Origin of the sequence: Pantoea sp. GM_Pan_3 (genome assembly GCF_026541045.1) — a bacterium.
Taxonomy (GTDB): domain Bacteria; phylum Pseudomonadota; class Gammaproteobacteria; order Enterobacterales; family Enterobacteriaceae; genus Pantoea; species Pantoea anthophila.
This window is the reverse complement of the sequence record NZ_JALNVA010000001.1, coordinates 403397-457047: the sequence shown is the minus strand read 5'-3', so window position 1 is coordinate 457047 and position 53651 is coordinate 403397. Positions and strand designations below refer to the sequence as shown.

Annotated in this window: 60 protein-coding genes, 1 tRNA gene and 8 pseudogenes (1 of these 69 cut by a window edge); 18 read left to right on the top strand and 51 right to left on the bottom strand. The window is 55.6% G+C overall.

Annotated features, from left to right (window positions below):
- Window positions 1-598 carry the 5' portion of a phosphohydrolase gene (locus OXR04_RS02020; protein ID WP_267369147.1) on the bottom strand. Its footprint begins 107 nt before the window's first position, so only the first 598 of its 705 coding nucleotides appear in the window; its start codon is at window positions 596-598; its stop codon lies beyond the left edge, outside the window.
- A 610-nt stretch (window positions 599-1208) separates the two neighbouring features.
- On the opposite strand from OXR04_RS02020, the gene OXR04_RS02015 reads away from it, so the two are divergent.
- The 3 genes from OXR04_RS02015 (at window position 1209) to OXR04_RS02005 (ending at window position 3014) form a co-directional block, all read left to right on the top strand.
- Window positions 1209-1886, top strand: coding sequence for a hypothetical protein (locus OXR04_RS02015; RefSeq protein WP_046102090.1), 678 nt, complete (start codon window positions 1209-1211; stop codon window positions 1884-1886).
- Window positions 1887-2058: 172 nt separating this feature from the next.
- Window positions 2059-2835 (top strand): DgsA anti-repressor MtfA, encoded by a 777-nt coding sequence (gene mtfA / locus OXR04_RS02010; RefSeq protein ID WP_267369144.1) that lies wholly within the window; start codon window positions 2059-2061, stop codon window positions 2833-2835.
- A gap of 103 nt (window positions 2836-2938) precedes the next feature.
- Window positions 2939-3014 (top strand) — tRNA-Asn (locus tag OXR04_RS02005).
- Window positions 3015-3219: 205 nt separating this feature from the next.
- On the opposite strand, the pseudogene OXR04_RS02000 reads toward OXR04_RS02005, so the two are convergent.
- Window positions 3220-3378, bottom strand: a pseudogene (locus OXR04_RS02000) (LysM peptidoglycan-binding domain-containing protein); the annotation flags it as partial.
- Between the two features lie 255 nt (window positions 3379-3633).
- Between OXR04_RS02000 and OXR04_RS01995 the strand changes: the two are divergent.
- The 3 genes and pseudogenes from OXR04_RS01995 (at window position 3634) to OXR04_RS01985 (ending at window position 4805) form a co-directional block, all read left to right on the top strand.
- Window positions 3634-3894: a GlsB/YeaQ/YmgE family stress response membrane protein gene (locus OXR04_RS01995; protein ID WP_267369142.1), complete on the top strand. Its 261-nt coding sequence runs from the start codon at window positions 3634-3636 to the stop codon at window positions 3892-3894.
- A 26-nt stretch (window positions 3895-3920) separates the two neighbouring features.
- A complete protein-coding gene (locus OXR04_RS01990) occupies window positions 3921-4301 on the top strand; it encodes a YidB family protein (RefSeq protein WP_267369141.1) in 381 nt (126 codons plus the stop codon).
- A 303-nt stretch (window positions 4302-4604) separates the two neighbouring features.
- A pseudogene (locus tag OXR04_RS01985) lies at window positions 4605-4805 on the top strand (SymE family type I addiction module toxin).
- A gap of 64 nt (window positions 4806-4869) precedes the next feature.
- Here the strand turns inward: OXR04_RS01985 and OXR04_RS01980 are convergent.
- The 4 genes and pseudogenes from OXR04_RS01980 to OXR04_RS01965 all read right to left on the bottom strand — a co-directional run.
- Complete coding sequence (locus tag OXR04_RS01980) at window positions 4870-5061, bottom strand: DUF4926 domain-containing protein (protein ID WP_267369140.1); 192 nt, start codon at window positions 5059-5061, stop codon at window positions 4870-4872.
- Between the two features lie 14 nt (window positions 5062-5075).
- Window positions 5076-5543, bottom strand: coding sequence for a DUF6883 domain-containing protein (locus tag OXR04_RS01975; RefSeq protein WP_267369138.1), 468 nt, complete (start codon window positions 5541-5543; stop codon window positions 5076-5078).
- 750 nt (window positions 5544-6293) lie between these two features.
- Entirely contained in the window at window positions 6294-6893 is a 600-nt protein-coding gene (locus OXR04_RS01970) for a hypothetical protein (protein ID WP_267369137.1), read from the bottom strand.
- Window positions 6832-7188: pseudogene (locus OXR04_RS01965) on the bottom strand (hemagglutinin repeat-containing protein); the annotation flags it as partial. The gene OXR04_RS01970 and the pseudogene OXR04_RS01965, both read right to left, overlap by 62 nt.
- A gap of 178 nt (window positions 7189-7366) precedes the next feature.
- On the opposite strand from OXR04_RS01965, the gene OXR04_RS01960 reads away from it, so the two are divergent.
- Window positions 7367-7516 (top strand): SymE family type I addiction module toxin, encoded by a 150-nt coding sequence (locus OXR04_RS01960; RefSeq protein WP_267369134.1) that lies wholly within the window; start codon window positions 7367-7369, stop codon window positions 7514-7516.
- Window positions 7517-7567: 51 nt separating this feature from the next.
- On the opposite strand, the gene OXR04_RS01955 is transcribed toward OXR04_RS01960, so the two are convergent.
- The 12 genes and pseudogenes from OXR04_RS01955 to OXR04_RS01900 form a co-directional block, all read right to left on the bottom strand.
- Window positions 7568-7924, bottom strand: coding sequence for a hypothetical protein (locus tag OXR04_RS01955; protein ID WP_267369132.1), 357 nt, complete (start codon window positions 7922-7924; stop codon window positions 7568-7570).
- 279 nt (window positions 7925-8203) lie between these two features.
- On the bottom strand, window positions 8204-8542 hold the full coding sequence (locus OXR04_RS01950) for a hypothetical protein (RefSeq protein ID WP_267369130.1): 339 nt from the start codon (window positions 8540-8542) through the stop codon (window positions 8204-8206).
- A gap of 147 nt (window positions 8543-8689) precedes the next feature.
- Window positions 8690-8984 (bottom strand): annotated as a pseudogene (locus tag OXR04_RS01945) (recombinase XerD); the annotation flags it as partial.
- Window positions 8985-9101: 117 nt separating this feature from the next.
- The gene (locus tag OXR04_RS01940; protein WP_150029806.1) at window positions 9102-9392 is read right to left on the bottom strand and encodes a hypothetical protein; all 291 of its coding nucleotides are present in this window, start codon (window positions 9390-9392) and stop codon (window positions 9102-9104) included.
- 246 nt (window positions 9393-9638) lie between these two features.
- Window positions 9639-9916, bottom strand: a pseudogene (locus OXR04_RS01935) (YrhB family protein).
- Window positions 9916-10251: a toxin glutamine deamidase domain-containing protein gene (locus OXR04_RS01930; RefSeq protein WP_267369540.1), complete on the bottom strand. Its 336-nt coding sequence runs from the start codon at window positions 10249-10251 to the stop codon at window positions 9916-9918. The pseudogene OXR04_RS01935 and the gene OXR04_RS01930 overlap by 1 nt, the downstream one beginning before the upstream one ends.
- A 46-nt stretch (window positions 10252-10297) precedes the next feature.
- Window positions 10298-10459 (bottom strand): hypothetical protein, encoded by a 162-nt coding sequence (locus tag OXR04_RS01925; protein WP_267369586.1) that lies wholly within the window; start codon window positions 10457-10459, stop codon window positions 10298-10300.
- 273 nt (window positions 10460-10732) lie between these two features.
- Window positions 10733-10825 (bottom strand): annotated as a pseudogene (locus tag OXR04_RS01920) (Imm8 family immunity protein); the annotation flags it as partial.
- Window positions 10826-11125: 300 nt separating this feature from the next.
- Window positions 11126-11458 carry an Imm45 family immunity protein gene (gene imm45 / locus OXR04_RS01915; protein WP_267369127.1) on the bottom strand — a complete coding sequence of 111 codons (333 nt, stop codon included), beginning with the start codon at window positions 11456-11458 and terminating at the stop codon, window positions 11126-11128.
- A gap of 1 nt (window position 11459) precedes the next feature.
- Window positions 11460-11699, bottom strand: a complete 240-nt coding sequence (locus tag OXR04_RS01910) for a hypothetical protein (protein ID WP_150029802.1) — start codon at window positions 11697-11699, stop codon at window positions 11460-11462.
- 8 nt (window positions 11700-11707) lie between these two features.
- On the bottom strand, window positions 11708-12088 hold the full coding sequence (locus OXR04_RS01905; RefSeq protein WP_150029801.1) for a hypothetical protein: 381 nt from the start codon (window positions 12086-12088) through the stop codon (window positions 11708-11710).
- A 342-nt stretch (window positions 12089-12430) separates the two neighbouring features.
- Window positions 12431-12736, bottom strand: a complete 306-nt coding sequence (locus OXR04_RS01900; RefSeq protein ID WP_267395019.1) for a hypothetical protein — start codon at window positions 12734-12736, stop codon at window positions 12431-12433.
- Window positions 12737-12819: 83 nt separating this feature from the next.
- Between OXR04_RS01900 and OXR04_RS01895 the strand changes: the two genes are divergently transcribed.
- Window positions 12820-13014, top strand: coding sequence for a SymE family type I addiction module toxin (locus OXR04_RS01895; RefSeq protein WP_267369121.1), 195 nt, complete (start codon window positions 12820-12822; stop codon window positions 13012-13014).
- A gap of 62 nt (window positions 13015-13076) precedes the next feature.
- On the opposite strand, the gene OXR04_RS01890 is transcribed toward OXR04_RS01895, so the two are convergent.
- The 4 genes and pseudogenes from OXR04_RS01890 to OXR04_RS01875 form a co-directional block, all read right to left on the bottom strand.
- Window positions 13077-13454: a hypothetical protein gene (locus OXR04_RS01890; protein ID WP_267369119.1), complete on the bottom strand. Its 378-nt coding sequence runs from the start codon at window positions 13452-13454 to the stop codon at window positions 13077-13079.
- 199 nt (window positions 13455-13653) lie between these two features.
- Window positions 13654-14289 carry a hypothetical protein gene (locus OXR04_RS01885; RefSeq protein WP_267369117.1) on the bottom strand — a complete coding sequence of 212 codons (636 nt, stop codon included), beginning with the start codon at window positions 14287-14289 and terminating at the stop codon, window positions 13654-13656.
- 213 nt (window positions 14290-14502) lie between these two features.
- Entirely contained in the window at window positions 14503-14964 is a 462-nt protein-coding gene (locus OXR04_RS01880; protein ID WP_267369114.1) for a hypothetical protein, read from the bottom strand.
- A 461-nt stretch (window positions 14965-15425) separates the two neighbouring features.
- Window positions 15426-15781, bottom strand: a pseudogene (locus OXR04_RS01875) (recombinase XerD); the annotation flags it as partial.
- A gap of 96 nt (window positions 15782-15877) precedes the next feature.
- Here OXR04_RS01875 and OXR04_RS01870 point away from each other — a divergent pair.
- On the top strand, window positions 15878-16054 hold the full coding sequence (locus OXR04_RS01870; RefSeq protein WP_072052735.1) for a SymE family type I addiction module toxin: 177 nt from the start codon (window positions 15878-15880) through the stop codon (window positions 16052-16054).
- Window positions 16055-16088: 34 nt separating this feature from the next.
- On the opposite strand, the gene OXR04_RS01865 is transcribed toward OXR04_RS01870, so the two are convergent.
- The 5 genes from OXR04_RS01865 to OXR04_RS01845 form a co-directional block, all read right to left on the bottom strand.
- Entirely contained in the window at window positions 16089-16361 is a 273-nt protein-coding gene (locus tag OXR04_RS01865; RefSeq protein WP_267369113.1) for a colicin immunity domain-containing protein, read from the bottom strand.
- Between the two features lie 40 nt (window positions 16362-16401).
- Complete coding sequence (locus tag OXR04_RS01860) at window positions 16402-17319, bottom strand: colicin D domain-containing protein (protein WP_267369111.1); 918 nt, start codon at window positions 17317-17319, stop codon at window positions 16402-16404.
- A 284-nt stretch (window positions 17320-17603) separates the two neighbouring features.
- Window positions 17604-17759 (bottom strand): hypothetical protein, encoded by a 156-nt coding sequence (locus tag OXR04_RS01855; RefSeq protein WP_009089509.1) that lies wholly within the window; start codon window positions 17757-17759, stop codon window positions 17604-17606.
- Between the two features lie 138 nt (window positions 17760-17897).
- Window positions 17898-19010: a beta-propeller fold lactonase family protein gene (locus tag OXR04_RS01850; RefSeq protein ID WP_267369107.1), complete on the bottom strand. Its 1113-nt coding sequence runs from the start codon at window positions 19008-19010 to the stop codon at window positions 17898-17900.
- 179 nt (window positions 19011-19189) lie between these two features.
- Window positions 19190-20599 carry an EmmdR/YeeO family multidrug/toxin efflux MATE transporter gene (locus tag OXR04_RS01845; RefSeq protein WP_154927715.1) on the bottom strand — a complete coding sequence of 470 codons (1410 nt, stop codon included), beginning with the start codon at window positions 20597-20599 and terminating at the stop codon, window positions 19190-19192.
- Between the two features lie 452 nt (window positions 20600-21051).
- Here OXR04_RS01845 and OXR04_RS01840 point away from each other — a divergent pair, with 452 nt between their 5' ends.
- Complete coding sequence (locus OXR04_RS01840; RefSeq protein ID WP_046102104.1) at window positions 21052-22506, top strand: AMP nucleosidase; 1455 nt, start codon at window positions 21052-21054, stop codon at window positions 22504-22506.
- An 890-nt stretch (window positions 22507-23396) separates the two neighbouring features.
- Here OXR04_RS01840 and OXR04_RS01835 read toward each other — a convergent pair.
- Window positions 23397-24695, bottom strand: a complete 1299-nt coding sequence (locus tag OXR04_RS01835; protein ID WP_219854812.1) for an NCS2 family permease — start codon at window positions 24693-24695, stop codon at window positions 23397-23399.
- A 431-nt stretch (window positions 24696-25126) separates the two neighbouring features.
- On the opposite strand from OXR04_RS01835, the gene OXR04_RS01830 reads away from it, so the two are divergent.
- Window positions 25127-25870: a response regulator transcription factor gene (locus OXR04_RS01830; RefSeq protein WP_058957663.1), complete on the top strand. Its 744-nt coding sequence runs from the start codon at window positions 25127-25129 to the stop codon at window positions 25868-25870.
- Window positions 25871-26048: 178 nt separating this feature from the next.
- Here the strand turns inward: OXR04_RS01830 and OXR04_RS01825 are convergent, their stop codons facing one another.
- The 4 genes from OXR04_RS01825 to OXR04_RS01810 form a co-directional block, all read right to left on the bottom strand.
- Window positions 26049-26732 carry a D-lyxose/D-mannose family sugar isomerase gene (locus OXR04_RS01825; protein WP_267371334.1) on the bottom strand — a complete coding sequence of 228 codons (684 nt, stop codon included), beginning with the start codon at window positions 26730-26732 and terminating at the stop codon, window positions 26049-26051.
- 230 nt (window positions 26733-26962) lie between these two features.
- On the bottom strand, window positions 26963-27901 hold the full coding sequence (locus OXR04_RS01820; protein ID WP_009089495.1) for an ABC transporter substrate-binding protein: 939 nt from the start codon (window positions 27899-27901) through the stop codon (window positions 26963-26965).
- Between the two features lie 88 nt (window positions 27902-27989).
- Window positions 27990-28970 (bottom strand): ribose ABC transporter permease, encoded by a 981-nt coding sequence (locus OXR04_RS01815; protein ID WP_009089493.1) that lies wholly within the window; start codon window positions 28968-28970, stop codon window positions 27990-27992.
- A gap of 10 nt (window positions 28971-28980) precedes the next feature.
- Entirely contained in the window at window positions 28981-30495 is a 1515-nt protein-coding gene (locus OXR04_RS01810; protein WP_267371338.1) for a sugar ABC transporter ATP-binding protein, read from the bottom strand.
- A 147-nt stretch (window positions 30496-30642) separates the two neighbouring features.
- Between OXR04_RS01810 and OXR04_RS01805 the strand changes: the two genes are divergently transcribed.
- Window positions 30643-33246 (top strand): ATP-binding protein, encoded by a 2604-nt coding sequence (locus OXR04_RS01805; RefSeq protein WP_267371340.1) that lies wholly within the window; start codon window positions 30643-30645, stop codon window positions 33244-33246.
- Here the strand turns inward: OXR04_RS01805 and phnE (OXR04_RS01800) are convergent.
- From phnE (OXR04_RS01800) to OXR04_RS01730, 15 genes are all read right to left on the bottom strand, one after another.
- On the bottom strand, window positions 33200-34084 hold the full coding sequence (gene phnE, locus OXR04_RS01800; RefSeq protein ID WP_265139040.1) for a phosphonate ABC transporter, permease protein PhnE: 885 nt from the start codon (window positions 34082-34084) through the stop codon (window positions 33200-33202). The genes OXR04_RS01805 and phnE (OXR04_RS01800) overlap by 47 nt on opposite strands.
- Window positions 34081-34941, bottom strand: a complete 861-nt coding sequence (phnE, locus tag OXR04_RS01795) for a phosphonate ABC transporter, permease protein PhnE (protein ID WP_046102120.1) — start codon at window positions 34939-34941, stop codon at window positions 34081-34083. The genes phnE (OXR04_RS01800) and phnE (OXR04_RS01795) overlap by 4 nt, the downstream gene beginning before the upstream one ends.
- A gap of 80 nt (window positions 34942-35021) precedes the next feature.
- Complete coding sequence (phnD, locus tag OXR04_RS01790) at window positions 35022-35948, bottom strand: phosphonate ABC transporter substrate-binding protein (protein WP_267371343.1); 927 nt, start codon at window positions 35946-35948, stop codon at window positions 35022-35024.
- A gap of 26 nt (window positions 35949-35974) precedes the next feature.
- Window positions 35975-36805 (bottom strand): phosphonate ABC transporter ATP-binding protein, encoded by an 831-nt coding sequence (phnC, locus tag OXR04_RS01785; RefSeq protein ID WP_009089482.1) that lies wholly within the window; start codon window positions 36803-36805, stop codon window positions 35975-35977.
- A gap of 79 nt (window positions 36806-36884) precedes the next feature.
- On the bottom strand, window positions 36885-37655 hold the full coding sequence (phnP, locus tag OXR04_RS01780) for a phosphonate metabolism protein PhnP (protein WP_267371347.1): 771 nt from the start codon (window positions 37653-37655) through the stop codon (window positions 36885-36887).
- Window positions 37652-38188, bottom strand: a complete 537-nt coding sequence (phnN, locus tag OXR04_RS01775; protein ID WP_267371350.1) for a ribose 1,5-bisphosphokinase — start codon at window positions 38186-38188, stop codon at window positions 37652-37654. The genes phnP and phnN overlap by 4 nt, the downstream gene beginning before the upstream one ends.
- Complete coding sequence (gene phnM, locus OXR04_RS01770; RefSeq protein WP_267371352.1) at window positions 38188-39324, bottom strand: alpha-D-ribose 1-methylphosphonate 5-triphosphate diphosphatase; 1137 nt, start codon at window positions 39322-39324, stop codon at window positions 38188-38190. The genes phnN and phnM overlap by 1 nt, the downstream gene beginning before the upstream one ends.
- On the bottom strand, window positions 39321-40034 hold the full coding sequence (gene phnL / locus OXR04_RS01765; RefSeq protein WP_111208191.1) for a phosphonate C-P lyase system protein PhnL: 714 nt from the start codon (window positions 40032-40034) through the stop codon (window positions 39321-39323). The genes phnM and phnL overlap by 4 nt, the downstream gene beginning before the upstream one ends.
- Window positions 40035-40796 carry a phosphonate C-P lyase system protein PhnK gene (gene phnK / locus OXR04_RS01760; protein ID WP_058957653.1) on the bottom strand — a complete coding sequence of 254 codons (762 nt, stop codon included), beginning with the start codon at window positions 40794-40796 and terminating at the stop codon, window positions 40035-40037.
- Entirely contained in the window at window positions 40786-41634 is an 849-nt protein-coding gene (locus OXR04_RS01755; protein WP_267371356.1) for an alpha-D-ribose 1-methylphosphonate 5-phosphate C-P-lyase PhnJ, read from the bottom strand. The genes phnK and OXR04_RS01755 overlap by 11 nt, the downstream gene beginning before the upstream one ends.
- Window positions 41627-42703 (bottom strand): carbon-phosphorus lyase complex subunit PhnI, encoded by a 1077-nt coding sequence (locus OXR04_RS01750; protein WP_267371358.1) that lies wholly within the window; start codon window positions 42701-42703, stop codon window positions 41627-41629. The genes OXR04_RS01755 and OXR04_RS01750 overlap by 8 nt, the downstream gene beginning before the upstream one ends.
- Entirely contained in the window at window positions 42703-43278 is a 576-nt protein-coding gene (gene phnH, locus OXR04_RS01745; protein WP_009089466.1) for a phosphonate C-P lyase system protein PhnH, read from the bottom strand. Before phnH ends, OXR04_RS01750 begins: the two co-directional genes overlap by 1 nt.
- Window positions 43278-43724, bottom strand: a complete 447-nt coding sequence (gene phnG / locus OXR04_RS01740; RefSeq protein WP_111208189.1) for a phosphonate C-P lyase system protein PhnG — start codon at window positions 43722-43724, stop codon at window positions 43278-43280. Before phnG ends, phnH begins: the two co-directional genes overlap by 1 nt.
- Entirely contained in the window at window positions 43724-44437 is a 714-nt protein-coding gene (gene phnF, locus OXR04_RS01735; RefSeq protein WP_009089462.1) for a phosphonate metabolism transcriptional regulator PhnF, read from the bottom strand. Before phnF ends, phnG begins: the two co-directional genes overlap by 1 nt.
- Window positions 44438-44571: 134 nt before the next feature.
- Window positions 44572-45276, bottom strand: coding sequence for an SDR family oxidoreductase (locus tag OXR04_RS01730; RefSeq protein WP_058957649.1), 705 nt, complete (start codon window positions 45274-45276; stop codon window positions 44572-44574).
- A gap of 102 nt (window positions 45277-45378) precedes the next feature.
- Between OXR04_RS01730 and OXR04_RS01725 the strand changes: the two genes are divergently transcribed.
- From OXR04_RS01725 to OXR04_RS01715, 3 genes are all read left to right on the top strand, one after another.
- Window positions 45379-46254 (top strand): LysR substrate-binding domain-containing protein, encoded by an 876-nt coding sequence (locus OXR04_RS01725; RefSeq protein ID WP_267371363.1) that lies wholly within the window; start codon window positions 45379-45381, stop codon window positions 46252-46254.
- A 170-nt stretch (window positions 46255-46424) separates the two neighbouring features.
- Complete coding sequence (locus OXR04_RS01720; RefSeq protein ID WP_267371365.1) at window positions 46425-47240, top strand: hypothetical protein; 816 nt, start codon at window positions 46425-46427, stop codon at window positions 47238-47240.
- A gap of 122 nt (window positions 47241-47362) precedes the next feature.
- Entirely contained in the window at window positions 47363-47671 is a 309-nt protein-coding gene (locus OXR04_RS01715) for a chorismate mutase (protein WP_140925529.1), read from the top strand.
- Between the two features lie 130 nt (window positions 47672-47801).
- On the opposite strand, the gene OXR04_RS01710 is transcribed toward OXR04_RS01715, so the two are convergent.
- The gene (locus OXR04_RS01710) at window positions 47802-48092 is read right to left on the bottom strand and encodes a Bor family protein (RefSeq protein WP_009089453.1); all 291 of its coding nucleotides are present in this window, start codon (window positions 48090-48092) and stop codon (window positions 47802-47804) included.
- A gap of 382 nt (window positions 48093-48474) precedes the next feature.
- Here OXR04_RS01710 and OXR04_RS01705 point away from each other — a divergent pair, with 382 nt between their 5' ends.
- Window positions 48475-49215: an SDR family oxidoreductase gene (locus OXR04_RS01705; RefSeq protein ID WP_267371371.1), complete on the top strand. Its 741-nt coding sequence runs from the start codon at window positions 48475-48477 to the stop codon at window positions 49213-49215.
- A gap of 247 nt (window positions 49216-49462) precedes the next feature.
- On the opposite strand, the gene OXR04_RS01700 is transcribed toward OXR04_RS01705, so the two are convergent.
- On the bottom strand, window positions 49463-49864 hold the full coding sequence (locus tag OXR04_RS01700) for a hypothetical protein (protein ID WP_058957643.1): 402 nt from the start codon (window positions 49862-49864) through the stop codon (window positions 49463-49465).
- Between the two features lie 486 nt (window positions 49865-50350).
- Here OXR04_RS01700 and OXR04_RS01695 point away from each other — a divergent pair, with 486 nt between their 5' ends.
- Window positions 50351-50881 carry a DUF2778 domain-containing protein gene (locus OXR04_RS01695; RefSeq protein ID WP_267371375.1) on the top strand — a complete coding sequence of 177 codons (531 nt, stop codon included), beginning with the start codon at window positions 50351-50353 and terminating at the stop codon, window positions 50879-50881.
- Window positions 50859-51131: a hypothetical protein gene (locus OXR04_RS01690; protein ID WP_111208184.1), complete on the top strand. Its 273-nt coding sequence runs from the start codon at window positions 50859-50861 to the stop codon at window positions 51129-51131. The genes OXR04_RS01695 and OXR04_RS01690 overlap by 23 nt, the downstream gene beginning before the upstream one ends.
- Before the next feature lie 430 nt (window positions 51132-51561).
- Here OXR04_RS01690 and OXR04_RS01685 read toward each other — a convergent pair whose 3' ends face one another.
- Window positions 51562-53163: a methyl-accepting chemotaxis protein gene (locus tag OXR04_RS01685; protein ID WP_267371378.1), complete on the bottom strand. Its 1602-nt coding sequence runs from the start codon at window positions 53161-53163 to the stop codon at window positions 51562-51564.
- Between the two features lie 124 nt (window positions 53164-53287).
- Window positions 53288-53450 (bottom strand): annotated as a pseudogene (locus OXR04_RS01680) (DNA (cytosine-5-)-methyltransferase); the annotation flags it as partial.
- Window positions 53451-53651 lie beyond the last annotated feature (201 nt).

Sequence of the window (53651 nt, the reverse complement as noted above, 5' to 3'; positions counted from 1 at the left end):
AATCTGCGTTATGTTCAGCCAGCATCCGCCCCACTTCCGTGTGCATCGTTTCCGGCAGACGCAGCAGCTTCTTCTGGAAATGATCCAGCGTCCACAGCGCATCATTCAGTTCGCGATCTTTCGCCAGCGGGTCCTGGCTGTCGAACAGCGGGCGATTCAGTGCTCCGGCCGTATAGAAAACCCGTGCCAGTCCAATTGCACCGAGCGATTCCAGCCGGTCAGCATCCTGAACGATTTTGGCTTCCAGGGTCTGAGGCGGGATACCGGCGCTGAAACTGTGAGTCTTGACGGCGTGCATCACCGCATCAATCTTGTCTGCCGGGAAGTCGAGGAAATCCTGCTGCAGAATGCGCTGGGTTTCCGTAGCGGCATAAGTGGAGGCCAGATGACGTTCCGGATGATTCTTCGGCAGATTGACCACATCGTGAAAATAGCAGGCGGTGAGCACTACCAGCGGATCAGCGGGAGTACCGTTCAGGATACGCTGTGCGCTCATCCAGACACGGCGCAGATGGGCGATATCGTGCGCGCCGTCGTCATGGACCCAGTTCGCCTGAAACCAGCTTTCATAACGGGATTGCCAGAGTGTAAGTGACATAGTCTATCTCCCTGTGGTGATCGACAGCAGTTCTCTGTCGTGATCGGTGCGCGAACGTCAGGCCATCATAGCGACTGGCTAATGACATTTTTTTTACAGAGCGGTTGATAAGAGCGGGGCTGCCAGCAATTTCCGGCAGAAAAATGAGATCTGGATCATCTGTATAGCATCTCTGTCAGACAATAACCGCAATTTCATCGGTTTTCAGCCTTTCCTTAATAAATTGTGGCTAAGAAGATTAGTTTAACGGGGGTAATGTTTAATCTGAACAGGATAGCCTTGCCAGAGGGTACGGAAGAGGCTTTTGTCACGTCATTATTTGTAAAAGTGTGGCCGCTGACAGGGGAAAAAATCTGAAAAGGTTCCCATTTTTACCGTTATAACGTACTGTATCCCGGCTATTCGTCGTCTGGCGAAGGTTGCATGATAAGCTCTGGTGCACTTTTTGCATTTTGCGGAATACTGACTACCTCTGTGACAATTTTAAAGTGACTGTCAGGCGACAAATTATTAAGCAAAATGATTTAAAGCTTTTATGATAGTTATGAGATGTGAAGCAAATGGACGTATACAGCAGTAACCGGGTTTTACTAATAACAAGAGGTATTCCATGAAAGAACGGCCGATTCTTTTTTCCGAACAGCGTGTCCGTGCCCTGTTGGTTGGCCAGCAAACGCAAACCCGGCGCATTATGAAAACTCAGGCTTTTGGTCCGGGTCAGGATCATCATGAAGGCGTACACGCTTTTGATGTCAGTGCGAATCATCTGCACGGCTATAAACTGATGTCGATGAGCGACATCAGCTATCACTGTCCTTATGGTAAACCGGGTGATCTGCTGTGGGTACGCGAAACCTGGCGCGGTCCGATGGTGCCGGAGAGCGATCTGGCCGAATATGAGCGTGACCCGACGCCGTTCCGCCTGCCGGAATATTGTCAGTACCGCGCCGACAGCAATGAGCTGGGTCAGCACGCGATGAGTACCCCGGAAGCGGAAGAGTTTGGCTGGCAGACCGCCATCCATATGCCGCGCTGGGCCAGCCGCATCAATCTGGAGATCACCGGCGTTCGCGCTGAGAAGATTCAGGATATCAGCGAAGATGACATTATGGCGGAGGGCGTACAGACCGATTCGCACTTCCTCAATAACTTCTTCACCATGAACGTGAACTCAGAGTCGCCGAAAGAGGCCTATCGCAAAGCCTGGCAAAAACAGTATGGCGCGACCAGCTGGGAAGTGAATCCCTGGGTCTGGGTGATTGAGTTTCAGCGGGTGGGTCGCAACTAGCCCTTCAGCCCTGCGCTTTGCGGGCTGTATCACAGACAACGGCCGCGCTAACGGGTTGAATAGACAGCCCTCAGGCCTGCAGCCGGAACAAAGGTGCCAGCATTCGATGCTGGCATTTTTATATCTGGCGCGTCAGGATAGCGAAAGAGTCCGGTTCTGTGCAGGAGTTGCGATGTTTAAATGGCCCTGGAAAACGCAAAACGATACCCTTCTGGCTGCGCTGCCCTGGCAGCAGGGGCTGGCCCAGCCTATCTTCAGCCTGCTCAGTGAAGACGAAAAGCAGGCGCTTACAGCGCTGGCGCAACGCTTCCTGCAACAGAAGAAGCTGGTGCCGCTGGAAGGAACAGCGCTGGATGAACTGCGCAGCGTGCGCATCGCCCTGCTCTTCTCTCTGCCGGTGCTGAAACTGGGGCTGGAATGGCTGGACGGTTTTCATGATGTGCTGATCTATCCAGAGCCGTTTAAAGTTGACGATCAGTGGCAGGATGAGGATGGGCTGGTTCACAGTGCGCCTGCCGTTCACGCCGGTCAGAGCTGGACGCAGGGGCCGGTGGTGCTTAACTGGCTCGATATTCAGGACTCTTTCGATCTCTCTGGTTTCAATCTGGTGATCCATGAAGTCGCCCACAAACTTGATGCGCGCGGCAGTGGCTACACCAGCGGCGTACCGGTGATCCCGCTGCGCGACGTGGCGCAATGGGAAAAGGATTTACATGCTGCGATGGCGGAGATAGAGAGTGAGGTCGAGCTGGTCGGAGAACAGGCGGCGACTATCGATCCCTACGCCGCCAGCGATCCGGCAGAGTGCTTCGCCGTACTCTCCGAATACTTTTTTACCGCCCCGGTTCTGCTGGCTGAGCGCTTTCCGGCCATGTATCAGCATCTGCGTCAGTTCTATCAGCAGGATCCCCTGAGCCGAATCGCCACTGACAGCGTACAAATTGCTTAAATCGCGATCGCTTTGTGTTAATCCTAGCCAGTTGAATGATAATGTATTTTTTGCTGTTGACACCTCGGGGCGACCCCGTTAATATTCGCCTCATTCCAACGATTCCTCTGTAGTTCAGTCGGTAGAACGGCGGACTGTTAATCCGTATGTCACTGGTTCGAGTCCAGTCAGAGGAGCCAGATTAGAAAAAGCAGCTATCCCCGGATAGCTGCTTTTTTGCTTTTCAGATGCCCCACTCTTTGTTCATCTCAACAGCCCTGTTTTCTCGCAAAGCTGACTAAACCAGAACACCGTAAATGCTCTCTGCCCTGTCAGAAATCCTTTATCACTGTAAGCGGCAAATAAAAACCAGCAGGCCACGCTCTGTGAACTGCTGGCTGCTGATTATTCCGGAATAATTAACACCTGACCTGGCGCGATGTTATCCGGATTGCTGAGAATATTTTTGTTGGCCTCAAAGATTTTCATATAATGAGAGGCATCGCTGTAGAATGCTTTTGCAATGGCGCTGAGCGTGTCACCGGATTTTACCGTGTAGGTTCGCTTGCCTGCTGCGGTGATATCAGGCTTATTTTCAACATTCTTATTATCGGTATTTAACAACTCCTCACCTATATTTTTAATACTATCCAGAATGCTCATAATTCTTCTCCCGTTGTTTCCGATACGTTTAATTTAATTAAGAAAAAACCATTGCCAGATAAAAGGCAGGCGGCGTACGATACACCCGCTCTTAATTGACGAATTAAACCACAGTTAAACGCTGATAGGATTAATAAAAAATAAAGGATGCAGGAAATGGGTCTATTGTCATGGGTAGTATTTGGGTTGCTGGCCGGCATCATCGCCAGATGTATTATGCCGGGTAAGGAACATATGGGTATTTTCATGACCATGATACTCGGTATTGTGGGTGCGTTGACTGGCGGGTTAGTCAGCACCTTTCTGGGCTTTGGCAAGGTCAGCGGTTTCAATATATACAGCATTGCTATTGCGACAGCGGGATTAGTGATCGTGTTGTTCATCATTCATAAAATCAGAGCCTGCAGGCAGTCTTGATATATTTTAAATCGGGGATTAACGGAATGGTTTTACTGGACCAGGTGCTGGCCATGTGCGGCCTGAATAATCAGACCAGTCAGGAAGTGAAAGGTGTGCTGGAGTGGGTTGAGCAGCAAGGCGGTTTACACGCGATTGTGAACCATCTTCAGAGTGGTGAGTACAGTGAGGTAGTGAACTCCTGGCTCGGCGATGAGGAGAATGTTGCCCTGAGCCGTGACATGGTGCAGAAGATGATTAAGTCAGAAGCGATTGAGCAACTGGCTGCGCGGATGGGTATCAACACCAGCGATGCACTGAACTTGCTGGTGAAATATCTGCCTCAGCTGGTGGACAAGGCTTCAGCGGAAGGTGTCGTTAATAAAAAACTCGATGTGACCGGCGTGATTAGCCAGTTGATGCATTGAGGATGAGATAAAAGGAAGATAAAAGCCTGTTGCGAAAGTATGAGGCTTTTATCTTTTAAATGAGTCAGGATGAATTAAGACAATTACTGAAAAACCCTGCTAAAGGTTAATGAAAGGCATTCATTTACTTTTATAAAAAAATTTTTATCTTATCCTTCACTCTCTGCCAGACGAAATCTATAAATTATTTTACTACCCACCTGAATGAATGATACTGCTTTTTCCTACCTTTTGGTCAGGCACATAATAATATTTAGTTTAGGAACTAATTAAGGCTGACACGCATCATAATCAGTGATATGCATGCCCAAAACCGCCGCCAGCAGATCACGGTCGCATGATTACGCAGCAGGATGCCGGGCTAATAAAGGCCAGACGAACCCGCGGCCACAACTGACCATTTAAGGTCGCTCACTGGAAGCGCTGGGCTTTACGACCGGGCAGAAGATCGAAGCGATCACCGGGCCGGGACAGTTGATCATCCGGCTGACGAATGAAGGATAACCTTCTGGTCCACAAAGTAAAATCCCGGCAATAAGGCCGGGATTTCATTTATTGGAGCGTAATATTAGTTCAATAGCTGAATGTCATCTGGATAAACAGTCAAAACATCTAACGTCTCACCATTTTCATCAACAAATTCTACTTCATAACCTATTGTAGGTTCTGTATGTACCATGACAACAGCACCCTTACATCCTGCGGCTATTGCGTCAGATAAGGCTTTTGTGGACTTAACAACGTCATATTCTTTAATCATAATTTTAGCACCAGTTATTTCTTGGCCGGAATAGCTGTCACAAGTCTAACGACACCATCATTATTCTTAATCCAACCGAATTTCACATCTATTGTTCTTCCGTTAGCACCAGTGATAGATATTACCTGGTCATATTTAACACCGAGCTGCGTTTCTGCTGTTTTCACCGCTTTGCTTGGTTCAAAGACAATTTGTTTCGCGACATCGCTTGAATTCCCTTGGTTAAAACCGAGGGCTTTATCACACCATTCAGCTTTGCTTCCGCCAACAGGATGATCTTTTGCTAACAGATAATTAGTTAATTTACTATCAACACTAGTTTGCGTCTCAGATGCGTTTTTCACTCCATTTTTGACTGCACTTTCTCCAGTGTTAGGCTTATTTTTCCCAACTCCTGCCGCAATACCCGCTGCACTTGTTCCAACCGCCTGAACCAGAGAGTTTATGGCTAGCTGCTTCGCCTCCTCCGAATCATCGGACATCAACGAACATCAACGGATTATGAATCGCTGTATTTCTGTCCACCTCAAGCTGGAGCGTCGTTACCTGAAGGATGGAAAGCTCGTTCTGTTCTGCCGGACTCAGACCGCCATCAGCTCGGGCTTTTTCCAGCAACTCACTGGTACGGTTAGCATAATCAGCCTGCAACCTGCCAACATCTAAAGTCGCTGCCAAGCTCTGCACTCGCTGACGCCATATCTTTCAACGCTTCACGCCGCTCTTGATACATCTTCACCGAGCAGGTTTCGGCGCTCATGCCGCCGCAGTTGGCCTTCTTATAGCGCTCGTTTTCGGCTTCAACCTGCTTACCGGCCTTCTGCTCAAGCGTTTTACCTTCAGACTGCGCCTGCGCGATATCGGCGAGAGAGTTATTCTCAACTTACTTTCATTTTAATCTCGATAAAAACATAATACCAACACCTAAAACCAAACCAATAACCGCACCTCTTTGTATCGAATCGAATATACTTTCTCGCCATTCATAAATAAAGACTCCATTTTTTATCATAAAAAAAGATGCCACACCTAACCTAACAAAAAATAGAGTTAATGTGGTTATAAGAAAGAAAAAAAAGATCAGCCTTATGACTAGGATAATGTTTTTCATTATTTATTCTCCAACTGTTTTTGAAGTTCAGAGCCAGCGACCTCTGAAGTTCCGGAACCAATTACAGCGCCAGCCAAACCAACTGCTTTTTCTGAAATTAAAGGTAGATATTTATTCCCTATCTTTACTGCTCTGCCTCCTGCAGCACCCCCCCCGTACCAAAAGCAGCCCCAGCAACAATTTGAAGTTCCTCTTTTACTTGCAACTCAGCCCCTGCATAAGCACCAGTTATACCTGCTACTTCAGTGAGCCAGAACCCTTTGCCCTGTGTTAATTCACTGACGCCCGTAGCAATAAGCGCATCGGTGGCACTAAATGGGTCGTCACTCTGAAGCTGATTGAGGATATTTGCGGAACCCCCAATAACACCTGCCCCAATGATACTTCCTGCTGTTGCACCAGATGGCAACAGAACTAGTTCCACAACAGCAGTAGCACCAGAACCCCACGCCGTTAATAAACCGGTTGCCGGATTCTGTCCGGCAGGTAAATCTCCTGAGACCAGTTTATCAGAGGCATACTTAATTTCTTCTGGTGTTGCCGGATTCAGGACTTTGCCAGTTTCATCTACAAGATTGGTGTTATTTACCAGTGATCCCTGGGCTTGCTTATTATCCCAGAAACCACTACCAAATCCGTCTATGCCTGACACCGCATTATTCTCAACCGCATTCTTCCCAGCAATCGCGCCGCTCGTCGCCGCAGCACTGCTGTTGCCCGCCATGCCGCCCGCCAGTCCTGCCGCCCGCGCCATAGCTGGTCTGTTTTGAATCGTAACGATCGCTGTCCTGCTGGCTGGTCAGGGTTAAATCGCGGCCTGCGTTTGCGATGACCTGTGCGCCATCCAGTGTGGTGTCCCGCCCGCTGGTGAGGCTGAGTCTGCCGCCACTGTCCAGTGTGGTCTCAGTCCATCGCGTGCCGTTGCCGTTCTCTTTGCCTTTAATACCATAAACGCTGCCAAACATGCTGATGTCCGCACTACCCTGTCCGGCACCAATACTGATGCCCACACCACCACCGCTGCTGCTGCTGTTTTAACGCTATTCTTCTTAGATTTCCCTTTGCCGGGCAGTAAGCCCGGACACCCGATCCTGCTGCTCATAACCTATTGCTGAGGAGTTTATTAGGACTGACACGTATCAGTAGTCATAGACATCCACAACCGCCGACAGCCAATCACAGGCGCATTATTACAAAGTGGGATACCAGCTGAATGAGGGCCAGCCGGACCTGCTGCCACAGATCACCTTTAACCGCCGCTGGCTGGAAGTGCTGGGTTTTACGACCGGACAGAGGATTGAAGTGATTACCGGGCCAGGACAGTTGATCATCCGGCTGGCGACTTAAGGGTAAATGGCTGATAAAATTAAAATCACGGTTTGATAGCCGGGATTTTAATCAGTAAGCGATTACAGGATAATCACCCTGGCTTGTAGTAATTACATAAGATTCAAAGCCGTTGTTTTCAGGAACGATATACATATTTTTCTCGTTGCCAAAGAATAATTTTAAAATTTCACCATTTAGCAAAGAGCACAACTCAACCCTCTGATTAAGATATGAAAACAGGAGATTACTTGTTGATATATCCTCTCCATGCCCTATATGAAAAGCGTTTTTTTCCTCACATCTAAAGGGACACTGGATCAGTATGCGTGTTCCTGATGAGAACAGCAAAACCAATGACCCTACTCCAACGGTAACCCCAGTTAATATCGCTTCCTCAAATTCATTGAGCTCATTCTCAGTAATCATTTAACCTTACCTTTTTAGCGGTATCTTTGGCACTCAAGTTTTAGACATTTCCTTTATCTGAGCTTCTCCATACGCGTTAAAAATCCCCGGAGCCATCGGATTTATCGGTATGATTTTTAATGAATGATCCCCACGCTCCTCTTTCCGCTCATCTTTATCATTTCCGGTTTTGCCCCTCAAAGCATTACTCCCAACAGCATTTTTTCCGGTAGTCCCCCGCAACAACATATGTAGTGTTGTCACTCACTACGCTGCCAGCGTTGCCAGCGCACTGATCGTTTACCACTGCTCTTCTCTCAGGTCGTCACGCTTAACGCCCGCATACAGCTGCTGCGCGATGTACTCGCCCATCACCGCGCCCGATGCTCTGGACAGCGCTGCGTAGCCCGCCACATACAAGATTTCCGCGCCCAGCACTGCGTGCGCCATCAGTTCCGCTTCGGTATTCACCTTACCGTTCGCGTCCGTTGTCAGAGCCTCTATTTTTTCCGCAAGATAAGGTGCCGACGCGCCGCTAATCAACTGCGCCACGTTTCCTCCCGACAGGTTCTGTACCTTCGCCGTCACCGCGCTGGTGCTCAGCTGAAGTGCTGCACCCGATCCGGAACTATCTATCACGGGTGGCCAGCTGGCCACGCTCGAATTTCTACCGACACGCCGATCCGGCTGTTGCTGCGGGATAGCACTCTGTCGGTAACAACCGTGACCGATAAAACAGAGTGGAAAGAACTCTGCGAGCGCCAGGATTCAGGCGCGGGCCGGGTGCAGGAGCTCCCCGTTCTGCTTGCGGTACTGGTACAGGTGACGCTGATAGTGCTCCAGTATCGGTAAGGTGATGTCACGTCCATAGTACAACCTGCGCCCCGCCGCCCACAGGACGAACCAATACTGATGATGGGTTTGCGTCTTTAGCGTGGTCTCCGACCAGTTCCGCTCCCGACGCCACGAACCGCAGCAGCAGCGCATACAGGCTTTTCGGGTCGCTGGCCGGGCCGATGGGCTTTCTGTACACCTCATCCACCGTCAGCAGCGCATCGGCGTGAGGTTTACGGTTGCCCATGGGTCACCCTCGATTTCCCGACCGCAGGCAGCGGCGCGGATGACGATTTTTCTTTTCCCCTGATTACCACGTCCGGCGTCACCCCGACCGGTTCGGTATCCGGGATCACATTGTTGACTATTTATAAAACAAGCTATTTGACTTTATTATTTTATATACTTCATTTGTTATTTCATCTATATATTGATCACCATACAACCCTCGATCAACCATCATTCTAAAATCACCCATGATATGATTATATAAATTTGGAAGGCCATTACGCTGATTGCCCTCAAGTATTCTTAAAGACTTAAGGATTCCCTTATAACGCAAGTCATTACCTTCGTTTTCAACGGCATATGCGATGACCTTATTTAACAGATCTATAAGCCTTGATATATCCTGCATGTCATTCTCTGTTAACATCTAATCACCTTTTATTTGTCACTTGATCAGGAAACGACTTTCTAAATTTATCATAGGTATAAACTTTACCAGTCTTACCGTCACGCAACGACTTTATTCATTCTGATGGATAATTTCCTGGCATAAAAATTTGATCAGCCCCACCATCATATTTCGGTTTTTCACTACCTGGCTTCTGTTGATCATCCGGCTGGCTGAGGTGTAATCGGCAGATAAAAATATTCCGGCTCGATGGCCGTAATTATTCTAACTTAGGTTGTTTTTCTTTTCTTCATAATCTTGTAAGTATTTTTCAATAGGATACGCAGTTCCAAGTTCATGTATTTCACCTGTATCCTTATCAACTAGAAAAGGCGAATTACCTGCGAGTTGAGCAGAAAATTCTCCCGTTTCAAGATACTCTCGAGATTGAAAACAAAAAAACCATCCTTCAGAAAACGGCCTTGAAGAGTAATGATTACCGGAACATCTGTATCCTTTAGATATTCTGTCGCTTTTTTTACAGCCTCTATAAAATTAACCATTAATACGTCCTCAGTAATTGGAATGGTTTAAACTGGCTGAGATCAGCAGGCTTACCCGTTTGCCTATCAAGGAATCGGACTGTTCCGTTTTGGTTTACAACATTAAACACATGTCCAGGTTGACCCGGCTCATATGAACCAAAAACAATTCCTCGGGAACCTGAGCCTGCACTTTTCATTTGCTGTGTAATGCTTTCGGACGAAGAAATATACTTAAATTTCGTACCGTATTGGATTTCCAAAACGGCCAACGGGATACCGTTTTTATGATTTACAGGCAACGCCGATGCAGGATTTCCAGCCAAAGTAGCACCAGTGGAAACAGAACAGTTCACACAGTTATGTGTTCTGCCTGGTTCCGGGTATCCTGGATTAACATTTTTAATAGAGCCAGCATTCCCCCCCACTTGCTCCTGTACCCTTCATCCCATAAACCGCACTACCTATCGCCGCCGTGGTATGAACGCCAGCCATCGCGATATAGTCGAAGGGCTGAGCATCGAACCCTTTGACCCGGACGCCGCCGCTAGCTGGATTAAGCATTATCCCGGCGGCCTTAAATTCGCCGGGTAACCAACACCTCAACCCGGCCTGCGCCGGGGATTTTTGTTTTAACCGAGGGGTGTCGGGGCATCGACCTGACCGGGTGGTTTTGGGGACACGGCCCACGGGCAGTGGCCACAAAACATTTCCTGTCCGGGGATTGATGCTTTTCAGGCAACCCCGCCGATCAGGCTCAAGGACAGCAGAATGACGGCGGCACGGAGAATCTGACTGTTAATAACGACGATCCCTGCACGAGGGCCGGGATCTTGCTCAAGGCTGGTAATCTTCATATTCCCAGGCAAAGACGCGGGAGAGCTTCTGCGCTATCTCCATCCAGTCTTCACCTTCACACTGGTTGATATAATACTCATATGGCCGCTACCAACACGCACCCGCTCTCCAGTTGCCGAATTTATTATGTATATTTCAAAATTAGCCTGTATACCCGTTGGGTTTGAATGTGCTGGATCATTTGGTGTTGTATCAGGGTAACGATATCCTCCTAAACCATAAGCACTAATCAACCCTTTTCGATCAGCAACATCGTCAACCCAGAGCCGGTTATCGTCATCGTCGAGCGTGGGCGGCTGGTAATTGAGGCGGAAATTAGGATCTAACCGGTAAAAATATCGATCCCGACGCAATGGCCGGGGTCGTTATTACTCATTGAGAATCAATGATCTCATATCGGTCTATTACATATACGTCTTTCACATCGCACTCTGGGTAAATCCATTTATCCCAGTTATCCATTACCCATTCAACACTGAGGCCTCTAACCTCTGATAAACAACATTCAGCAGGTAATTTAACTAATATCAGACCAGGCTTATGACCGGATGACACGATTAACCCATAAGGTCTGTCAGCATTAGATAAATCAACAACCATAAAATCGACCAGGGCTTCATATGGCCACACAGCAGGAAGGCGAAAAATGTTCCCATGTCTTAACGCTATGTTTTTTATTTCAATTAATTTTACTGGCTCTTGCATATTATTTTACCTTTAAATCATGGCGGCCGGATTTATCCATACTATAACTTATTGGCATCATCCCCATATCGATTTCTCCCCGAAGCTTGCCCGTCTGAGCATTCACCTGTTCAAATCGACCATACGGTGTATCTACCGTATATAAGTGACCATCATTACCAGGATAACCATCCCTGTTATTTATCCCGGTCAGTTTATTATTTTTTACCATTCCATTCGATGGCGCTACCTGCTCCACCATTTGCTTAACTAGAGCAGCCCGTTCTCCAGACGGAAGATTATATAAACTCTCTTCAAAATGATTAACCTGCTGCCCGTTAGGTAATTTTTAAATATTACCACCTTGTTTTTTGAGCCATTCGCACCAGCTTTGGATATCCCTCCGGCAACTCCCGCTGCCGAAGCAATCGCCGCGTGGCCCATCACATTGATGATTTCCGCCGAGACCTCCGCCGAACCACCCATTGTCTGCGCACGGTGCAACGACAGGTTTATCTGTGAATCCAATCCCGTCAAAGCGCTACGGGCTGCAATCCACTCTTTTTGCTCCGCCTCGCTTAACGAGCCAACCCCTTGTGTACGTGCTTTTTCTGCCAGTGCCGATTCCTGCTGGCTGTACTCTGCACGCATGGACTTCAGCTCCTGCTCAACTGTGTAACAGTCTGCCGCACTGAAACAGGTTTCTACCCGCTGCCGCTGTTCATCCGATTCCGGCCCAAACTCTCGACGAACCTCCGCAACACAAGCTTTGTCGCCATTACATACAGCCAGTTTCTCTTAACGCTACTGACTGCGTTTGGCAGACAAAAGATGATTCTCCACAGCATTTTTCCCGGCAACCATACCGCTCGTCGCTGCAGCACTGCTGTTACCCGCCAGTCCTGCCGCCAGCGTGCCCAGCAGGCTCAGCTGCTCACGGTCTTGCTGTCCCAGTGCCGCTATCTTCTCCGGCGTGTCCGCGCCCCAGTATTTCTATGCAATGTACTCGCCCATCACCGCGCCCGATGCTCTGGACAACGCTACGTAGCCCGTCGCATACGAGATTTCCACCCCCAGCACCCCGTGCGCCATCAGGTCCGCTTCGGTATTCACCTTACCCTTCGCGTCCGTTGTCAGAGCATCTATTTTTTCCGCAAGATAAGGTGCCGACGCGCCGCTAATCAACTGCGCCACGTTTCCTCCCGACAGGCTCTGTACCTTCGCCGTCACCGCGCTGGTGCTCAGCTGAAGTGCTGCATCCAATCCGGAACTGTCTATCACGGGTGGCCAGTTGGCCACGCTCGAATTTCTACCGACATGCCGATCCGGCTGTTGCTGCGGGATAGCACGCTGTCGGTAACAACCGTGACCGATAAAACAGAGTGGAAAGAACTCTGCGAGCGCCAGGATTCAGGCACGGGCCGGGTGCAGGATACCGGCCTGATGAGGGCCAGTCGAACCCACTGGCACACCTCACCTTCAACAGCCGCTGGCTGGAGACGCTGGATTTTACGACCGGGCAGAAGATCGAATTGATCACCAGTCTGGGGCAGTTGATCATCCAGCTGGGGACTTAAGAGTAACTGACTGAAAAATCAGCCCCAGCCAACCGTCTGAGGTTTATTTTTCAGATTATATTTCATCTGGATCTTATTCCAAAACGGAAGATTTCTGTTGGAAATAAAGGTTGTAGTATAATTTCATCATTAAAAATAAATAACCTTGGTGATAAAGCTATAACGTCATAAATATTTTTAGCTATCAGACTCAATTTTGTCCTGAAAACCGGAATGCTGGCATCATCAACAAGAACGTATACTTCTGTGTTTTTCATGGTAGTTACATTTAATAAATCATCAATGCTTTCATAATCTGCATGTTCAATTTCTTCCCACGAAATAACTCCTTTTACAAAAAAGTAGCTATTAAGAATTTCAACAGCTTTTTTCTCATCCTGTCCTTCAAAAATTTCGAAATCGGCACTAAGTGCCTTTTGACACTCTTCAAATAAAGTCATATTCTCTATCTTCTTAGCTGTTTCAATACCTTTTCAAGTGCTGTCTCGTCAGCCAAAAGGATATGATGCTGGCGACAAGCCCTGTCATGATGGTAGCCCGAATCCTGAACAGCACTCCGACAATCAGCTTTCCAGGTTTGGGAGAAACTCAGCAAGTAAATTGTAATTTAAAAGTCCTTCAGGTTAAAACACATAACATTTAATTTATTACAACTAGTTGTACACTACTATCATCCGGAGTGTCTCTTATTTGTAATGCGATATTAGCTGCGGCTTTCATCAACTTAAGTGACCTGCAAATATGAAGATTATCAAGCTCGTATAAACCTCCAGCAACGAATGGAATTTTCGGAGCCAAACGATATCCTGATGGTATGGGGCCATTTATTTTTTGCCATGAATGAGCCAGTGTGTACCCAGTAATGACTTGATAATCAGATAATACCATCTCGCACCATTCATTTATGGTATTAGTCAATTTCTTGAACTCTGCAGTTTCAGGCTCGAAGAAATAAACACCATCACTCTTCAAACAAAATTGACCACCAAAAATATCCTCAGCAAAATATAGTGCACCAATCGCCATATCTCCATAAGAAGAAATCCAGAGATTTTTGTTATTCCAGTCTACTAAACCGATTTCCTCATGGGTTGTTTGATAGGGAAAAACGTGTAAAGCTGACTCAAACCCATAGCATCCGTTTTTTCTATCTAGCAGAGTATTGAGTTCACAGGATAATGGGGAGCTAAAAAACTTCGAGCAATCTTTAACCCCTTCCAGTGGTGAAAGAGGGTTGCTACAAATTGACAGCAGTTTTTCAACGGAATCATTCATTCTTTATTTTCTCCATCCATTTTAATGATTAAAGATGTAGTCTCTCCTGCTGCAAGCGCATCCTGAATATGCTTAGCAGAATCTGATTTATTTATAATAACCATACCCCCCGACTGCCTGTATATTCTCTCTTTCATCCACGAATTCACTTTTCACCAAATTCATTCTGCAACTCATCATCATCTTTACCCAGTGCATTATGCCCAACAATTTTTAGTTGCTAATAAAAACAATGAGCCATGTTACATACGCTATTCTCGATAACCAAAGAAAAATCGAGCCGAAGGATAGGTCTGCTTTTGTCAAAAAAACCTTAATAAAATAAAATGGTTTCTCATCATCAGTTAATCTTTGGTGAAAAAACTTCCCATACATTGCAAAGAGAAGAAATGAAATCCCGCCGCAAAGATTGGATATTAAAAATAGATTATTAGCCTCTCTTCGATATTCAGCTATTGCTGCAGCAATATATCCAAGAACAAGAAAAACCAATGCGTAGTTTGATAAAGCATTCCGTTTAAAAAAAATATAATTAAAATAAAGCAAGGAATCTTTACCTACCTTAGCCCCACCAAGATACCTATAAACAAAAATAAAAAAACAACCGCCCCATAAAATCAAAAAAAACAACAACATAAAAGATGATACATTTAAAACTAAATCATTTGAAATCATAGTGATATCTTTCCTTAGTGGAGTCACCGTTCAGATCTACTTTTTCGGCAAGAGAACCAGTTGCAGAACCTGTAAAACCAATGCCTGGCCCAATAGAAAAGGAAATACAAACACTATCTTTTCCGCCAGAGATTCCTACAGAACCGGGACCAAAACCTGCGCTAGTTGAATAATCACGACTTAAGTCTCCCAACAATTCTGGAAAACAGGGACCGAAGTCAATACCGATTGAAGCTCCAGCCTTAATACCAAATTCATTAGTGTATTAACCGGCACGTAGTCTGGCGACGAACCACCTTTTCCCTGTGCTTTCCCCCACTTACAGCCGCTTTTTCCTGTCACGTTTCAGCTGCGATAACTTTTTGCTCCGACGCGCCCTTTTCTGCCGCGCACGCTACCGCCCCGGCATGGCGCTGCGCCTGCACCCGGTCAACTTTTTCACCCCCGCCACAGCTGTCATTACCCGTTGACCACAGCAGCTCCCTCAGCGCACGGTCACGGACGCCCTGAAGCGTCGTCAGGTTGCACAGGCTGAGTATCTCTTCTACCTGCTCCAAGCTCAGGATGGTGCGCGGCAGATGCTTCTTCAGCCGGGGCAGCTCCGGGTCTGCCGCCGGATATGCCAGTATCAGACTCTGTCACGTCATCCAGCGGAACCAAACCTGAAGTGGCTGGAGCGCCGTCCGCTGTGTCCAGCTCGAGAACGGCTTCAACCTCTCCTTGCGGTACAGGTACAGATACCGCTGCCAGCTCTCCAGTACCGGCATTGTCATCTCCGACGCATAGTGGATGCTCGCTCTGCCGCCCAGCAGATAAACACCGCTAACCATCACCAACTATCTGAGAGTTGATCATGGCTGCGCAAGATACTAAGCCAGAAGTGAGTATTTCCAAGGCGTTACGGCGGCTTTAGATGGGATATACCAGCATCCCTCACGTAGACCGAAAAGACATAACTACCTATTACAGTCGCTGCCCCAGCCTTAACCTGAAGGTGAACTGGCTGGAAGAGGCGGGGTTTATGACCGGTGTGCCAGTGACAGTCACAGTTGAACACGGGCAACTGATAATAAGGCCGCTGGCTGAGTGACAGTTAAAAGATGCCGGCGTAAATCCTGGACCTCTCATTCCTTTTCGTAGACTAATACAAGTTTATTAACTTCATTTAGTAACTCTACATCGTCAAATTCATATTCTTCACGGTCATCATCAGGGTTATACATGTCAGCTGCACAAAAAGTACTGGATAATAACTCACTTAACTTATCCTCATCATTTCCAAGTAAATTACCATCTCTTTCCTGTTTCCATTTACACATGTAATTATCTGCAAATTCGCTTGCTACTATTTTTCCTGATATAAAACTTTTAATGTAATCTTTAAGTTCAAGACTCATCTTAACGTTCCATTTTTAATGAAGTTTTCATATTGCTTTGTTACTGGATCCTTTTCCATCCACTGACAAAATTTCCCGCATTATCAATCACTACAACATTGTTTGTCTGGGGATTATAAAACACTTTCGATTCAGGAACCAACAAATAAGTACCATGTTCATATGTTGATGTATTATCTAAATGAGATTTAATAGCTGTCTGATATTGAGCAATAGTTTCACTATTTTTCTTGGTTGTAACCACTCCAAAATCACCTGCATGCTTAAACTTTTTATCCAGTTGTTTTGAACTAAAGGCAACATTATCAGAAATATTACTAAATGTACCTTTCCCAGTATTCTTCGCCGCATTAGCCGCCACAGCTTCCACTTTCGCCGCCGTGGCTTCTACCGCTGTCTTTCCAACGCCTATAGCGCCAGCAGCACCTTTACCTCCCGGCGTAACAGCTTCAGCAACCTGTAAACCGGCATTATTCAGACAAATTGTTGGGGCGGTTTTACATCCCTCCAAAGCAGTTTTAGCAAGAGCGGCTATTTCTGGAGTAGCAGCAACAATCATTGCTCCTCCGCCTGCTGTACCTACGCCAGCAGAGACAATAAGATTCCCCTCTGCAACACCTTTGGCTATACCGGCCTTACATGCCGTATCACAGTCCGATGTTTTACCCAGCCAGAACCCAAGATCCGAGCCAGCCATTGCTCCCAGCGCATTATTCTCAATCGCATTCTTTCCAGCAACCGCCCCCTGAACCCCGCCCTCTATAGAACCGGACGTCACTCCTGCCGATAGTTGTGCTGCCAGCTGGCTGAGCGAGCTGACTACCTGCTTCTCATCCTGCGTCAGGTCGCTGGCCTGCTTGCCAGGATACATCGTGCTGAGGATAGCGCGGGCCATAAGCTTGCCACCTGCCGCACCAGCTGCCCCTGCAGATGTGTTGTTGCCCGCCAGCTGCGACATTCTGCGTCTGCTCCTGACTAAAGCACCGTGATGGTGCCATCCGCTACGGCGGAACGGGCATTATTTACAAAGGGTGTTTTTGCGAGTGTTAACGATATGAATGTAATCCAATGCGGTTGTGAAGGAATATCGACGCAGGATGTCTGATTTAAGTAACAGCGCTGAGGATTGAGCGGGAATTAAATGTGGTTTCGCTCAGGGTTACGGGCGGGAGTCATTGCCGCTTATAAAATGCAAAAAGGCCCGCTCAGTAAGCGGGCCTTTAACCGGGAAGAGAACAACCGCTATTTTTCATGGTAGCGATGCACCGCCGGGTAATATTCCAGCCCATAGAGCTGGCTCAGCGGCAGCAGCAGTTCGACGTTAATATCGCGCCCGGCGTCATCCGCCGCAGGGCCGCTCAGCAGCTGTTCAAACCAGGCTTTCAGTTTCTGTTTCATCTCAGACTCTCCGCATCAGTTGATGCCCTGAGTAAACCTGCTTATCCGCCGGATCTGAACCAAAAATTTCTGCACTGCTTATGCCGGAACTGGCATAACGCGCCCTGCCCGGCCAGCCAACAAGCGGACGGCGCCGCTTTACTGTGCGATGAGCGTAACCCAGTTAGCCCCTTTACCGGCGGGAGCTTCTGACACCCGTTTCAGCTCGCCGCTGGCGGGGTCGATGGCGTAGCTGCTTATCACTGCGCTTTTCTCTCCGCTGACGATCAGCCATTTTCCCTGTGCATCAATCGCGATACTGCGCGGCTGTTTTTCCACCGGCCAGCTGCCGATCAGCGTTAATTCACCAGACGCTTTATCGACCCGGTAGCCGCTGACGGTGCTGGATGTCCGCTCGGTCACATAGATAAAGTGCCCGTCCGGCGTGATTTGAATGTCTGCCGCCCAGATACGTGGCGTGGGATCGCTGTAGCCCGCCGGGCGCTGCTCGCCGTGCTGCAGGTTATAGCGCTTCGCCACCGCATTCGGCCAGCGTTTCAACGCCGTCAGGGAGCCATCCGCCGCCCGCCGGAACTGGGTGACGGTGCCGCTCATCTCCGCGAGGTTATAGACAAAGCGATTATCCGGTGAGATCACCGAATGCCGCGCCCCGCTGTTTTTCTCGCCCTGAACGAACCCTTTACCCAGCGGGGTGATGACGCCATCGTCACTGAAGGCATACTGCAGCACCCGATCGGTCCCCAGGTTGCCGACGTACAGGGCGTGATTGCTGACGTCGGTGATCACCGAATGGGCGTGCGGCCCGGTCTTCACCTCGACCGTGACCTGCTCCGTCACTCTGCCCTGGCTATCGATCCGGTTGCTGGTGACAATATCGCTGTCATAGGAGGCCGCCAGCAGAAAGTGACCGCGCCGGTCGGTGGTGATCCACGGAAAACTGGCCGCGACCGGTGTCACCGCCATTCTCTGCAGATCGCCATGGGGACGGGTCACGCGCCAGCTGACGATGGCGTAAGGCGGGCTGCGCAGTGCGCCATAGAGGTGCTGGCCATCCGGGCTGGCCGCCAGCGGCATAATCTTTCCCCCCGCGGGGGTCTCGCCGCGCCAGTGCAGGCTGCCAGTGGCCTCATTAAGCGCATAGCGGGAGACGGTGCCCGACTCCGCATTCGAAACATAAACAAAGGTCGTTGCCCATACTGACGGGCTACAGAGCAGCGGCAGAAGCGCCAGCGCCGTTTTAAAACGGTTCATAGAATCACCTTTCTGATTATCGGGTCCGGGCATCCGAATGACGATAGCCAGGTCGGGCGCGTCGCGCATTGTGCAACTGCCTGAACGGTAGCGTAAAAGTCTGGAGATGTGACGGCGGAAGTGTTTCAGACCGGAATGCGCCACGCCTTCCCCCCAGCGGAGAAGGCGTGAGCAGGCCGCTAGCCGATTTTAGCGAGCATCTGACGATAGCGATCGAGCCACTTGCCGCTGTTGAGTCGCCACCAGAAGAAGACGCCGCGCACCGTCCAGTCGAGGAACATCCCCAGCCAGACGCCGGTGACGCCCATGCCCAGTTCAATGCCGAGCAGATAGCCCGCGACCACGCGCGCACCCCACATACTGAACATCGACACGTACATGGTGTAGCGCGCATCGCGTGCGCCTTTGAGTCCGGCGGGCAACACCCAGGAGGCGGCCCAGAGCGGCATGAACAGGGCGTTGAGCCAGAGCAGGTGTTTCGTCACGTTTATCACTTCCGGATCGCTGGTGTAAAAGCGCGCCAGCAACCCGGCCAGCGGCACCGTCATCAGCGCTATCGCGCTCAGACAGATCGTCGCCAGCCAGAATACATGCCGCACCTGGCGCTCCGCCTGAAACACCTGATTTTTACCCAGCCGGGTGCCGGTAATAATGGTCGATGCGGACCCCAGCGCATTACCCGGCAGGTTGATCAGCGACGCCACCGAGAAGGCAATAAAGTTACCGGCAATCTCGCTGGTGCCCATCCCGGCGACAAAGACCTGGGTCAGCAGTTTACCGCCGTTGAACAGCACCGACTCGATGCTGGCAGGCACGCCAATACCTAAAACTTCCATCAGGATGCTGCTGTTCCAGCGCCGGAAATAGCTCGACAGGGTGATTTTCAGGGAGGCGTTAAAGCCGATCATCAGCACGTAAATCACGGCGATTGCCCCGATATAACGGGTAATGGTCAGCCCCAGTCCGGCACCGATAAACCCTAAACCGTCCCAGGAGAAGCAGCCGTAGATCAGCACACTACTGATGATGATGTTAAGGATATTCATGCCGCCGTTAATCAGCATCGGGATTTTGGTGTTGCCTGCGCCGCGCAGCGCCCCGCTGCCAATCAGGGTGATGGCGGCAGCCGGATAGCTCCAGGCGGAGGTCTGGAGGTAGCTCAGCGCCAGCGCTTTGACTTTGGGTTCGGCCGATCCCGCAATCGCATCAATAATCAGATGCCCCCAGAACTCGATGGCGAGCACCAGTACGAAGGCGAGTATCGTCATCATGGCCAGCGACTGACGCGTGGCGGCGCGGGCGCGCTTGCCGTTGCGTTTAGCCAGGCTGAACGCCACCACCACCGTGGTGCCGAGATCGATGGCGGCAAAGAACGAGATGATCACCATGTTGAAGCTGTCGGCCAGGCCCACGCCCGCCATCGCCTCTTTGCCCAGCCAGCTGACCAGGAAGGTGCTCAGTACGCCCATCAACAGCACACAGGCGTTCTCGAAAAAGATAGGCACTGCTAATGGCGATATTTCACGCCAGTAGAGCGTGCGATAAGCGCGACGTTTCGGGTACCACGCCGTGCGCCTGATCGCCTGCATCACTGCTACGCCGGGATTTTGCAAAGGATTACCAAATCAGAAGAGACTGGACAGGAGTTCTAATGATGATAGTGGGCAGAGAAATATGCAAAGTCTTTCCGGGACAAATTAATCATCGTTACAAACTTTTTCGGGCTGTCACGGCATTTTCTGCCCGGCTGCCCTGCCCGCTGTAGCAATCCTGTTTATTTCCCCGACGTTACGCACGCACAGCGCGAGCGAGCGGGTACCCATTCTGCCCTCTTTACGCCTTTATAATGCCAAAACCCCGGCCTGGATCGTGAAGATTTTCTTATGGGCTTTCAGCGCCGCTCACGGGCGCATCCGGCCACGCTGCTCAGATTATCCGCCGGGTTCGCGCAAAAAAAAGGCGATCACACATTCTTCACCAATCTCTGCAACAAACCCGCTAAGCTTGGGGCAAACTGCGGAAAAAAATGGAAGGAGAAACCATGCCGACATTACGGAAAAACCTGACCAGCCAGCAGGCGCTGGATGAACTTGAACGCCTTTACAGTGGCGCGGTCGATGCACTGCGTGCGGCGATTAAAACCTTTACCGAAAACGGCACGCTGCCCGACGCCGACGCCCGGGAGCAGGGACTGTTTGTTTACCCGGAGCTGCGCATCACCTGGCGCGGTGACGGCCCGCAACAGAATCGCACGCGCGCCTGGGGACGCTTTACGCATACCGGCAGTTACAGCACCACCATTACCCGCCCGGCGTTGCTGCGCCACTACATTGCGGAACAGCTGGCGATGCTGGAGAAGGAGTATGAGCTGGAGATTGACGTGGTGCCTTCCCGCCAGGAGATCCCCTATCCCTACGTGATTGACGGCTCCGATCTCTCACTGGATCGCACCATGAGCGCCGGTATCGCACGCCACTTCCCGACCACCGAGCTGTCGCAGATTGGGGATGAGACCACCGATGGGCTGTTCCACGCCGACGCTCAGTTTCCGCTCTCCCACTTCGACGCGCTGCGCACCGATTTCTCGCTGGCCCGTCTGCGCCACTACACCGGCACCAGCGTGGAACATTTCCAGCCGTTTGTGCTGTTCACCAACTACACCCGTTATGTTGATGAGTTTGTCCGCTGGGCGATCGAGCAGGTGCGCGACCCGGAGACACCCTACGACAGCCTGGCCTGCGCCGGGGACGTGGTGCTGACGGCCGACACGGCTGACAGCGAGGCGATGCTCTCCGATCTGGCGTGGAAGAAGCATCAGATGCCCGCCTGGCATCTCACCTCACCCAACCGTCGCGGCATTACGCTGATTAACATCGGCGTTGGCCCGTCGAATGCCAAGACCATCTGCGATCATCTGGCGGTCATGCGCCCGCACGCCTGGCTGATGATTGGTCACTGCGGCGGTCTGCGCGAAAGTCAGCGGATTGGCGACTATGTGCTGGCACACGCCTATCTGCGCGACGACCACGTGCTCGACAGCGTGCTGCCGCCTGACATCCCGGTGCCGAGTATCGCCGAGGTGCAGCGTGCGCTGTATGACGCCACCAAAGCGGTGAGCAACATGCCGGGAGAAGAGGTCAAACAGCGGCTGCGTACCGGCACCGTGGTGACTACGGATGACCGCAACTGGGAGCTGCGCTACTCTGCGTCGGCGCTGCGTTTTAACCTGAGCCGCGCGGTGGCGGTCGATATGGAGAGCGCCACCATTGCCGCACAGGGATACCGGTTCCGGGTGCCTTACGGCACGCTGCTGTGCGTCTCCGATAAGCCGCTGCACGGTGAAATCAAGCTGCCGGGTCAGGCCAACCGTTTCTATGAAGGCGCTATTTCGGAGCATCTGCAGATTGGTATCCACGCGGTAGAACTGCTGCGCGCCGAGGGTGACAAGCTGCATTCGCGGAAGCTGCGGACGTTTAATGAGCCGCCTTTCCGGTAAGAGTTGCTGCCGAGGGGTGTTCGCTGCGCGAACGGGGCTTGATTGCGCTTGCTGCGCGAGCGGAGTCTGAGAAGATTTCGTTCGGCTGGTCGCCTGGGCTGCTGGGTTCGCTGCGCGGGTTGAGTCTGAGCAGGTTTCGTTCGCCGGGTAAACCGGGCAGTTTCAGCTTCGCCTCTGCAGGCGACCGACAAGGGGGCGCCAGTCGCCGCGCCCCCTTGACCCCGGGCTCCGGCCTGCCTCACCGCCGCTTCGCGGTCCCTTCGCTTCTTCCGGATTTCTCACGGACCGGCAGGACGCGCCATCCCTGGCGCGACCCCGCCTCTTCGCGACATCCCTGTCGCTCGTCCTGAAATCCCTCATCCGCTCAGCGGCTCAGACGGCCTCCCTCCCCGCTGTTAACTTTTCTATCTATCTGGCTCTCATATCGCGATGCGTTTAGGAGACCGCTTTAGCCTTCAGGCCAGCAGACAATGCTTCACATCAGAAAATAGAGGATTTCAAAGGCGGGGGAGAGGCATCCGGCGCGCTGAGGAACAACCGGAGGCCAGGATGAGCCGACAGGACGTCGGCGAGAGGACGGCACGAGCCAGGGATGGCGAGTCCGGACGGTCCGTCGGCCGCAGGGCGTGACGAAGGTACCCCGCAACGCGGGGCGCGGAGGCTGCCGGACGCCGGGATTGTTAAGGGGCGGGCGTCCGCCCCTTGACGCGTCCGCCTGCACGGGCAGGCTGAAACTCCCTCACGCCTGGCGGGCGAAACCTTCTCGGAGCAGCCCGCCGCCAGGTAATAACTCTCCTATGCCCGACAGGCGAAACCCTCTCAGAGCCGGCCCACCGCCGGGTAATAACTCCCCACCGCCAGGTGAAACGTCCCCGGCCGCCAGGCCACCATCAGGCGCTCAGCCAGCCCAGCTTAATCACAAACAGAATCGACAGGATAATCAGCGCGGCATTGACCTCTCTGGCGCGACCGCTCAGCAGCTTCACCAGCGTCCAGGTGATAAATCCAAAGGCGATGCCGTTGGCGATGGAATAGGTCAGCGGCATGGTCAGCGCGGTAACCGTCACCGGGGCAGCAGTGGTGATATCTTTCCAGTCAATATCCGCCAGACTGGATGTCATCAGCACGGCCACAAACAGCAGCGCGGGCGCGGTGGCATAGACCGGCACGCTGGAGGCCAGCGGCGAGAAGAAGAGCGCCAGCAGGAACAGCACGGCGACCACGATCGCCGTCAGGCCGGTGCGGCCACCCGCACTCACGCCCGCCGCCGACTCCACATAGCTGGTGGTGGTTGAGGTGCCCAGCAGCGAACCAAACAGCGCAGCCGCACTGTCAGCAATCAGCGCACGGCCCATCTTCGGCACGTTACCCTGCTCATCCGCCAGACCGGCGCGTTTGGTGACGCCCAGCAGGGTGCCGGTGTTATCAAACACATCCACAAACAGGAAGGCAAAAATCACGCTGACCAGGCCGACGTTAAACGCGCCAGCAATATCCAGCTGCATAAAGGTCGGTGCGATCGACGGTGGTGCAGAGAAGACCCCGGCAAACGGCGACAGGCCGATGCCCATAGAGATAAAGGTCACCAGCAGAATACCGATCAGCACGGCACCGGTTACGCGACGCGCTTCCAGCACCACAATCACCACAAAGCCAAGCATCGCCAGCAGCGGACCCGGTTTTGTCAGATCGCCAATGCCCACCAGCGTCGCCGGGTTATCGACCACAATGCCTGCGCCTTCCAGCGCAATGATCGCCAGAAACAGGCCAATACCGGCACCAATCCCCGCGCGCAGCGGCAGCGGAATACTGGCAATAATCCACTCACGGATTTTAAACAGCGACATTGCAAAGAAAATCACTGCCGAGAGAAACACCGCACCCAGCGCAATCTGCCAGGTGTAGCCCATGTGCAGTACGACGGTGTAGGTGAAGAAGGCGTTCAGTCCCATGCCCGGTGCCAGTGCAATCGGGTAGTTAGCGATTAGCCCCATCAGCGCACAGCCAATCGCCGCCGCCAGACAGGTCGCGACAAATACCGCGCCCTTATCCATGCCGGTCGCGCCCAGAATGCTCGGGTTAACAAACAGAATATAGGCCATCGCCAGGAAGGTGGTGATCCCGGCGATAATCTCGGTACGAACCGTCGTGTTATGCGCTTTGAGTTTGAATAGTTTTTCTAACATCATCATCTCTCGATACAGGAGACCGCACCGGTGTGGGTCTCGCTTGCCAAAGGGGGTTGCATGCTGATTATTCTGTTTTCGGGACGCGGATACCGGCCGCTGCATACTGACCTGCCAGAATCGTCTGAAATCCCTGACTGACCCACTGCCCAAAGCAATTGCCATGCCACTTACCGACGCAATCGATTACCTGGCAGAGCCGGATGCGCCTCAGAGAATTCCGAACCAAAACGAGGCGCGATTATGGTGCAATGCACCGAGGATGCGCAATCGTTTTCCTGCCTCCCTGTGTCACCCCCGCAAAACTCTGCGCCAGCGCACGCTTCCGCACACTCACGGGCGAGGCGTGTCACGTTTCAGCACGCTGCCTCAGCGCACTTTTCTGGCCTGTGTAGACTCCTGAATTAACTCTTTCGTAACATTGAGGCCGCGCCATGAAGCCAGCGATTTTGGTGGTGGATGATGATCCTGCTGTCTGCGACGTCCTGCAGGATGCGTTAGGTGAACATCAGTTAAAGGTCTACTGTTGTCATCAGGGAAAAGAGGCGCTGCTGATGCTCAGCACGCACCCGGAGATCACGCTGGTGATGCTGGATATGATGCTGCCTGACACCAACGGACTGCTGGTGCTGCAGCAGTTGCAGCGTCAGCGCCCCGAGGTGCTGGTGATCATGCTGACCGGTATGGGTTCCGAAGCGGAGATGGTGGTCGGCCTGGAGATGGGTGCCGATGATTACATTGCCAAACCTTTTAATCCGCGCGTGGTGGTGGCGCGCACCCGGGCGGCCCTGCGGCGCGGCGCACGTCCTGTCCAGAGCGAACCGGAACCGGCGGGCTGGCGATTCGGCGGCTGGCAGCTGGACGACAGTCGCTGCCAGCTGTTCAATCCGCAGCGCGAGCTGGTGCCGCTGACCCAGGGCGAGTTCAGCCTGCTGCGGGCGCTGGTGCGTCACGCCCGCAAGGTGCTGACCCGCGATCAGCTGCTGGAGCTGACCCACAGCGAAAGTCTGGATGTGTTTGACCGCACCATCGACGTGCTGATCATGCGCCTGCGCCGCAAAATCGAAATCAACCCGCATCAGCCCGATCTGATCCGCACCATTCGCGGGCTGGGCTATGTCTTTTCGGCTGACGTAATGAAACCTGAAACCGCCCCGCGCACCAGCCAGATCGCCTGAGTCGCGCTGCGCCCCGGCAATGTCGCCGCCGTGGCGGCGGATGTGGGCGATGAAAGTCTGACGCAGTTTACGCGCGAGTACGCACGGCTGTCTGGTGAACCGCCTGCCCGCAGTATAAGAAAGATGAGGCAGCCCGATCCCGGAGACCATGCGAAGGGATGATCAGCGTCCGGGAGGGTCAGGTAAAGCCGCGGGCGTAGTCATTACAGAGCAGCCAGCGCGGCGCTTCATCCTCTTCAAGCGGATTGAAGCGGGCCAGTGGCGTCAGGAACACGTTGTCGTTTTCGTCATCATTGGGCATCGACACCTCGCCCACCAGCACGTCGCCAAAACCCGGTTCGCCCCAGAAGCTGTGCCAGAGGCCCGCCTCAAGGGTCACGCTTTCACCCGGTGAGAGCCGCAGCTGCGAACCCGCAGCGTGGGTCTGGCGCAGACCATCCAGCGACACCGTGACCGGCGAGTCAGCCAGCGCCGCGCCGTCGCGGTTATGCAGTTCGACAATGAGATTCCCGCCGCCGCGATTGATGATGTCTTCCATCTTGCGTGGATGATAGTGCATCGGCGTCAGCTGCCCGTCGCGCACGTGCAGGATCTTCTCCGCATAGGGTTTGTGCCACGGCTGTCCGCCGGGCGAACCGTTGCGCAGCGTAAACAGCGTCAGCCCGGTCTGCTGAAAGTCATCCGCGCCAAAACTGGTGAGATCCCAGCCCAGCCGCAGTGCCAGGATCTCCGCCATCGCGTCAGGTGACTGCGCCCGCCACTGACGTAATCCGAAATCGGCCCACGGCGGCAGATGCACATCCTGCTGGCGGAAAAATTCGCGCGTCTGCTGCAGGTAGTGATTGACCTCTGAACGTTGCATGGTGGCCTCCTGAGGGTGCTGACAAAGTCTGCCCCGTTAGCTGCTGGACAGAGCCTGCGCAGGAAACACGGTCAGATCAGAAAGTCGTTTAAACCATCCCTGGCCACTCGGCCCGCGCCGTCCCTGGCGCGGGACGCTTTCCTCCTCTGCCCGTGTTCCCTGCGCAATAAAGTCATGCGTTGCTGGCAGATTCAGTCTGAAGCGGCACCCGGAGGGTGCCGCCCTGCGCCTTATTTCACCGTCCAGCCCTGATAGCTGCCGATGTTGTCACGATCGATCAGCTTCACCGGGATCAGCACCGGCTTTTCGGGTGCCGGTTTGCCCTGCAGAATGTCGTAGCCAATCTCCACCGCCTTCGCCGCCATCACCTGCGGGTCCTGCGCCGGGGTCGCGACAAACAGGGAATTTTTGCGCTTCAGCGCCTCTTCACCATCCGGCGATCCATCGACGCCGACGATAAAGAACTCGCTGCGCTGCGCCTGTTTCGCGGCTAAATCCGCGCCGATGGCGGTGGGATCGTTAATGGCAAACACCGCATCGATTTTGGGGTTAGCGGAGAGCAGACCGGTCATCACCTCCAGTCCCCCTTCTCGACTGCCTTTGGCGTTCTGGTTGTAAGAGAGCAGCTTGATGTCGGGATGGGTTTTCAGTTCGTTCATGCAGCCTTCAACACGGTTCTGCACCGCAGACACCGGCGGGCCGTTGATGATCACCACGTTGCCTTTCTCTTTCAGGCGGTCAGAGATATATTTGCAGGCCATCGCGCCCGCCTGGGTGTTATCGGAGGTAATGGTCGCATTCGCCCCATCGGCCGCCACGTCGACCGCCACCACCACGATACCGGCATCACGCGCCCGCTTCACCGCCGGGGCAATGCCTTTCGAGTCGGCGGCATTCAGGATAATCATGTCCACTTTTGCCGCAATAAAGTTATCGATCTGCCCCACCTGCTGGCCGAGATCGTAGCCGCTGGAGACCAGCGTCACGTTGACCTTGTCCCCTGCCAGCTCACGCGCCTTCATCTCCGCCCCTTTGGTGATCTGCACGAAGAAGGGGTTAGCCAGATCGCCGACCGTGACGCCGATGGATTTGAGTTCTTTTGCCTGAGCCAGCCCGGCGCTGAACAGCGTTGCCGCCAGCAGCCCGGTTACAATCGGATTAAAACGCATAGACCTTCTCCTGCTGTTATCAGAGTGCCAACCGCTTAATGGCGTTTTTACAGAGACGGCGGCGACATCGCGCCTCCGCCTTTCAGCCTTAACTCACATGATGACGGGTACGGTATTTGTCGATCAGGACGGCGATAATGATCACCGCGCCCTTGATCACCAGCTGCCAGAAGTAGGAGACGCCCATCAGCGTCATACCGTTGTTGAGCGTGGCGATAATCAGCGCGCCAATCAGGGTGCCGGTAATGGTGCCGATGCCCCCGACGAAGCTCGTGCCGCCCAGGATCACCGCGGCAATCGCATCCAGCTCATAGCCGACGCCGAGGTTGCCGTTGGCGCTGTAGAGACGGGAGGCGCTCATCAGACCGCCCAGCCCCGAGAGCAGGCCGCTCATGCCGTAGACAAACAGCAGTACCCCGCCCACCTTGATGCCGGTGAGTCGTGCCGCCTGAATGTTACCGCCGACCGCATAGATATGGACGCCCAGCGTGGTGCGCCGCAGGATAAACCAGCAGAGGGCGATCACCGCGAAGGCAATCACAATCAGCCACGGCACCGGGCCGAGGTAGCCGTTGCCAATCCACTCAAAATTGATGTCGGAGTTGATGACCGTGGTGCCATCCGCCAGCAGGTAGGCCGCACCGCGCAGGGCGGTATAGGTGCCGAGGGTGACGATAAAGGGCGGCAGTCCGGCCCAGGCGACCAGCACGCCGTTGAACAGCCCCATCACCAGACCCGCGCCCAGCGCCATCGGAATGGTCATGGAGGCGAGCATCGGGTCGAGCGAAGCCACCAGCGCCACCACCGCCGTGGTGCCGAGCATCGACCCCACCGACAGGTCGATGCCGCCGGTGAGAATGACAAAGGTCATCCCCGCTGCCAGGACGATATTGATCGACGCCTGACGGGTAATGTTCAGCAGGTTCGCTTCGGTAAAGAAGTTGGGGGTAACGAAGCCAAAAACCGCCACGATGAGGATCAGAATCGGCAGGATCCCCACCGTCTGCAGCAGATCGCCCATCAGGGCGCGTTTCAGCGTGGGCGCGGGGGTGCGGGCCAGTTGTGTCATGGTGATCTCCTCAGATTCCGCCTGCTGCTGCGCTGTGCGCACCGGTTGCCAGCGTCATAATATTTTCCTGACTGATGTGGCTGCCCTCCAGCTCACCGACGATGGTGCCTTCGTGCATCACGTAAACGCGGTCGCTCATCCCGACCACTTCCGGCAGTTCGCTGGAGATCATCAGAATCGCCACGCCCTGCCGCGCCATCTCCTGCATCATGCGGTAGATCTCGCTTTTGGCCCCGACGTCGACGCCGCGCGTCGGTTCATCCAGGATCAGGATGCGCGGGCCAATCGCCACCCAGCGTGAGATCAGCAGCTTCTGCTGATTCCCCCCGGAGAGGCCGCCCGCCCGGACCTGCGCATGCGGCACGCGGATATTCAGGGAGGCGATCGCCTCGCTGGCGATGGTCTGCCCTTTGCGGCGGTTGAGCATGCCGTAACTGGCATCCCGCTCCAGCGTCGCCATCACGATGTTCTCCTGTGCCGCCATCTCCAGAAACAGCCCCTGCTCTTTGCGGTTCTCGGTGAGGAAACCGATGCCACGCGCAATCGCATCGCGCGGTGAGAGGATGGTGACCTTCTCACCGTCGATCCAGATCTCGCCCTCCTTCGGCTTGTGAACGCCGAAGATCAGCTGCGCCAGCTCGCTGCGGCCTGCACCGACCAGCCCCGCCAGCGCCACGATCTCACCGGCGCGCACCGCCAGGCTGCTGGGGTGCACTTTGCCGCCGTCGGTCAGGTGATTCACCGCCAGCCGGATATCACCCAGCGGAATCGACCGGTCTTTATTAAAGAGATCGCTGAGCGGTCGTCCGACCATCATCCGCACCAGTTCACTGGCGTTGAGTTGATCGTGCGTCAGGCTGCCGACATACTCGCCGTCGCGCAGCACGCTGACGCGATCCGACAGTTCATACACCTCCGCCATGCGGTGGCTGATGTAGATAATCGCCATCCCCTCGCTGCGCAGCCGTTTGATCAGCGCGAAGAGCTGTTCAGTTTCGCGGTTCGAGAGCGCGGCGGTCGGCTCATCCATCACGAGGATGCGGCTGTTACGCTGTAGCGCCCGGGCGATCTCCACCTGCTGCTGCTCGGCAATGCTGAGGCGGCTGACCACATCCCAGGCACTGAACTGCGCGCCGAGCCGGTCAATCACCCGCTGCGCCTCCTCCGCCATCTGCCGCCGCTTCACCAGCCCGCCGGGGGCGATTTCGCTGCCGAGAAAAATGTTTTCCGCCACCGTCAGGTTAGGCGCCAGGTTAATCTCCTGGTAAATCAGGGTGATCCCGGCGGCCAGTGCCGCTTTCGGCCCTTTCAGCGCCCGCGGTTCGCCTTCGATCAGAATCTCTCCGCCGCTGGCGCTGTAGGCCCCGGCCAGAATCTTCATCAGGGTACTTTTGCCCGCGCCGTTCTCCCCCATCAGCGCATGGACCTCACCGGGCCAGACCGTGAGATCCACCCCTTTCAGGGCATAAAAGTTGCCGAAGCGTCGGGTAATGCCGCGCATTTCCAGTATCGGTGTGGCTGTCATCGCCTCGCTCCTGCGGACTGTGGATAGCCGTCAGTTAAGCAACGCCAGATAAACGGAAAATGTCAGCGGCCATTCATATTTGTCATATTCACCCGGCTGCCCGCTCCTATACTCGGCCCATCGTTGCCGTGATAAAGAGGGGGTGGGATGCAGCGCACCTATCCGTGGCAGGCTGGCGCGCGGGGCCGCCTGCTGATGTTCAATCTGCTGGTGGTCGCCGTGACGCTGATGGTCAGCGTGGTGGCGATCGTCGGTTTTCGCCATGCTGGTACGATTCAGGAGCAGGCACAGGCGCAGACGCTGGCGGACATGAACGGCAGTCTGGCGCTGGCGCGTGACACCGCCAATGTGGCGACGGCAGCCGTGCGGCTGTCGCAGGTGGTCGGCGCGCTGGAGTATCAGAGCGAATCACAGCGGCTTCAGCAGAATCAGCAGGCGCTGCAGCAGTCGCTGAGCCTGCTCGCCAGCGCCCCGCTGGCCGCGCGTCAGCCGGAGCGCATCGCCCGTATCCGCGCCCGCAGCCTGGAGCTGGAGCAGACGATTAACCGCCTGCTGCTCACCGGTCATCAGCGCCACCTGCAGCGCAATAACATGCTGAGTGACCTGTGGCAGTCGCAGATTCTGCTCGGCCACATCAGTCAGCGGCTGCAGCGGGAACCGCAGCGCGCGCCGGATAACGCACTGCGCGAGCAGACTGAGCGGCTGCTCAGCATCGCCATCCGCACGCCCTCACCGATTGCGGTGATTGAGCAACTGCAGCAGGTGATGACGCAGTGGCGCAGCGTGCCGCTGACAGGCGTCACCGGCGAGAATATTGCGCGACTGCTGGCGACCCAGCAGCGCCTGCTGCCGCTGGCGGAGGCGCTGGAACAGAGCGATCTGGCGATCGCCTACGCCACCTACCGGATTAAGGCGCTGGTGGCGATGCTGAATGAGGATATCAGTGCCTCAGTGCAGCAGGTGGCGTTGCAGAGCGAAGCGCGAACCCTGGCGACCCACCGCGAGCTGGACTCCATCATCGGCTTTATCGCCCTTTTCGTGCTGCTGGCGCTGGCGATCACCGGCTATGCCGGGATCTACATCTACCGCAACTTGGGGTCGAGCCTGACGGCGATTGCCGCCGCCATGACGCGGCTGGCGCAGGGTGAGCAGAACGTCAGCGTGCCGGGGTTGCAGCGCCGCGACGAACTGGGCGAACTGGCGCGGGCCTTCAACGTCTTTGCCCGCAATACCGCCTCGCTGGCGCACACCTCACGCCTGCTGAAAGAGAAGAGCAGCCAGCTGGAGTCCACCTTTCTGGCGATGCGCGACGGCTTTGCCCTGTTTGACCATCAGGGTCAGCTGGTGGTGTGGAACGCGCAGTATGCCGAACTGCTCGGCATCGCGCCGCGGGAGCTCCATCGCGGCGTCCACTATCAGCAGCTGCTGGCTCCGCTGGCGGGAGATCTGCACGATCCCGGCGAACCGCAGGAGATCCGGCTGGCCGATGGCCGGACGCTGGAGCTGCGCTTCAGCCCGATCCCCCGGCGCGGCATGGTGAACACCGTCCTTGACCGCACCTCGCGCAAAACGCTGGAGGAGGCCCTGCAGCACAGCCAGAAGATGAAGGCGGTGGGCCAGCTGACCGGCGGCCTGGCGCACGACTTCAACAATCTGCTGGCGGTAATTATCGGCAGCCTGGCGCTGACCGAAGGGCAGCTGATGCCCGGCCCGCTCGCCAGCCGGATTGAGCGGGCGCGCCAGGCTGCCGACCGCGCCGCCCAGCTGACCCAGCGGCTGCTGGCCTTTTCTCGTAAGCAGGCGCTGTTTCCGCGCGCGGTGTCGGTGGTGACGCTGGTGGACAACCTGCAGGGATTATTACAGCACTCGCTGCTGCCCGGACAGCAGCTGATTATCGATGCGCAGCGTCCCGGCTGGCCCGCATGGATCGATGCCGGTCAGCTGGAGAATGCGCTGATGAACCTGGTGGTCAACGCCCGCGATGCGATGCAGCAGCAAAGCGGCGAAATCCGGCTGCGCATCTGGAATCAGCGGCGGATCGAGGGGAGTGAAAAACGTGACCGGGTCACAATTGAGGTGACTGACACGGGCTGCGGCATGTCGGCGGAGGTGCGTGAACAGGTTTTCGAGCCCTTTTTTACCACTAAGGCCACCGGCAGCGGCAGCGGGCTGGGCCTGTCAATGGTCTACGGTTTTGTCCGGCAGTCGGGCGGTCAGATCGAGCTGGAAACCGCGCCGGGCCAGGGCACTACGGTGCGCCTTCTGCTGCCGCGCGCGCAGGAGGCGGTCGCCGCAGCGGTCGCGCCGCCTCCCCCGCCAGCGCTGCCAGCGGTGGCCAGCAACCGGCTGGTGCTGGTGCTGGATGATGAACCGGCGGTGCGGCAGACCCTGTGCGAACATCTGCACCAGCTGGGCTATCTGACGCTGGAGTGTGGCGACGGCGAAGCGGCGCTGGCGCTGCTGCGCCAGACACCCGATATCGACCTGCTGATCAGCGACCTGATGCTGCCCGGCGAGATCAACGGCGCGGAGGTGGTGCGTCAGGCACAGCAGAACTGGCCGCATCTCGCCACGCTGTTAATCAGCGGTCAGGATCTGCGCCACCAGCCGGTCACGCTGCCGCTGTGTGAGCGGCTGGGCAAGCCCTGGCAGCAGGCGCAGCTGGTGCAGGCGTTACAGCGCGCCTGGCAGCGCAGCGAACGGCTTAATCGCGCGCAGCAGGCTGCCACAGCGGCACCGGCTTCCCGGTGATATAGCGTTTGCGCAGGCGACTGGAGATCATATCCATGATCATCACCACCCCGACCAGTATCAGCGTCAGGAACATCACCACATCCCAGTTCCAGAGCCGCATATTCTCGGCGTAGACCAGGCCTACCCCGCCCGCGCCGACAAAGCCGAGCACCGCCGCAGAGCGGGTGTTGGACTCGATCTGATAGAGGCTCAGCGCCAGAAACTGCGGAAAGGACTGGGTGAAAATGCCGAAACGGTGTTTCTGCAGGCTGTTAGCGCCCACCGCCCCCAGCCCGCGGCCCGGTGAACGTTCGACCGCCTCATGCCCTTCGGCGTAGAGTTTGCCGAGCAGGCCGACATCCTGCAGGATAATCGCCAGCACCCCGGCCAGCGGCCCCATGCCCACCGCACGAACGAAAATCAGCCCCCAGATCGCCATGTCGATGCCGCGCAGCAGGTCGAACAGTCGCCGCATCAGAAACGCCAGCGGCTTCGCGGCGCGATCGTGCATCACGTTGCGCGCCGCCAGGAACGACAGCGGCAGCGCAATCAGCGAGGCGGTCAGCGTACCGGCAAACACGATCCCCAGGGTGATCCCGACCTGCGACAGATAGTAGCTGAAGGGCCAGTTCATAAAGTCATGCCAGACAAACATCCGCAGAAAGTAGCGCCCCAGCTGCTGGCAGCCCGCCAGCAGGCGCGATCCCTCCAGCCCGAACACCGAAAAGAAATAGAGGTAGTAGAGCAGGAGTGCCAGCGTCATCAGTGCCAGACGACGCAGATAGCGCGGCTGCGCGGCAAACAGCTCGCGATGCTGCTGCTTCAGCTGCGCGATAGCGGGAACGGAACGGATCATGCGCGCTCTCCTGTGACACGACGACGCAGCTGACCGGACAACGTATCCAGCAGCGACACCACAATCAGAATCAGCAGCAGGGTGATGCTGACCTGGTCGTAGCGGTCGAGTTTGATGTTGGTCATCAGCTCCTGGCCGATGCCGCCCGCCCCCACCAGCCCGAGGATGGTGGAGGAGCGAAAGTTAATCTCCAGCCGCATAAAGCTGTAGGAGAGAAAGGCGGGTTTCACCTGCGGCCAGAAGGCAAAGCGCATCCGCTGCAGTTTACTGGCTCCGCAGGCGGCCAGGCCGCGCACCGGCTTATCCGACGCGGACTCAATCGCCTCATAAAAGAGCTTGGTCAGGCTGCCCACCGTGTGCAGCGCCAGCGCCAGGAAGCCGGGTATCGCCCCGATACCAAACGCCATGACAAACATCACCGCCCACGCCAGTTCCGGCATGGTGCGCAGAAAGGCGACAAAGGCGCGAATCGCCATCCGCACGCTGACCGGCGTCTGCGTATTGTCGGCGGCGAAAAAGGCGAGCACCGCCGCCAGCCCCACCGCCAGCAGCGTCGCCGCCAGTGCCAGCTGCAGGGTTTCCCAGATCAGCGGCAGCTGGATCGGCAGACGGTAGCCCCAGTAGGCCAGCGAGCCTTCTGTTTTGCCGTCGGCAAACAGCAGCGGCAGATGCAGCACCGGCAGGATCTCATGCAGGTAGTCAAAGAAGTGCGGCAGCGACTGCCAGACGGTGAGCAGATTAAATTCTGCCACCCTGCCCGCCGCCAGATAGAGCGTGACCAGCAGCAGTGACCAGATAAGCGTGTCACGTTTTTGCTGACGACGGATGCGCTGGTAATAGTGTTCGAAGTCGGTCAAGGGGGATCTCCGGCGTGAAAGCAGCGGGACGCTGGCCGCGTCCCGCTCTCCCCGCAAGGCGGGAAAGTCAGGAAGGTTCGTCAGCCGCGGCTGCCTTTCATCAGGTCGCGCTTCATATCGATAATGCTCTGATAGTCGGCAACGGTGGCCGGGCCGATATGCTGCTTACCGCCCACCGCTTTCATAAAGCAGTCGTGATCGTCTTTATCCAGCTTTTTAATCGCCGCCACCACTTTTGCTTTGAAGTCAGCAGGCAGTTTGTTGCTGACCAGTACCGGACCGTTGGGGATCAGCGGCGACTGCCAGATGATGCGGATCTGCTTCATCAGGTCGGGGTGATCCATGCGGATGAGGCGACCAAACGCGCCCGAGGTGTAGCCGCTGTTATAGTCCCCCACCAGCGAGGTCCAGGTGACCGCGCCGTCAAACTGGTTGTTCAGCACGCCCAGAATGTCCTGCTCATGGCCGCCGGAGAAGGTGACGCTGGAGAAGGTGTTGTTATATTTGTCATCCACCGAGCCGCCGAACATCTTCTTAAACGCCTGATTTGGCATCAGGAAGCCGGAGGTCGAGTCCGGATCGGCCATGCCGAACGATTTCCCCTTCAGGTCTTCCAGCTTTTTGTAGGGGCTGTCCGCTTTGACAATCACCACTGAGTGGTAGCCACGTGAGTTGTCTTTGTCATCCACCACGATGCCGACCACCTCCACCGCTTTCGGGTCCTGCAGGTAGACCGAGGCGAAAGAGGCGGGTGACATGCTCAGCACCATATCGATTTTGCCGCCCAGCAGTCCCTGAATCACGCCCGAATAGTCAGAGGCGTTGCGCATCTGAGTATCCACACCCAGCTCTTTATCAAAGAAGGTCTTCACGCACTGATTATCACCAATCTGCTGGGTGGCGTTCTGACCGCCCAGAATCCCCAGATTCAGCTGTTTTGGCGCATCCGCTGCGCTGACACCCGACGCCATAACGCCGATCAGTAGTGCTAAAGAAGTCAGTTTCATTCGGAGTTGTTCTCTTGCTGTGGAAGTTAATGGATCTGGTTAAGTTCATCGCCGTACAGCTGTTGCAGCAGGCTGTCAGTCAGTCGGGAAGGATGGCCGTCAAACAGCACCACGCCGCGCTGGATGCCAATCACCCGGGTGCAGTAGCGTTTCACCAGCTCAATGGAGTGCAGGTTGACCATCACGCTGATGCCCTGCTCGCTGACCTGACGCAGCACATCCATGATGCGCGTCGTGTTTTTCGGATCGAGTGACGCCACCGGCTCATCGGCCAGAAGAATTCTGGGGTTCTGCATCAGCGCCCGGCAGATCGCCACCCGCTGCATCTGTCCGCCGGAGAGATTCTCTGCCCGCTGCAGCGCCTGCGGCAGCATGTTCATCCACTGCAGCAGTTCGATAGCGTGCGCCCGGTCGTGGTCGGAGAAGATTTTAAAAAAGGATTTCAGCGTGCTGGTCTGGCTCAGGCGGCCCAGCAGCACATTGGTCAGCACGTCGAGGCGCGGTACCAGGCAGAAATCCTGAAAGATCATGCCGCACTGACTGCGCCATTCCCGCATCTGGCGGCTGTTGAGGGTGACCACGTTACGCTCGGCTTCCCCTTTATGCAGGCTGATAATCGCCCCCGCCGTCGCGCTGATGGTGCCGTTAAGCATATGCAGCAGCGTCGATTTCCCGGCGCCGGAGCGGCCGATCACCGCCACCAGCTCACCGGCATGGAGATCGAAACTGACCCGATCCAGCACCGGCGTATCACCGTAGGTTTTGCTCAATCCCTGCACCGACAACACTTTTTGTCCGCTGAAACTGACCGGGGGCCGATCGTGGTCGACCACCGTTTTCAGAAGTGCCTGTGCCATGCTGTTCTCCGTCATCTCTGATTGCGTTCTGCCGGTTATTAAGGCGTGGCACGATGAAAGCGGGATGACAGTCAGATGATCAAACTGTGACAGGCCAGTGCGCGCCGCACAGCAGCGTCTGGCCGTCACGCGCAGCCTGCACCCCCTCCGGCAGCGGATTTTCCGCCAGCCAGTTATCCATCTCATGACTGAGATGGGTCAGCCAGCTCTGGCGCGGCCGCAGCAGCGCCACAATGGCCAGGGCCTGGGTGACATCGTTGTGGTTGCGCGGTCTGGCAGACGGCGGGTCGTTGCAGTCGATCACCAGCTGATCCAGCGGCTGACCACGCAGAAAGTCGGCGGTGTCGGGGGGCAGCCCGCAGGTGTCACACAGCCAGGCGAGCCGGTGACCGTGCCAGTCGAACAGATAGCCGTGCGTCAGCTTTGAGTGCTGAAGCGGCAGCGGCGTCACCTGTAACTCGCCAAAGGCGTGTGCCACAAACGGGGTTAAGGCGGGACGAAAGTCGAGCAGGCCGGGGTGTTTATAGAGATCGTCACAGCCGCGCGGGTCGGGCGGCCCCCAGACCGGAATCGGTGCCCCCCGCCCCCAGCGCAGCGCAAACAGTCCCTGCACATGGTCCATGTGGTAGTGGGTGAGCAGAATACGCGTCAGCGATCCGGGCGGAAAGCGCGACGCCAGCAGTGGCAGGCCGGCATCCAGCAGGATGCGCTCGCGCCCGGTCTCAATCAGCGCACAGCAGGGCGCACGGGCGTAATCGCTATGGCGCTGCGCCCGCTGGCAGGCACGGCAGTCGCAGCCCGGCAGCGGCGCGGCAGTCACCCCACCGGTGCCGAGAAAAGTGAGTTTCATTGCGCCGCCTCCACTATCTGACGCAGCTGCCGGACGGTCTCTGCCAGTGCGCCATCGTTGTTAAGGATCAGGCAGCCATCGGGCTGCGGCTGGGCGGCCCGCGCCAGTCGCCGGGCGATTGCCGCCTCATCTTCCCGTCCGCGCTGGCGCAGGCGCGCCGCCAGCACCGCTGGCGTGACCTGCAGGCAGACCGGCAGCAGCTGCGGACCAAAGCGGGACTGCGCCTGCGCCAGATGCAGCCGCGACCCGTTGACCACCACGTTCTGTCCGCGCAGCAGCCACTGCTCCGTCTCACAGCCAATGCCATAGCTGAAACCGTGCGCCTGCCAGCTCACCGCGAACAGCCCCAGCGCCGCGCGGCGGGCGAACTCCGCCTCGGTCAGCGCCACGTGGTTTTCACCGCCCGCATCCGCTGCGCGGGTGATATAGCGATGGGCGATCAGCAGGCGCGGCGGAGGTGCCGCCCGCAGCGCATCCAGCAGGCTATCCTTGCCTGAGCCAGAGGGACCGGTGAGCCAGATCAGCCGCGCCATCAGTAGACCTGCCGGCCTTTGCTCCAGACGTGGCGCACATGCGGGTAGCCGTGTGCGGTGTGCGCCAGCACCAGATCGGCGCGACACCCTTCGGCGATCACCCCGCGATCCTCAAGCCCCAGCGCGCGGGCCGGATTGCAGGTGACCAGCGCGATTGCCTGCGCCGTGCCGAGGCTGTTGCGCTCATCCTCAGCCAGCCGGAACGCCGCATCCAGCAGGCTGGCCGGGTAGTAATCGGAGGAGAGAATGTTCAGCAGGCCGTGAGACGCCAGCTCCCAGGCGGCGACATTGCCGGAGTGCGAGCCGCCGCGCACGATGTTGGGCGCCCCCATCAGCACCTGCATGTTGCGATAGCGCGAGGCGCGTGCCGCCTCCAGGGTGGTGGGAAATTCGGCGATGCGGCTGCCCGCCGCATGGGACTCCTCCACATGCGCGGCGGTGGCATCATCGTGGCTGGCAATGGCGATGCCATGTTCCCGGCAGAGTCCGGCGATCGCCTGACGATTGGGCTGCGACCAGGCCGCCGCCAGCGTGAGCTGCTCGTGCTCAAACTGATCCATCTCCGCGTCATTCAGCTGGTATTTGCCCTGGTAATATTCGCGATATTTTGTCAGCGACGCATACTGCCGCTGCCCCGGCGAATGATCCATCAGCGAGACCAGCGCCAGTTCCGGCGTGCCCATCAGCGCCTCAAACAGCGGCGCGGTGGTCGGGTGCGGCAGTTCACAGCGCAGATGCAGCAGATGCTCGGCGCGGTTCAGCCCTTTGCGGTTGCTGTCGCGGATGGCGTCGATCATCCTGCTGAGATTCTCCAGACGGTGACCGCCGTCGCGCACATCGCCGACGCCAATGGCGTCCAGCACCGTGGTAATGCCGCTGGAGACCATCAGCGCATCGTGGCTGCTCATCGCCGAATGCGCAGGCCAGTCCACTTTGGGTCGCGGGGTGAAAAACTTGTCGAGGTTATCGGTGTGCAGTTCCACCAGCCCCGGCAGCAGCCAGGCCCCCTCGCCGTCCAGCGCGCCCGGCTGCTGGCTGCGGGTTTCGCTGAAGCTGCTGATACGCTCATCGCGGAACTCCAGCGACCCGCTGATGACCTCATTTTCCAGCACCAGTCTGACATTGTTGATGATCATGCCTGCGCTCCTGTCTCAATGGGGTGCATCAGATGCAGCCGATCGGCCACCTGCTCGCGCACCGCCCGATCGTGAAAAATGCCAACGATGGCGGCACCCCGGGCGCGCGCCTCTTCAATCAGACTCACCACCGCCGCGCTGTTGACGCTGTCGAGGGAGGCGGTGGGTTCATCCAGCAGCAGCACCGGATAGTCAGCGATAAAGCCGCGCGCAATGTTCACCCGCTGCTGCTCTCCGCCGGAGAAGGTGGACGGTGCCAGCGACCAGAGGCGCTGCGGCACGTTGAGCCGGCTCAGCAGGTCGGCGGCGCGCGCTTCGCAGAACCGGCGGTCGACGCCGCGCTCCAGCAGTGGCTGCATCACAATCTCCAGCGTCGGCACGCGCGGGATAACCCGCAGAAACTGACTCACCCAGCCCAGCGTGTCGCGGCGCAGCGCGATAATCTGCCGCGCCGGGGCCTGCGCCATATCGACCCATTCCCCCTGATGTGCGACCCGGATATAGCCGCTGTCGGGCTGATAGTTACCGTAAAGCGTGCGCAGCAGGGTCGATTTGCCGCTGCCCGAGTGACCGTGCAGTACCACGCATTCGCCCTCGCCCACCGTCAGGCTGGCGTTGTGCAGCACCGGCAGCGCCGCGCCGTTCTGGTTGTGCAGCACAAAGGTTTTACACAGGTTTCCGACCTGCAGACGCGGATTGATAGTCGTCATTTAATTGAGCACCGAAGAGACCAGCAGTTGTGTGTAAGGATGATGAGGATCGTCAAGCACCCGGTCGGTCAGACCGCTCTCCACCACCCGCCCCTGTTTCATCACCAGCAGGCGATGTGCCAGCAGGCGCGCCACGCCGAGATCGTGGGTGACGATCACCACCGCCAGGTTCAGCTCCCGCACCAGGGTGCGCAGCAGATCCAGCAGGCGTGCCTGCACCGAGACGTCCAGTCCGCCGGTCGGCTCATCCATAAACAGCAGCTGTGGCTGCGTCACCAGGTTGCGGGCGATCTGCAGACGCTGCTGCATGCCGCCGGAAAAGGTGGTGGGCAGATCGTCGATGCGGCCGGGGTCAATCTCCACCGCCTGCAGCCAGCGGCTCGCCGTTGCGCGGATGTCGCCATAGTGCCGCGCGCCGGTCGCCATCAGCCGTTCGCCGATGTTGCCGCCCGCGCTGACCTGCGGACGCAGGCCGTCCATCGGATGCTGATGCACCACGCCCCACTCGGTGCGCAGCAGGTGACGGCGCTCGCTTTCACTCATCTGCCAGAGGTTGCGCCCCTGATAGAGAAGCGTGCCCTGCTGCGGTGCGAGGCGTGCCGAGAGGCTGTGCAGGAGTGTGGTTTTACCGGAGCCGGACTCGCCGACGATGCCCAGCACCTCGCCGGGATAGAGATCAAAGCTGACCTGCTCAAACCCTTTGCCCGGCGCATAAAGATGGGTGAGCTGGCTGACCGCAAGCAGCGGCTGTTCACTGTGCATGTTGCTGTTCCTGCTGCTGGTGGCAAAAGTCGGTGTCGGAGCAGACAAACATCCGCGTGCCCTGATCGTCCATCACCACCTCATCGAGATAGCTGTAGCGCGAGCCGCACAACGCGCAGGGTTCATCCCACTGCTGCACGGTAAACGGGTGATCGTCGAAATCGAGGCTTTCGACGCGGGTGTAAGGCGGCAGCGCGTAGATGCGCTTTTCACGCCCGGCACCAAACAGCTGCAGCGCGGGCATCATGTCCATTTTCGGGTTGTCGAATTTGGGGATGGGTGACGGGTCCATCACGTAGCGGCCATTGACCCTGACCGGGTAAGCATAAGTCGTGGCGATATGGCCATAGCGGGCGATATCTTCATAGAGTTTCACCTGCATGATGCCGTACTCCTCCAGCGCATGCAGGAGGCGGGTTTCGGTTTCGCGCGGTTCGATAAAACGCAGCGGCTCCGGGATCGGCACCTGGAAAATCAGGATCTGATCCTCCTCCAGCGGCGTTTCCGGGATGCGGTGACGCGTCTGGATCAGCGTGGCATCGCTGGTGCGTTCGGTGGTGGCCGCACCGCTGACCCGCTGAAAGAAGTGGCGGATCGACACCGCATTGGTGGTGTCATCAGCCCCCTGGTCGATCACCTTAAGCACATCCTGATCGCCAATCACACTGGCGGTGATCTGGATGCCGCCGGTGCCCCAGCCGTAAGGCATCGGCATCTCGCGCCCGGCAAACGGCACCTGATAGCCGGGGATCGCCACCGCTTTCAGGATAGCGCGACGAATAGTGCGTTTTGTCTGCTCATCGAGATAACCGTTGTTGTAACCCGTGAGTTCAGCCATGGTTGCGCTCCTGATAGTCATCCTGCAGCTGTTTGAGCAGCGCCAGCTCCGCCTGGAAATCGACGTAGTGCGGCAGCTTGAGATGGGAGACGAAGCCTGCCGCTTCCACGTTGTCGGCGTGCGACAGCACAAACTCCTCATCCTGCGCCGGGCTGGTGACGCGCTCCTGCTGTTCGCGGCTTTGCAGCGCCCGGTCCACCAGCGCCATCGCAATCGCCTTGCGTTCCGCCCGGCCAAACACCAGCCCGTAACCCCGGGTAAAGTGCGGCGCGGTATCTTCGCGGTGGGCCACGCCGTTGACCATCTCACACTCGGTCAGCAGCACTTCCCCAATATCCAGTTCAAAGCCCAGCTCTTCGGGACAGATGCTGACGCTGACATAGCCGGTGCGGATCTCCCCGGCAAACGGGTGGGTGCGCCCATAGCCCCGCTGCGTCGAGTAGCCGAGCGCCAGCAGAAAGCCTTCGTCGCCGCGCACCAGCTGTTGCAGCCGTGCCGCGCGCGAGGCGGGAAACGCCATCGGTTCGCGGGTGATATCGGTCGGCTCACTGCCGTCATCCTCCTCCGCAGCCGCCAGCCCTTCGCGGCTCATCATGCTGAACATGTGCGGGCAGCTTTCCGCGACCGGCCGATCATCCCGCGGCGCGGCAGGCGTTTCGCCATTAGCCAGCAGCGTGAAGTCGAGCAGACGGTGGCTGTAGTCACAGGTAGGGCCAAGCACCTGGCCGCCCGGCAGATCTTTATAGACCGCCGAAATGCGGCGTTCGATACGCATCGTCCCGGTCGCCAGCGGGCGACTCTCCGCCAGCCGTGGCAGCGTGGTGCGATAGGCGCGCAGCAGAAAAATTGCCTCGACCAGATCGCCGCTGGCCTGCTTAATCGCCAGCGCCGCCAGTTCCGGATCGTAAATCCCCCCTTCGGTCATCACCCGATCCACCGCCAGACCCAGCTGCTGCGCCAGCTGATCGCAGCCGAGTTCAGCCACGGCCCGATCGCCACGGCGCAGATCGGCCTGCAGCTGGTGGGCATGCGTAATCGCTTTTTCACCCCCTTTTACCGCGACATACATCAGCACACCTCCACAACGGTGGTACGCGGCACGGCCATGATCGCTTCGCCGCAGGTGAAGATGAGATCCACGCCCTGCGGAAACGGATGCGGCCGGGTGCGCAGATAGTCCAGCACGCTCTCCGGCAGCTGCGGCGCAATGGCGCGGGTTTCGCGCAGGCCGGGGCCGGAGAGTCGCAGCGTCAGACCGCCATTCAGCGAGGGCACTTCGATAATCAGCGTGGTGCTTTTTTCCGGTGACAGGTTATCCCCCGCCGCAAACGCCGTCGGGTCGGGCTGCGCCGCCGCATGGCTCAGGGCAAAAGGCGCATCCTGCCGGGTGGTGATCGGCGCGCCGGTATGGAAGCGCAGATTGTTGCGCAGCTGTTCGTTGTCGATTTTCGCATCCAGCCAGACCGGACTCTCCTGATCGACCAGCGTCAGCAGCAGCGCCGTGGCCGCCGGCGAGAGCGCACCCCAGCCCTGCTGCAGCGGCAGCGAGACCATCACGCCCGGCTCACTCATCGCCTTCAGGATGCGGCGAAAGGCGCGCTGCGCGTCCGCAACAGGGTGGTTAAAACTTGCCAGTAAAGTCATCAGTTATCTCCGCGAACCAGCGTAAAGAAATCCACTTTGCTGCTGGCGATTTCGCGCGCGCGCAGCTGTCGCTGCTCTTCACGCCACGCCGCCAGCGGGGTAATAATCTTCTCTTCCAGCAGCGGCCGGGTTTCCGGCTGCTGCAACAGTGCATCCAGCAGGGCGCAGCGCTCGGCGTGCGCCTTGTCGCGTCCTAACAGGTAGCTGTATCCCAGGGTGCCGTCGCTCAGCTGCACCACGGCGCGGGTCACCGTGGCATCCCCCATCACAAAGCGTTTCCCGGTGGCCCCCATTCGCGCCTGCAGCCGCGTCATGCCGATTTCGGCCGGGCGGATCAGGGTAAACTCGGGGTGAAGATTCAGCGCCTGCCAGTGCGCTTCAAGCCGCGCGGCGTTGCTGTGTGCCAGCACCGACAGCCAGCGCTGGCGATCCGTTTGCTGTTCCATCAGTGCTCCAGAGTCAGTTCGATCATGTCACCGCGGGTCAGGCTGACGGAGTATTCTGCCAGCGCACCATCTGCGGTTTTGTTCAGGGTCCGCACACAGAGCAGCGGCGCATGGAGTGCGATATCGAGCTGACGGCACTCCTTCGCCTGCGCCCGGCGGGTGCTGATGCGGGTCTGGGTGCGCACCAGCTGTTTGCCGGTGTGCTCCACCAGAAAGTCGTGCAGCGAGCCACTGTTAAAGCGCTGAAGCTGCGGCCACCAGCTGAGGTCGGCGAGGAAGTGGTTAATCAGGCAGAGCGGCACGCCGTTGGCGCGGCGCAGGGTGCGCAGATGAATGACGTTGTCGCCCTCTTTCACGCCCAGCGCACTGGCCACGTCACTGCTGGCCGGACGCAGCACCGCCAGCAGCCGTTCGCTGGTCGGGTGACTTCCCTGCTCCAGCAGGTTCTGACTGAATCGCGCCTGGGCATGCAGCGGATAGTCATACGGGCGCATCAGCACCAGGATGCCCACGCCGTGCCGGCGTTGCAGCAGCCCTTTCTGCACCAGCTCATCGACGGCCCGGCGCAGCGTGTGGCGATTCACTTCGTAGTGGTCGGCCAGCTGTTGTTCGGAAGGCAGATAGTCGCCGCAGCGGTAACGCTCTTTCAGCGCCTGCTCCAGCTGCGCGGCAACCGCCTGGTAGACAGTGGTCGGATGTCTGGATAACTCCATCACGATGAAATCCTCACGGGTTACGGAGTGGGAACGCAGTGAAAAAATCACTGCGGGATGGCGTTACCTTGACGGCTTCAGATGACAGCAGCGTGACGGCGGGGTGAAGGTGCGGTGAACGTGGGAATGGCGTGTCAGACGCTGCGGGTCAGTCCCCCATCAATCCGGATATTCTGGCCGGTGATGTAGGCGGCACCTTCGGACAGCAGAAAGGCGATCGTGGCGGCCACCTCTTCAGCCTTGCCGTAGCGTTTCATCGGCACGCTCTGGCGGCGTTCGTCGGTGGCGGGCAGCGAGTCAATCCAGCCGGGCAGCACGTTGTTCATCCGGACGTTGTCCGCGGCATAGCGATCGGCAAAGAGTCTGGTGAAGCTGGCGAGACCGGCGCGAAACACGGCGGAGGTCGGGAACATCTCTGTCGGCTCAAAGGTCCACGCCGAAGAGATATTGACGATGGCCCCGCCACCCTGAGCTGCCATGATCGGTGCCACCAGACGCGCCATGCGCACGGCGCTGAGGAAATAGACCTCCATGCCTGTCTGCCACGCGTCATCCGTCAGATCGGGAATGTCGGCTCGTGGGCCATGACCCGCCGAGTTGACCAGGCCGTCAATCCGTCCCCAGCGCTGCATGACCTGCTCTACCAGCTGCTGCACATCCGCCTGTGACTGATTGGAACCCGTCACACCGATCCCCCCCAGCTGCCGCGCCAGCGCCTCGCCCTTACCGGAAGAGGATAAGATTGCGACGCGGTATCCCTCATCCGCCAGCCTGCGCGCGGCGGCTGCGCCCATGCCCGATCCACCAGCCGTAATGATGGCGACTTTTTCTGCGGTCATCTTTTGCTCCTTTTGCTGTGAAAAACGCATCTTCGCAGGAAAGCGGTGTATTATCGCGCGATAAATAAACCTCTGAGCATGTAGAAAAACTACAGGATAACTATGCCACTCTCACGTCGCGGTCTGCCCTCACTGAATGCCCTGCGGGCGTTTGAAGCCGCTGGCCGGAAGCTGAGTTTCCGGGCGGCGGCGGCGGAGCTGGGCGTCACGCAGGGGGCCGTTGCGCAGCAGATTCGCGCACTGGAAGATCATCTGGGCATCCGCCTGTTCAACCGGCTTGCGCGCGGGCTTTCGCTGACGCCGCAGGGGGCAGCCTGGCTTGCAGACGTGACGCGCGCGTTTGATATGCTGGTCGAATCAACGGACCGATTGCTGGCGCGCCCGGATGTGGTGACGATCAGCGTGACGCCGACCGTCGCCGCCAGACTGCTGATCCCCCGGCTGGGCCAGCTTCAGGCAGATCTTCCTGACATTGAGTTGCGCACCGTCGCCACCGAGGCCCTGTCCGATTTTTCCCGTGACCAGGTAGATATCGCGGTGCGGCTGTCACGAACCGCCCTGCCCGCGACTCTGGAGAGCGCGCTGCTGTTTCGTCAGCATCTGATCGCCGTTGCCAGCCCACATCTTCTGGAGGGGCTCAGCCTGCCGCTGACCGCCCGTCAGATTGCGTCGCTTCCGCTATTGCATGACGCGCATGACGGCTGGCCACGCTTCCTGCAGCAGGAGGGAAAGCTGCCCGGCGCCCGCTTTAACCAGACCACCCTTGCACTGGATGCCGCGATGGCCGGACAGGGCGTGGCGCTGACGAGCCGGGCTTTTGTGCAGGCCGATATCAAAGCGGGTCGGCTGGTCGTGGTGGCTGACGCGGGCGATAGCGCAGGTGACTATTATCTGGTGCGCAAACGCATGGATCTGCCTGGCAGGGCTGCGCAGGCGGTGTGGGAATGGTGCCTGGATCATCTCGGCGAATGTCCCTGAACCGCGCATCGCCACTTAAACGCGTTAACCTTCTGATTATCCGTTGATCACAGATAATCACTGACTGAACAGATGAAATCTGCTTCCCTCTTCTGTCCGTTAAGCGTCAAGTTTTCTTATGAACACCCGATATTATTATCAGGCTTCTTTCACACAACATGGAGAGAGTAATGATTAGCTCAATCGATAACGGGTTTAAAGAGAGTGACGTTTTCAGCAAGCAGGAGAGTATGCCCAAAACTATTCCGCTTGCCCGGGAGACGGTAAACAGGCTGATTGCAGATGCCCCTTCTTCGACCACACAGCTCAGCAAGGAGGCAATAGATAAAAACCTGAAAGAAGTGATTCAGATACGCAACAGCACTATCGAAAAAAACAGCAGCACGATGAACGGCATTACCAACGATATCGACACCTGGTTTTCCGCTTTACAGTCCCACTCCTCTCTTTCTAAAACCGATATGTCCGGACTGATTTCCGATGCCCTGCACTCCTATACCGGCTCCGGTAACTCCACAACCCTTTCAATGGATCTGGCCGTCACCCAGGGCATGTTAAATAAACTGGTTGAGCGATTTGTTCCTGCGGATCAGCAGGCTGAGAGTTACCGTGAAGTGGAAAAGTTTGTGTCAGATAAGGCCTCTGCGCAGGATGCTGTCCTGCAGGATCTGACCCAGCGCTCACTGGATATCGCCCGCCAGTACGGCGACACGGCAGGCGTCACGCAGTTTGAGCAACAGCTGGATAGCATCAGTCACGGTGAGCATGCGACGCAGAAAGAACGGGATGCCATGCTCAGCATCACTGACACCACAGCGAGCAGCGCCGGCTGGTTATCCGCCTTCACGCAGCTGGTGCACAACAGCGGTGATAATGACTTTTTCAAACGCATCAGCTATGACCATATTTCACAGCTGGCAACCCGCATCGAGCAGTTCAATAACAAGGCAAACCATTTTGACGCGGGCTTCTCGCTGACGCAGTAACGTGGCCTGAGCCGGGTAATGAGGGGTAAGCCTGACAGGCTTACCTTTTCCCGTTGCCGCTGGTTTTCAGCCGACACATGCTGTATCTTTGCGAACTATCGTACTAGTTCACAGGTACAGAAATGATGTTCGCCACACTTGAAGAGGTCAGAAAAGAGATTGATCGGATCGATGTTCAGCTGGTGAGCATGATTGCTCAGCGTGCTGAATGTGTGAAAGCTGCGGCAACGTTCAAAGCCGATCACGCCGCAGTACGCGCGCCAGACCGGGTGCAGCAGGTCATTGATAAAGTCTGCCGACTCGCGGCGGAGAAAGGACTTCCTGAGGTCATTATTGCGAAGGTGTACAGGAGCATGATTGAGGCGTTCATAGAGTATGAACTTGCGCACCATGCGCAGATCGGCGACAACCCACCTGACCCGGTGAATTAACCTCTTTGTGCGTTCGTGTCATTACCGGGACAGAGGCTGTCTGATGGGGCGAACATGGCGACAGCTATCAGCAGCTTGATCATTTAATGAAAGGCGCAGAATGAGGCCGGCGAACCGGCCTCAGGCATGATCAGATGGCGCAATAAACGCGCGCTTCACGTGGCGTGTAGATACCAAACGTCACCACGCTCAGTAAGCCATTAACAAACGTCTGCTGCACTTCAACCCGACTGACTTTTTCCTGGCCGCCGCACACCTGCGCCGCATCAATGCTCTTACGCTGACCGATACCTGAAACAAAGAACGGCTGGCTGGTGGTTTTCGTCGCCGCGCCAACCTGATTCTGTTTCATTACGAAAGTCTGCTGCGCACAGCCGGTTAAACTCAGAGCCAACAGCGCCGCAACACAAAGCTTGTTCATAAATATCCTTATCGTTTGAAATGTACAAATAAATGCTGAGTGAAATCATCACTCAGCCAGCCATCAGGTTATCGACAGCGAAAGCAGAAACATTAGAAATATTTTTGAATGCGGACTGTGCTTGTCGCTCGCCGCAGTGACATGCTCCCTGTAAATGAATACAAGCCTATGCAAGCAAATTATCTAAGTGTAATAACAGCCACAAATGTGCTCTTTTCGCTTATAACGGACACTGGCTTGTTCATAAGTCCCTTCGTGCCAGAAGCGGGCGTCCACGCAGCAATCCTGTCATTCCCATGGTTACGTAATGAAACAGATGACTGATAGTGTTTTTATTACGTAAGGTAAATGCTGATTCCGCAGCTAAATAAAGGAAGTAAGCATGGGTAGATTTCAGGGTAAACGTATACTGATCACGGGCGGCACCAGTGGCATCGGGCTGGCAGGCGCTCAGCGTATTGTTACTGAAGGTGGCCACGTAGCCATTACAGGGCTTAATGAAGAAAGGCTTGAACGTGCACGCGGCTTACTTCCTGCGACATCGCTTATTCTGAAAAGTGATGCTGCAAGCGAAGCTGACATAAACGGACTGGGGGAAGCTATCAGAGGCTGGGGTTCACTTGATGGATTATGGCTAAATGCTGGCTTTGCAGAGGTAGGCTCTCCGGAATCTGTCACTACAGACTCTTTCAATCATATGATGAATGCTAATGTGCGCGGTCCGATGCTACAGCTGGCCGCGCTTTCCAAATCGCTTAATTCCGGCGCATCCGTTCTGGTAACGTCATCCTCATCGGCATATGAAGGTGCGGCAATGACGAGCCTGTATGCAGCGACGAAAGGTGCCGTTATTGCCATGGTCAAAAGTTGGGCATCTGCGCTGGCTGAACGCGGTATTCGCGCCAACACGTTGGTGCCGGGTCCGATTGAAACTAACTTCAGGCATTTTATGCCAGAGACGTCGCGTCAGCAGTTCGAAGAGTTTGTGTTAAGCCAGGTTCCTTTGGGCCGCGCAGGAACAGCAGAAGAGGCCGCTGCAGTTGCGCTTTTCCTGCTATCCGATGACGCATCCTACGTTACTGGCAGCCAGTATGCTGTAGATGGCGGGCTGATTCATTACTGATTGTTAGCGGGTTTCAGGAAATTAGTTGAAATCAACCGAATAATGTCCGCTTTTTGCCCATAGAGGACATTGGCCTGCACAATGTCCGCTTTGTGCCAAAAGCGGACATTGAGATATGCTAATTATGATTCGCAGGTCAACTGAAAGATACAACTTGTACATCTACAAACAGCATAAAATATTAATAGAAAAACTGAGTAAGTAATCGAACCTTTACGCATTTATTAATGCCGCTAAGCTTTAATTATTATGAAAATAACTTTGAAATTAATTTACGCCATAAAGAACTCTTCTTTACAGTGTCAGCCGATAAACTAGCCCAGGATGGATTTCTCAAATCACTCGGTAATAAATATTTGCGATCGTCATCATCGACAACGAAAGCATCGAGCTTGCTCGCTATCTGCAACATTTTACAATATAGAGCCTCACAGGGCTGCTTAGTGTAAATCCGCCCATCACACCATTCAAGCCAGGGTTCATCATGTGGCTGATGGACATTCCATGTAGCAAAGAAATCACCATTCTTTTTATCTATTGATAATTCTTCATCACTATCAACAAGTTGAAGCCATTCTTCACTCTTAATTGGCTCATTTGCACTATCAAACCAATTTTCTGTTCTTACGATATGAAGTTCCCAGCCCATGAACACCTCCATTTTTTATGAATATTACCGTTATTAGAAATGTTTAAGCTAAAGCCTAAGATTTATGTTGTGAGTATGCACCAAACAATACGAGGTCAGCCAACTTTAATGATCAGATATACTTGTAGTCAAAAAAGATTACTCGGACAGAGCGACAGTGACCTTCCCCGCTTTGATTTAGTCATTACGAATCTAGTCATTCAACATCAGTTGTGAGAGTTACGGCTAACGTCCGCAGATCGCTCACAGCGGACACTAGCCTGCCGAATTCCGCGTTGTACCAGAAGCGGACGTGAGTATTTGTGTTCAGGATTGCGCCGAGGCGCCCTGACGGAGCGCGGCAAGTAGTCTTATGATAAATAACGCTGTCTGGCTCGCAGAAGAGCTCTGGCTGTCAAGCGCCAGCCTGCCCGTTAACTTCTCTATGAAGGAATGGTAGCATTGCCCGGTTCAATGGCTTTCCTTATAAATTACATGGAGCGTTTAATGCAGTTAATGAGAATGAGCTACGACGATCTGACTAAGGGCGGTGGCGAGGCAAAGCTGCACGTTTACGGCGTAGGTACCTTTCCGGTCTTTTCCGGCCAAAAGCCCTATACCAATGACCCAAACTGCACCTACAGGCCTAAAAGTGCCATTCCGGTCGGGCGCTACTGGATTGTTCCGCGTCCTGAAGGCAGTATCGCTAACCGGATCAGAGGATGGGCCGTCGACACCTGGAACAGCTCAAATCATTCAGAGTGGTTTGCGCTCTTTAATTCGGAAACGATGAGTGATTCCATCTTCATCAATGGCGTTGCCCGCGGCGGTTTCCGCCTGCATCCTCTTCGTCCAGACGGCTCCGGAGAAAGTGAAGGGTGTATCACCTTCGTACGGCGTACTGATTTCTATACGGTAAGACAGGCGCTGCTCCGGAGAAAAAAAATTCGCGTGCCGAGTTCGAGAAACAGCCTGATGGCATACGGCTATGTTGACGTTCAGGGAGAAAGTAACTTTGCAAACTGCAAAATTCGCTAGAAAAGCAGCGGTTTTTTTCGTCTGCTTTATTGTAGCCTTTATGGTTTCGCGTTACGGGATGCCACTCTATCCGCTGACGGCGTGGCTCGTTGAGCATTCTCACCAAATTTTCAGCAGTTATCAGGATGACGTATACGAAGCTGGTACGGATCCGGTTACGTTCTTTTCCCTTTTGATCGTTATCGCGTTTTACGCTTTAGCCATATATTGGTTAGTTAAAATGGCAATTAAAAAAGTAAAACGTGGATAGGCTGGTTGCAGTAAAAAACGGCGGTTTTATACTGCCCTGCACTTTTGTCTGAAAAAGCAATACCAAAAAGGGTTCGCGAGCGGGTTGTTATATTTATTATGGCAGAACGTCCCTGCTGCTATCATTTGACGTCCGCTTTTCGCTCACAACAGCCCCTCACTGATTAATTGTGCCAAATCAACAAAACCTGTCAGCTAAAGTCTGAGCTGATGCACCTCCATACGAGTGTCAACACGGCCAATATGCGACACTTACTGATAAATAGCCTGTGGAAGCGAAAGCATTTTGACTGTTCAGGCGTGATGCGACTGCCCTGAGTAAATGCTGGAACCCGGTCTGCAGTGATACAATGCAACGTTATCTGTTGCGGCCCCCATTAAGCTCTTAACTGACAAGTATTACGTCATTCACGAGCTTTTTATCTCTGCACTTAAGCTGCATCGACGCGGAATTGCTGTGCCCGCTGCGCGAGGCGATCAGAGAGTTCACGCAATTGCGTAGCAGAATTGACCTGATGGGCGTTGAGTGCTTCGTTTTGCTGCAGCTGGTTACTCATCTCCACCACTTCTTGCGCAATTTTACTGACGCGATGACTTTGCGCGATGCTATTTTGCTGTAACTCATCCAACTGTGTTACTACCCCCGAAACCGCGCCGCTGATTTTCGTGAACAGCACTTCCAGCGCCTTAACTTTGTCAAAACCATTATTCACATGCTGCTGAGTGTGCTGAATTAAATCATCAATCTGACGTGTTGATTCACCACTCTTTTGCGACAGCAGTCCCATCTCTTTGGCGACAACGGAGAAACTGCGGCCGTATGTTCCGGCGTGAGCGGATTCAATGGCGGCATTTAACGACAGTAATCGGGTTTGCATTGACAGACTATCCAGCATGGCGACAATCCCGGCGATATCGCCCGAGGCAGCAACGATCTGTTGCATTTTGAGTTCCATATTGTCGACTTCCGCGACGCAATTGCGCATCAGAGCATCAGCTGACTGCGCCTCCTGTGTGGCCTGCTGCGAGAGCTGTGCACCAATTTCGACTTCTTCAGACACGCGGTATAAACGCTGTGACAGATAGTGGAAGCTGGCATTCTGCGCCTGATGTTGCTGCATGAACTGTTCGTTATGCTGCTGCATATCTTCTGCACCGGCCGCCACGCTGACCGCAACATTATTAATGTCACTGACAATCTGCTGCAGACCGAAGCGCATCGATTCGATCGACTGAAACAGCTGGCGCGTCTCTAAACACTGGCGACCCGGCGTGTCATGGTTCGGTACCAGGTCGCCTGTTGCAATCTGTTCCAGCTGTCGGTTGGCTCTTCGAAGCGGCAATAGCACGCCGCGCATCAGCAGGCTGGAGGCCAGCACCAGTAGCGCCATCAAAATGGCACTGACGATCAGCGACATATTGCGGCTCTGCTTCAGTGTACTGAGGGTAAGTTGATTCACGCTGCTCAACTGATGGTTGGCCTGTTCAAGCTCGCTGAACCAGGCATCGTTAAACTGCTGCTGGAATGCCTGCATCGGCACAATAAAAAAGGCATTAATGTCATTGGCCGCTAACCCTTTCAACTGCTCTTGCAAACCCTCCGCTAACATCGCGAAGTCCTGAGCCAGGGGGCTGTCCGCTTTAGCATGGTAGGCGGTGAACAGCGACTGGGCTTTTGTTAACGAATCCCTGGAAGCGGCCGCCAGACTTTTCCAGCTATCGACCGAGCCGCTTTGCTGATCCTGCATTAAATAGATACCGGCGCGGTGGCTGTTATCACTGGCGGTGAGCAACTCGATACGTGCTTTATCCAGCAGGGCCAACCTTTCCCGGAGTTGATTGCCTTGCTCAAGTGAAATTTGCGTCTGATTAACGTGATTACTGAGCAGCAGTACGCCTGCGAACTGCAGTAAACAAAACAGCACGATAAACAGCAAAAACTGGCCGCGAAGGCTGGTGAGCCAAAGCGGCATACGCCAGGTAAGATGCGTGCGTAAACGTAGCGGTAACGAGATTACAGAAAGGAGTGACATCTAACGATCCCAAAAAAATAAAAAAGAGTATTGGGAGTGGGCATGACAATTTGGTGACAGCGGACGCGATTCAGCGCAAAACAGCATAATGCGCGGCCTTAAAAAAAATTATGGCCCTGTGACGCTAGTTTTTTTGGCTAAGATGTTGTTCGATGCGCGGCAAAAGTAGCTGCTCCACAGCAGTAAAAACCGGAACCACCATGACGTTTCCAAACTGCCTGTAAGTCTGAGTATCCGAGACCGCAATACGGAAATGGGCTTTGTTCCGGAGCCTCAAATCCCATCAGTCCGCTGGCTGAACATTCGGCCAGCGCGGCGGCTTCCCTTGAGGAACAAGCTTTCCTTCTGCGTCAGGCCGTTGCGATCTTTAAAGCCGGCAGGTCTGACGAAAAACTTACTGAAGTTGTAACGCCTGTAAAAGCTGTAAAAAAGACGAGCGTGATGACCACAAAAAGCTCATAGCGGCCGTTGCGGCGCAACGGTCTGTC

What these genes read in the sequence shown, in the direction of transcription:
- OXR04_RS02015 (WP_046102090.1), top strand. Translation starts at nt 1,209, where the DNA reads ATGAAAGAACGGCCGATTCTTTTTTCCGAACAGCGTGTCCGTGCCCTG.
- mtfA (WP_267369144.1), top strand. Translation starts at nt 2,059, where the DNA reads ATGTTTAAATGGCCCTGGAAAACGCAAAACGATACCCTTCTGGCTGCG.
- OXR04_RS01995 (WP_267369142.1), top strand. Translation starts at nt 3,634, where the DNA reads ATGGGTCTATTGTCATGGGTAGTATTTGGGTTGCTGGCCGGCATCATC.
- OXR04_RS01990 (WP_267369141.1), top strand. Translation starts at nt 3,921, where the DNA reads ATGGTTTTACTGGACCAGGTGCTGGCCATGTGCGGCCTGAATAATCAG.
- OXR04_RS01980 (WP_267369140.1), bottom strand. Translation starts at nt 5,061, where the DNA reads ATGATTAAAGAATATGACGTTGTTAAGTCCACAAAAGCCTTATCTGAC.
- OXR04_RS01975 (WP_267369138.1), bottom strand. Translation starts at nt 5,543, where the DNA reads ATGTCCGATGATTCGGAGGAGGCGAAGCAGCTAGCCATAAACTCTCTG.
- OXR04_RS01970 (WP_267369137.1), bottom strand. Translation starts at nt 6,893, where the DNA reads ATGGCGGGCAACAGCAGTGCTGCGGCGACGAGCGGCGCGATTGCTGGG.
- OXR04_RS01955 (WP_267369132.1), bottom strand. Translation starts at nt 7,924, where the DNA reads ATGATTACTGAGAATGAGCTCAATGAATTTGAGGAAGCGATATTAACT.
- OXR04_RS01940 (WP_150029806.1), bottom strand. Translation starts at nt 9,392, where the DNA reads ATGTTAACAGAGAATGACATGCAGGATATATCAAGGCTTATAGATCTG.
- OXR04_RS01925 (WP_267369586.1), bottom strand. Translation starts at nt 10,459, where the DNA reads ATGCTTAATCCAGCTAGCGGCGGCGTCCGGGTCAAAGGGTTCGATGCT.
- imm45 (WP_267369127.1), bottom strand. Translation starts at nt 11,458, where the DNA reads ATGCAAGAGCCAGTAAAATTAATTGAAATAAAAAACATAGCGTTAAGA.
- OXR04_RS01910 (WP_150029802.1), bottom strand. Translation starts at nt 11,699, where the DNA reads ATGGTGGAGCAGGTAGCGCCATCGAATGGAATGGTAAAAAATAATAAA.
- OXR04_RS01905 (WP_150029801.1), bottom strand. Translation starts at nt 12,088, where the DNA reads ATGCGTGCAGAGTACAGCCAGCAGGAATCGGCACTGGCAGAAAAAGCA.
- OXR04_RS01890 (WP_267369119.1), bottom strand. Translation starts at nt 13,454, where the DNA reads ATGACTTTATTTGAAGAGTGTCAAAAGGCACTTAGTGCCGATTTCGAA.
- OXR04_RS01885 (WP_267369117.1), bottom strand. Translation starts at nt 14,289, where the DNA reads ATGAATGATTCCGTTGAAAAACTGCTGTCAATTTGTAGCAACCCTCTT.
- OXR04_RS01880 (WP_267369114.1), bottom strand. Translation starts at nt 14,964, where the DNA reads ATGATTTCAAATGATTTAGTTTTAAATGTATCATCTTTTATGTTGTTG.
- OXR04_RS01870 (WP_072052735.1), top strand. Translation starts at nt 15,878, where the DNA reads ATGGGATATACCAGCATCCCTCACGTAGACCGAAAAGACATAACTACC.
- OXR04_RS01865 (WP_267369113.1), bottom strand. Translation starts at nt 16,361, where the DNA reads ATGAGTCTTGAACTTAAAGATTACATTAAAAGTTTTATATCAGGAAAA.
- OXR04_RS01860 (WP_267369111.1), bottom strand. Translation starts at nt 17,319, where the DNA reads ATGTCGCAGCTGGCGGGCAACAACACATCTGCAGGGGCAGCTGGTGCG.
- OXR04_RS01855 (WP_009089509.1), bottom strand. Translation starts at nt 17,759, where the DNA reads ATGAAACAGAAACTGAAAGCCTGGTTTGAACAGCTGCTGAGCGGCCCT.
- OXR04_RS01850 (WP_267369107.1), bottom strand. Translation starts at nt 19,010, where the DNA reads ATGAACCGTTTTAAAACGGCGCTGGCGCTTCTGCCGCTGCTCTGTAGC.
- OXR04_RS01845 (WP_154927715.1), bottom strand. Translation starts at nt 20,599, where the DNA reads ATGCAGGCGATCAGGCGCACGGCGTGGTACCCGAAACGTCGCGCTTAT.
- OXR04_RS01840 (WP_046102104.1), top strand. Translation starts at nt 21,052, where the DNA reads ATGCCGACATTACGGAAAAACCTGACCAGCCAGCAGGCGCTGGATGAA.
- OXR04_RS01835 (WP_219854812.1), bottom strand. Translation starts at nt 24,695, where the DNA reads ATGATGTTAGAAAAACTATTCAAACTCAAAGCGCATAACACGACGGTT.
- OXR04_RS01830 (WP_058957663.1), top strand. Translation starts at nt 25,127, where the DNA reads ATGAAGCCAGCGATTTTGGTGGTGGATGATGATCCTGCTGTCTGCGAC.
- OXR04_RS01825 (WP_267371334.1), bottom strand. Translation starts at nt 26,732, where the DNA reads ATGCAACGTTCAGAGGTCAATCACTACCTGCAGCAGACGCGCGAATTT.
- OXR04_RS01820 (WP_009089495.1), bottom strand. Translation starts at nt 27,901, where the DNA reads ATGCGTTTTAATCCGATTGTAACCGGGCTGCTGGCGGCAACGCTGTTC.
- OXR04_RS01815 (WP_009089493.1), bottom strand. Translation starts at nt 28,970, where the DNA reads ATGACACAACTGGCCCGCACCCCCGCGCCCACGCTGAAACGCGCCCTG.
- OXR04_RS01810 (WP_267371338.1), bottom strand. Translation starts at nt 30,495, where the DNA reads ATGACAGCCACACCGATACTGGAAATGCGCGGCATTACCCGACGCTTC.
- OXR04_RS01805 (WP_267371340.1), top strand. Translation starts at nt 30,643, where the DNA reads ATGCAGCGCACCTATCCGTGGCAGGCTGGCGCGCGGGGCCGCCTGCTG.
- phnE (WP_265139040.1), bottom strand. Translation starts at nt 34,084, where the DNA reads ATGATCCGTTCCGTTCCCGCTATCGCGCAGCTGAAGCAGCAGCATCGC.
- phnD (WP_267371343.1), bottom strand. Translation starts at nt 35,948, where the DNA reads ATGAAACTGACTTCTTTAGCACTACTGATCGGCGTTATGGCGTCGGGT.
- phnC (WP_009089482.1), bottom strand. Translation starts at nt 36,805, where the DNA reads ATGGCACAGGCACTTCTGAAAACGGTGGTCGACCACGATCGGCCCCCG.
- phnP (WP_267371347.1), bottom strand. Translation starts at nt 37,655, where the DNA reads ATGAAACTCACTTTTCTCGGCACCGGTGGGGTGACTGCCGCGCCGCTG.
- phnN (WP_267371350.1), bottom strand. Translation starts at nt 38,188, where the DNA reads ATGGCGCGGCTGATCTGGCTCACCGGTCCCTCTGGCTCAGGCAAGGAT.
- phnM (WP_267371352.1), bottom strand. Translation starts at nt 39,324, where the DNA reads ATGATCATCAACAATGTCAGACTGGTGCTGGAAAATGAGGTCATCAGC.
- phnL (WP_111208191.1), bottom strand. Translation starts at nt 40,034, where the DNA reads ATGACGACTATCAATCCGCGTCTGCAGGTCGGAAACCTGTGTAAAACC.
- phnK (WP_058957653.1), bottom strand. Translation starts at nt 40,796, where the DNA reads ATGCACAGTGAACAGCCGCTGCTTGCGGTCAGCCAGCTCACCCATCTT.
- OXR04_RS01755 (WP_267371356.1), bottom strand. Translation starts at nt 41,634, where the DNA reads ATGGCTGAACTCACGGGTTACAACAACGGTTATCTCGATGAGCAGACA.
- OXR04_RS01750 (WP_267371358.1), bottom strand. Translation starts at nt 42,703, where the DNA reads ATGTATGTCGCGGTAAAAGGGGGTGAAAAAGCGATTACGCATGCCCAC.
- phnH (WP_009089466.1), bottom strand. Translation starts at nt 43,278, where the DNA reads ATGACTTTACTGGCAAGTTTTAACCACCCTGTTGCGGACGCGCAGCGC.
- phnG (WP_111208189.1), bottom strand. Translation starts at nt 43,724, where the DNA reads ATGGAACAGCAAACGGATCGCCAGCGCTGGCTGTCGGTGCTGGCACAC.
- phnF (WP_009089462.1), bottom strand. Translation starts at nt 44,437, where the DNA reads ATGGAGTTATCCAGACATCCGACCACTGTCTACCAGGCGGTTGCCGCG.
- OXR04_RS01730 (WP_058957649.1), bottom strand. Translation starts at nt 45,276, where the DNA reads ATGACCGCAGAAAAAGTCGCCATCATTACGGCTGGTGGATCGGGCATG.
- OXR04_RS01725 (WP_267371363.1), top strand. Translation starts at nt 45,379, where the DNA reads ATGCCACTCTCACGTCGCGGTCTGCCCTCACTGAATGCCCTGCGGGCG.
- OXR04_RS01720 (WP_267371365.1), top strand. Translation starts at nt 46,425, where the DNA reads ATGATTAGCTCAATCGATAACGGGTTTAAAGAGAGTGACGTTTTCAGC.
- OXR04_RS01715 (WP_140925529.1), top strand. Translation starts at nt 47,363, where the DNA reads ATGATGTTCGCCACACTTGAAGAGGTCAGAAAAGAGATTGATCGGATC.
- OXR04_RS01710 (WP_009089453.1), bottom strand. Translation starts at nt 48,092, where the DNA reads ATGAACAAGCTTTGTGTTGCGGCGCTGTTGGCTCTGAGTTTAACCGGC.
- OXR04_RS01705 (WP_267371371.1), top strand. Translation starts at nt 48,475, where the DNA reads ATGGGTAGATTTCAGGGTAAACGTATACTGATCACGGGCGGCACCAGT.
- OXR04_RS01700 (WP_058957643.1), bottom strand. Translation starts at nt 49,864, where the DNA reads ATGGGCTGGGAACTTCATATCGTAAGAACAGAAAATTGGTTTGATAGT.
- OXR04_RS01695 (WP_267371375.1), top strand. Translation starts at nt 50,351, where the DNA reads ATGCAGTTAATGAGAATGAGCTACGACGATCTGACTAAGGGCGGTGGC.
- OXR04_RS01685 (WP_267371378.1), bottom strand. Translation starts at nt 53,163, where the DNA reads ATGTCACTCCTTTCTGTAATCTCGTTACCGCTACGTTTACGCACGCAT.